This is a genomic window from Microbacterium sp. zg-YB36, assembly GCF_024623575.2.
Lineage (GTDB): Bacteria > Actinomycetota > Actinomycetes > Actinomycetales > Microbacteriaceae > Microbacterium.
Genome location: NZ_JANJFD020000009.1, coordinates 57053 through 114723, shown reverse-complemented (window position 1 = coordinate 114723; position 57671 = coordinate 57053). Strand labels below are relative to the sequence as shown.

Sequence of the window (57671 nt, the reverse complement as noted above, 5' to 3'; positions counted from 1 at the left end):
CACCAGCGCAGCCCCCACGATCCACAGCGTGGCCTGCACGAAGCCGAGCGTCTGCGCCGCGTCGGCCAGGTCGTAGCCGAAGTACAGCTCGTACGTGCCCGCTTCGGGCACCTGCAGCTGCTGACCCACGATGATGCCCGGGACGGTGCCGCCGTTGCCGTCGGGGAGGGCGACCGACTGCCACCACTGCAGGTCGCCCGCTTCCTGCACCGAGCTGCGCAGCCCGTCGGAGAGGAGGTTCTCGGTGAGGCCGCCGGTGGTGAATCCCTGCGGCGCGAGCGGCGCAGTCGGGTCGCTGCGCAACGCCGCGGTCATCTCCGTGGCCGCTTGGCGGGCGACGGTGCTGACGTTGACCATGAGGTTCTCCACGGCCACCGCGTCGCCTTCGACCTCCGCCGAATCCAGGGTCGCCTGCGCCGTCTGCGCCGTGCGGGCGGCGTCGGCGAGCACCTGCTCCAACCGCGACTGGAACAGGTCGTTCTGGATCGCCAGCGCCATGAAGACGAACGCCGCGAGCACCGCGAACGCGGTGAGCCCGAGCGTGAGCAGGACGGTGCGGAACCGCAGCGACCGCCGCCACGCGTACCTGACCTCGTCCGGCCAGCGGCGCCAGTCGCGCAGGCGGGACATCACGCGTCGCGACGCGCTCGCAGTGGACAAAGGCTGCCTCAGACCACCGCGCCGGCGCGGTAGCCGACGCCGCGCACCGTCGTGACGATCTTCGGGTTGTCCGGGTCGAGTTCCACCTTCGCGCGCAGTCGCTGCACGTGCACATTCACCAGGCGGGTATCGGCCTTGTAGTGGTAGCCCCACACCTGCTCGAGCAGCATCTCGCGGGAGAAGACGTGCTGCGGCTTGGCAGCGAGCGCGACGAGCAGTTCGAACTCCAGCGGCGTCAGCCCGATCACGTCGTCCGCGCGGCGCACTTCGTGCGCGGCGACGTCCACGCTCAGGTCGCCGATGCGCAGCGTGTCCCCCGTCTGCTGCGCGGCCGGGCGCAGCCGCGTGCGGATGCGGGCGACCAGTTCCTTCGGGTTGAACGGCTTGACGATGTAGTCGTCGGCACCGGATTCCAGCCCCCGAACGACGTCGGCGGTGTCGGTGCGGGCGGTGAGCATGATGATGGGCACACCGGATTCGGCGCGGATCCGCGTGCAGATCTCGATGCCGTCCACGCCGGGAAGCATCAGGTCGAGCAGGACCAGATCGGGCCGGTGCGTGCGCCACGCGTCGACCGCGGCGGCGCCGTCGGCGCAGAAGACGGTGTCGAACCCTTCGGTGCGCAGCACGATGCCGATCATCTCGGCCAGCGCAGTGTCGTCGTCGACCACCAGGATGCGTGAGGTCATGTTTGCGTGCTCGTCCTCCGGGTTCCCCAGCCCGCGCGCGAGGGAGCGGGCTTGCCCCAGAGTAACCGACGCCGCCGGGGGCGGGGCGCACCGGCGGGCACGCCGCGCCGCGGCATCCGCGCTGTATGACACGATAGGGACCACCCCAGCCGCCCAGGGAGAGTCATGACCGCATATCCGGCCTGGACACCTGCCGCCCGCCCGGGCATCATTCCGCTGCGACCGCTGTCGTTCGGTGTGATCCTCGGCCGCTCCTTCGCCGCGCTCCGGCAGAACCCGCGGGTCCTGCTCGGGTTCGCCGTCGCAGTGCAGTCGATCGCGACCTTCGTCGGTTCCGGAGCGATCGTCGCGGTGACGCTGTCGACGTTCCTGCGCTTGGACACCCTGCGCCCGGGCACCGCGGAGTTCGACGAGGTGCTGGCGGGTTCGATCGCGATCAGCTCGATCGCGGCGATCCTCATCAGCCTTGCCCTCGGCGCCTTGGGCGTGCTGGTACAGGGCGTCGTGGTGAGCGAAGTGGCCCACGCCGTCGTGGCAGAGAAGTTGACGCTCGGCGCGCTGTGGCGCCGCGTCAAGCCGGTCGCCTGGCGCCTGATCGGCTACACCCTGCTGCTGACCCTCGCCGTCCTCACCGTCATCGGCCTCGTCGTGGCAGGGGTCGTCGTGCTGGCGTTGGCGAACCCGGGCGGCGGGATCGCGCTGGCCGTCCTGCTGGTGCTGGCGGCGATCCCGCTCACGCTGTGGTTGACGGTGAAGCTGCTGCTGGTCGCCCCCGTCATCATCCTGGAGCAGGCAACGATTCCCCGCGCCGTCGCTCGCTCGTGGCGTCTCACCGTCGGGCGGTTCTGGCCGGCGCTGGGCATCGTCGTCATCATCTCCATCGTGTTCGGCACGATCGCGCAGGTGGTGACCATACCGTTCTCGTTCGCCACCACCGCCCTCTCGACGGTGTTCGCCCCGACCGGCGACCCCGATACCACCGCGATCGTCACGATCATCGTCGGCGGTGGCCTGACGCAGATCATCACCGTGCTCATCCAGGCCGTCGCGCTGATCGTGCAGTCCACCGCGACGTCGCTCATCTACGTCGACTGCCGCATGCGCCGGGAGGGCCTCGACCAGGACCTGCTCGCGTACGTGGAGCGTCGGGATGCAGGGGCAGGCGACCTCGCCGATCCGTACAGCCTGCACATCGGCCGGATCCTCGCACCGCACCCGCCGGCCCATACCGGGCACCCGGGGTACGGATACCCGGGGTACGGCGGCCAGCCGGGTTACGGCGGCCAGCCGGGGTACCCGCAGCAGCCGCCGTACCCGCAGGCGCAGGGGTATCCGCAGCGGCCGCCGTACGCCGCCGCGGCGCCTGCGGGCTCCCCCGCGCCGGCAGCGCCGGCAGCGCCGGCCGAGCGAGCGACCCCATGGGTCCAGCCCTGACCGCCGCCGCACCGCTGATCCCCGACGGGGACGAAGCGCGGGAATGGGCCGAACGCGAACTCGCCGACCCCGCCTACACGATCGCCGAACCGACCCCGCTGGACCGCTTCGCGCACGAGGTCGCGCAGTTCTTCCTCGACCTGTTCAACGCGGACCTGCCCGACGGGTGGGGTCCGTGGATGGCGGTACTGGTCACGGTGCTCATCGTCGCGGTGGTGGTCGTGGCGCTCGTGGTGTGGGGCATGCCGCGCACCTCGGCCCGCTCTCGCGCCGCGACCGAGTTGTTCGGGGAGCGCGAACAGCGCACCGCCGCCCAACTGCGCACCGCCGCCGAACAGCTCGCGGCACGACAGGAGTGGGATGCCGCGGTGGCCGAGCGCTTCCGCGCCCTCGCCCGGGGCCTGGGCGAACGCGCCATCGTGGACGGCGCCCCCGGCGCCACCGTCCACGCCTTCGCCCGCGACGCCGCGGCCGCCTTCCCCGCCCTGGCGGACGATCTCGAGCGCGCCGCGGCGGCGTTCGACGACGTCCGCTACCTCCGCCGGCCGGGAACGGCCGAGCTGTACCGCACCGTGGCGAGCGTCGACGATGCCGTGATCACCACCGCCCCGCACCGCCCCGACCTCGTCGTGGCCACCCCATGACCGCCCCGGCGCCGGTCGATCCGGCGACTCGCCGCCGTCGCACGGGGGGGTGGGTCGGCATCGCCGCCGCGTTCGTGCTCATCGGCGTCGGTTCTGCGGCGCTGCTCTCGCTCGCAGATTGGAACCCGCGCGATGTCCTGGACCCGGCCTCCGCCGGACCTACCGGAACCCGTGCGCTGGTCGAAGTGATGCGGGCACAGGGGCTCACGGTCGAGGTGGCGCGGGATCTGGACGCGGCCGAACGAGCGGTCATGGCAGGACCTGCCACCCTCGTGATCACCGACACCGCTCCGCTGGATGATGCGACGCTGGAGCGGGTCGCGCAACTGGCCGATGACGTCGTGCTCCTGGACCCGCACACCCGCGATGTCCGTGTGCTGTTCGCCGACTCGCGGGCCGCTGGCTTCGGCGACGACACCCTCACCGTCCCGGAATGCGGTCTGCCCGACGCGGAGCGGGCCGGCCCCATCGTCCCCGGCGCGGTGTTCACCGGCGCCGACGGGATCACCTCGTGCTACCCCTCCGGTGACGGCCACGCCCTGCTCGTCCATGGGCGGGATGAGGGGCGCCTTGCCGCCCTCGACGCCCGCGAGCTGTTCACCAACGCGCACCTCGCCGACAACGGCAACGCGGCGCTGGCGGCCAACCTGCTGGGCCGGCTCCCCCGGGTGGTCTGGTACCTCCCGGCGCTGGGCGACGGCGTGCTGCCCGACACGATGCCCACGCTGGGCGAGCTGACCCCTGATTGGGTCACCCCGGCGCTCGCGCTGCTGGGCGTGTCCGCCGTCGCCGCGATGGTGTGGCGCGGCCGCAGGTTCGGCCCGCTGGTGACGGAGGATCTTCCCGTCATCGTGCGGGCGGCCGAGACGACCGAGGGGCGGGCGCGCCTGTATGCGCGCTCCCGCGACACCGTCCACGTCGCAGACCAGCTGCGACACGGTGCGCTGGATCGGCTCACACGCACGCTGGGGCTGGGCCCCTCGGCTGCCGCGCACGAGATCGCCGACGTCGCGGCGGCGCGCCTGCACACCGACCGGGCGCGGGTGCGCGGCATCCTGCTCGATGACCTGCCCGCCACCGACGCCGAGCTCGTGGCGCTCGCCGATGCCCTGCAGCAACTCGAGACGGCTGTCCGTCTCGCCGTCCGACCCGGGAGGAACCCACAGTGACCGACGTCGAAACCCCGTCCCCCACCATCCCCGCCGACGACGCCGCGCTGCGCGAGGCGATGAACCGCGTGCGCCTGGAGGTGGGCAAGGCGGTCGTCGGGCAGGACGGCGCCGTGACCGGTCTGCTCATCGCCCTGCTGGCCCGCGGCCACGTGCTGCTGGAGGGGGTACCGGGGGTCGCCAAGACGCTGCTGGTGCGCTCATTCAGCCGCGCGATCGGCCTGGACACCAAGCGCGTGCAGTTCACCCCCGACCTCATGCCCGGCGACGTCTCTGGTTCGCTGGTCTACGACGCCCGCTCCGGGGAGTTCGAATTCCGGCAGGGGCCGGTGTTCACCAACGTGCTGCTCGCTGACGAGATCAACCGCACCCCGCCCAAGACGCAGGCCGCGCTCCTGGAGGCGATGGAAGAGCGCCAGGTCTCCGCCGACGGCGTGACCCGGCCGCTGCCGGACCCGTTCCTCGTCGCCGCGACGCAGAACCCCGTCGAACATGAAGGCACCTACTCGCTGCCCGAGGCCCAGCTGGACCGGTTCCTGCTCAAGCTCGTCATCGACGTGCCCTCCCGCGACGCGGAGCTGGCGGTGCTGCGCCGCCACGCCGGAGGTTTCACTCCCGGCGATCTGGCCGCCGCAGGACTGGAGGCCGTCGTCGGACCGGCCGACATCCGCGCGGCGCAGCAGGCCGCGGCATCCGTCGCCGTCGCCGACGACGTGCTGGCGTACGTCGTGGATCTGGCCCGCGCGACCCGTCAGGCACCGTCGGTGCAGCTGGGGGCGAGCCCCCGGGCGGCGACCGCGCTGCTGGCCGCGGCGAAGGTGTGGGCGTGGCTGGGCGGCTACCCCGCGATCACCCCCGACCACGTGCAGGCGATGGTGGTGCCGGCGTGGCGGCACCGGCTGCGCCTGCGCCCCGAGGCCGAGATCGAAGGCGTCTCCGTCGAAGCGATCCTCACCGCGGTGCAGCAGCAGACCCCGGTTCCGAAATAGACACGAGCCGGATCAATGCCGCGCAGCGGCGTTGACGCGGCTGCGTGTCTAGGTTGAGTAGCGGCGCGTATCGAAACCCCGAAGGATCCATGTACGTCACCGGCCGTCTCCCCCTGCTCGTCGCCCTCGGCGTCGTGCCGGTCGTGCTGCTCGGCGCGGCGGGCATCCCGCCCTGGCCGGTCGTCGCAGGGTGGCTGCTGCTGTGCGTCGTCGTGATCGCCGTGGATGCCGCCATCGCCGCGGACCCGCGGGCGCTGCGGGTGTCCCGCAGCGGCCCGGCGCGCACCCGCCTGGGCGAGCGGATCGACACGCAGGTGGTCGTCGACAACGTCGGCACCAGGCGCCTGCGCGGGCGGCTGCGCGACGCGTGGCAGCCCACCGCCGGTGCGCCGCAGCGGCGGGCCGACCTGGACGTGCCGGCGGGTGAGCGTCGCGTGATCGCGGTGCCGCTGCAGCCGCGCCGACGCGGCGAGCTGCGCAGCGAATTCGTCGTGGTCCGCTCCGCCGGCACGCTGGGGTTCGCCGGCCGGCAGGCCCGCCTCGAGGCCCCCGGCGCGGTCCGGGTGCTCCCCGCCTTCACCTCTCGCCGCCACCTCCCCTCTCGCCTGGCGCGGCTGCGCGAACTGGACGGCAACACGAGCGTGCAGGTGCGGGGGCAGGGCACCGAGTTCGACAGCCTGCGCGAGTACGTCCGCGGCGACGACGTGCGCGCGATCGACTGGCGCGCCACCGCCCGGGCAGGCACCACCATGCTGCGCACCTGGCGGCCCGAGCGCGATCGGCACGTGGTGATCGTCGTCGACACCGGCCGCACGGCCGCGGCCCGCGTCGGCGACGGGGTGCGGTTGGATGCCGGCATGGAGGCCGCGCTGCTGCTGGCCGCGCTGGCGAGCCGCGCGGGCGACCACGTGCACCTGGTGATGTTCGACCGGGCGCTGCGCGCCCGCGTGACCGGTGTGGACGGTGTGGCGCTGCTGCCCGCGATGGTGGATGCGATGGCGCCGGTGCAGGCCCAGCTGATCGACACCGACTGGGATGCCGCGTTCGCACAGGTGCGCGCGGTGACCTCCCGGCCGTCCCTGGTCGTGCTGCTGACCGCGCAGGACGCCCCCGAGGCCTCCCGTGGGTTCCTGGGGTCGCTGGGAGCGGTGACCCGACACGCCCATGTTCTCGTCGGCACCGCCACCGACACACCGCCCGACGACGCGGCGCCGGCAGCAGGGCGGCGGCGCACCGCCGACGACGTCTACCACGCGGCATCCGTCGAGCGCACCGCGCGCGATTCCGCACGGGTCGCCGCCGCCGTCGTCCGCGCCGGGGGCGACGCGCTGACGGCCTCGGCCGACGATCTGCCACCGCGGATCGCGGACCGCTACCTGGCCCTCAAGGCGGCCGGCCGGCTCTGAGCCGGCCTCGGCCGCACCGCTGGGCCGCTTCCGGCGCGCCACACGTGGGGCTACTGTGAGCGGCGAAAGGAGCTGTCACCATGAGCAACGATCCTCGTCCAGAACAGCCCGTCGCCCCCACTCCCCTCGACCACACCCCCGCCGCCTCCGGCCCGTCGATGGCCCTGCGGCTGTCGGCCGAGGCGATGGGGACGTTCCTGCTGGTGTTCGGTTCGATCAGCGCCGCACTGTTCGCCTCCGATTTCGGCGTCGGCCCGAACGGGTCGTCGCTGGGGATCGGATTCGTCGGCGTCGCCCTCGCGTTCGGGCTGACCATCGTGGCCGGTGCATACGCGTGGGGGCCGATCTCCGGAGGTCACTTCAACCCCGCCGTGACGCTGGGCCTGGCCGCCGCCGGCCGCTTCCCCTGGAAGGACAGCATCGGCTACATCGTCGCGCAGATCATCGGCGGCGCGATCGGCACCACCCTGATCGTGCTGATCGGCCTGTTCGGGCCCGACGGCTGGCTGCGCTCGGCGCAGGACGGCGGTTTCGCCAGCAACGGCTTCGGAGAGCAGTCCCCCGGCGGATTCGGGCTGGGTGCGGCGATCGTGGCGGAGATCCTGTTCACCGCGATCTTCCTCTTCGTCATCCTCGGGGTGACCCACCCCACCCGCGGCACGAAGTTCGCGGGCCTGGTGATCGGGTTGACGCTGACCCTCATCCACCTGGCATCCATCCCGATCGACAACACGTCGGTCAACCCCGCCCGCTCCATCGCGACGGCGATCTACGGCGGCGGCGATGCGCTGCTGCAGCTGTGGGTGTTCATCGTGTTCCCGATCGTCGGGGCGCTGATCGCCGGATTCGCCAATCGCGCGCTGTTCGAAGGGCGCGAGTTCGGCTGAACCTGACACGACCAACGGCCCGCCCCCCTGAGGGGACGGGCCGTTCTTCGTATGTGGCTCAGCGCAGGTCGAAGCGGTCCAGCTCCGAGACCTTGCCCCACGCGGCGACGAAGTCGCGCACGAACTTCTCGTTCGCATCGTCGCTGGCGTAGACCTCCGCCAGCGCCCGCAGCTCGGAGTTCGAGCCGAACAGCAGGTCGACGCGGGTGCCGCGACCGACACGCTCGCCGGAGCCGTCCTTCATACCCTCGAACGCCTGGGAGCCCGGGTCCAGCGGCGTCCAGGTGGTGCCGAGGTCGAGCAGATTCACGAAGAAGTCGTTCGTCAGCACGCCGGGACGCGTCGTGAACACGCCGTACTCCGAGCCGTCCCAGTTGGCCCCGAGCACCCGCAGGCCACCGACGAGCACCGTCATCTCGGGGGCGCTGACCGTGAGCAGGTTCGCCTTGTCGATGAGGTGGTGTTCCTGAGGAAGCACCGCGTTGCGTCCGTAGTAGTTGCGGAATCCGTCGGCCGCAGGCTCGAGGTAGCCGAACGAGTCGGCATCCGTCTGCTCCTGCGTCGCGTCGGTGCGGCCCGGGTGGAAGACCACCTCGGCGTCGACACCGGCAGCGTGCGCCGCCTTCTCGACCGCCGCGTTGCCGGCGAGCACGATGAGGTCGGCCAGCGACACCTTCTTGCCGTCGGTGCGGCCGTCGTTGAACGCGGCCTGGACTGCGTCGAGCTTGTCGAGCACGAGCTTCAGCTGCGGCGGGTTGTTGACCTGCCAGTCCTTCTGCGGTGCCAGGCGGATGCGGGCGCCGTTGGTGCCGCCGCGGAAGTCGCTGCCGCGGAACGACGATGCCGCCGCCCACGCCGTGGACACCAGCTGCGCGGTGGTCAGGCCGGTGGCGAGGATCTGCTGCTTGAGCGCGGCCACATCGGCGGCGTCGATGAGCACGTGGTCCACGGCCGGGACCGGGTCCTGCCACAGGAGCTGCTCGGTGGGGACCTCGGGGCCGAGGTACCGGTCGATGGGGCCCATGTCGCGGTGGGTCAGCTTGAACCAGGCACGGGCGAACGCGTCGCCGAATGCCACCGGGTCCTCGGCGAACCGACGCGAGATCTTGTCGTACTCCGGATCAACGCGCAGCGCGAGGTCGCTGGTGAGCATGCGAGGCTCGCGACGCTTGGTCGCATCGTGGGCCATCGGCACCATGTCGGCGCCGGCGCCGTGCTTCGGCCGCCACTGGTGCGCGCCTGCGGGGCTCGTCATCAGCTCCCACTCGTAGGCGTACAGGATGTGGAAGAACTCGTTGTCCCAGCGGGTGGGGTGGTAGGTCCACGTCACCTCGAGGCCGGAGGTGATGGTGTCATCGCCCTTGCCGGAGGCGTGGTTGTTCTTCCAGCCCATGCCCTGCATCTCCAGGCCCGCCGCCTCGGGGTTGCCCTCGAGGTTCGAGTCGGGAGCAGCGCCGTGGGTCTTGCCGAAGGTGTGACCACCCGCGATGAGGGCGACGGTCTCCTCATCGTTCATGCCCATGCGGCCGAAGGTGTCACGGATGTCGCGCGCGGAGCCGAGCGGGTCGGGGTTGCCGGCCGGGCCCTCGGGGTTGACGTAGATGAGACCCATCTGCACGGCCGCGAGCGGCTTCTCCAGGTCACGGTCGCCGCTGTAGCGCTGGTCGCCGAGCCAGGTGGTCTCGGGACCCCAGTACACGTCGTCGTCGGGCTCCCAGACGTCGGCACGTCCGCCGCCGAAGCCGAACGTGGCAAAGCCCATGGACTCCAGCGCCACGTTGCCGGCGAGGATCATCAGGTCGGCCCACGACAGCGACTGGCCGTACTTCTTCTTCACCGGCCACAGCAGCCGCCGGGCCTTGTCGAGGTTGACGTTGTCGGGCCAGCTGTTCAGCGGCGCGAAGCGCTGCTGACCTGCCCCGCCGCCGCCGCGCCCGTCGGTGGCGCGGTAGGTGCCGGCACTGTGCCACGCCATGCGGATGATGAGCGGGCCGTAGTTGCCGAAGTCCGCAGGCCACCAGGCCTGCGACGTGGTGAGGGTCGCTGCGATGTCCGCCTTGACCGCGGCCAGGTCCAGCGAGGCGAAGGCCGCCGCGTAGTCGAAATCATCGCCGAGCGGGTTGCCGACGGCGGGGTTCTTCTTCAGGATGCGCAGGTTCAGCTGGTTGGGCCACCACACGTTGTTGGCGGAGCCCGTCGTGGGGTGCGGCTGGCTGTGCACGACGGGGCAGCCGCCGGCCTGCTCGGCAAACGCCTCGTCGGTGTCGGTGACGGTGACGGACTGGTCGATGTCGGTCGCGTCTTCACCGATCGCGGGGATCGTGTCGTCGGTCATGTGGGGTCCATCCAATGCAGGGTTCGGGTTACAGAAAGGGGGCAGGGAAAGATCGGGGGAAGTCAGGCGGCGGCGCACTCGGCGCACACACCCCAGTACGTCACTTCGGCGGTGGTGACGGCGAAGCCGTGGGTCTCGGAGGGCTGCAGGCACGGTGCGTGACCGACGGCGCATTCGACGTCGGCGACGCGGCCGCACGAGGTGCAGACGAGGTGATGGTGGTTGTCGGCCACGCGCAGCTCGAAGAGCATGGGCTGGCCGGCCGGCTCGATGCGGCGGACCAGGCCGGCGTCGGCGAAATCGCCGAGGGCGTTGTAGACCGATTGCCGGTTGGCGCGGGGGATGACCGGGGCGACCTGGGCGTGGATGTCGTCGGCGCTGGCGTGCGGGTGTCCGGCGAGCGCCTCATAGACCGCCCGACGGGACTCGGTGACGCGCAGCCCGGCGGCGCGGATCGCTGCAGCGGCATCCGGGGTGCTCTGCTGCTGCGTCATTCCTCGAGCATAGCGTTGTTTTGACTGAGCCAAAACAACGCCGCACGCTCAGCCGGCGACCAGCCGGGGCGTGCCGCTCTCGTACTCGGTGAGATCGCCCGTCTCCCCCCGGCGCTGCGCCCGCCGGCCGAGGAGGAGCATGTAGGCCAGGAACGCGGCCAGCGCGGCGGCCCCGATGCCGATCTTCAGCGCCCACGGCCAGGGCTGCGCCGTGACGAACCCCTCGATCAGTCCCGACAGCGCCAGGGCGAACACCAGCCCGATCGCGACGGTGGCCAGCGACCGGCCGGCCGCGGCGAGGGCTTCGCCTCTCCCCCGGGCGCCGGGGGCGACCCACGCCCAGAAGATGTGCAGGCCCGCGGCTCCCGCGACGAAGATGCTCGTCAGCTCCAGCAGGCCGTGCGGGGCGATGTAGAGCAGGAACACGTCACCGCGGCCGTGCGCGAACAGCACCGCCGCGGCCGTCCCCACCCCGATCGCGTTCTGCATCAGCACCATCACCGGCCACAGCCCGGTGATGCCGAACATGACGCACTGCGCGGCGATCCAGGCGTTGTTGGTCCACACCGTGCCGGCGAACACCGCGGCGGGGTTCTCGCTGTAGTACTGGGTGAACTCGTTCTCGGCGTAGTGCTCCAGCTGCGCGGCGCTGCCCATCGCAGCCAGGGCCACCGGGTCGCCGGCGACCCAGGTCGCCACGAGGGCGGCGACCACGACGAACAGGGCGGCGATGACGAGGGTCGTGTAGCGCAGCCGGTACAGGGCCGCCGGCAGCTGCAGCACGAAGAAGCGCGGGATCTGCCGCAGCACGTTGTCCTGTGTGCCGGTCAGGCGCAGCCGGGCGCGGGAGAGCAGCGTCGACAGGTAGTCGCCCTCACGGGTGCGGCCGGCGGAGGTCTTCAGCTCCGCCAGGTCTGCGGATGCCGCGCGGTAGCGGGTGACCAGTTCGTCGGCTTGTCTGCCGTCGAGCCGGCGGCGACGGCCCAGCTCGTCCAACCGGGCCCATTCCTCCCGCCGGGCGGCGGTGAGGGCGTCGGCATCCATGTGATTCACTGTAGCCATGCCGACGCCCGGTCCCGCCGTGGAGATCCGCCAGGACGAGATCCTCACCGGTGAGGCCGTGGCCCTGGACGTACAGCCCATCGGCTACTTCCTGCGGGCGGTGGGCGTGCTCATCGACATGGTCGCCGGCGTCCTGCTGTTCGTGCTGCTGGCGCTCGTGGTCTCCTGGGCAACCCGGGAGAATGTCCTGGGTGGCGAGCTGACCGGGGTGTTCACGATCGTGGTGATGGTGATGGTGATGGTCGTCATCCCCACCGTGGTGGAGACCGCCACGCGCGGCCGGAGCCTGGGCAAACTCGCCATCGGCGCCCGCATCGTGCGCGTCGACGGCGGGGCGTCGGGGTTCCGGCAGGCGCTCATCCGGGCGCTCGTGGGGGTGTTCGAGCTGTGGTTCACCGCCGGCGCGGTCGCCGGCATCGTCGGCGCGTTCACGCCCCGATCCGAGCGCCTGGGCGATCTGCTCGCCGGCACCTACAGCGAACGCACCCGCACCCCGAAGCTGCCCCCCGCACCCCCGGGGGTCCCGGCGGCGCTGACCGGCTGGGCCACGATCGCCGATGTCGGGCGGCTGCCCGACCGCCTCGCGCGGCGCATCGCGCAGTTCGTGCGCCAGGCCGGCGACCTCGACCCCGCCGCCCGGATCCGCACCGCGATGCGCCTGGCCGACGAGGCGCGCGAGTTCGTCTCCCCCGTGCCGCCGGTGGATCCGGAGACACTCCTGCTCGGCGTGGTCGCGGTGCGCCGTGAGCGGGAGCTGCGCGCCCTGCAGGGCGAGGACGAGCGCACCGCGGCGCTCACCGCCGGCGTCGGCGTGGCGCCGCGCGGGTTCCCGGAGCGCTAGGGAAGCTCAGTACCTGTACTGGTCCAGCTTGTAGGGGCCCTCGACGGGGACGCCGATGTAGGCCGCCTGTGCGGGAGTGAGCGTCGTCAGCTGCACGCCGAGCGCATCCAGGTGCAGCCGGGCGACCTTCTCATCGAGGTGCTTGGGCAGCGTGTACACCGCGGTCGGGTACTCATCCCGCTTGGTGAACAGCTCGATCTGCGCGAGCACCTGGTTGGTGAACGATGCGCTCATCACGAACGACGGGTGACCGGTGGCGTTGCCGAGGTTCAGCAGCCGGCCCTCGCTGAGCACGAGCACGCTGCGCCCGGTCGGCAGGCGCCACTCGTGCACCTGCGGCTTGATCTCCACCCGCTCGGCGCCCGGCAACGACTCCAGCCCCGCCATGTCGATCTCATTGTCGAAGTGTCCGACGTTGCCGACGATCGCGAGGTGCTTCAGCGCCAGCAGGTCGTCCACGGTGACGACGTCCTTGTTGCCGGTGCCCGTGATGAGGATGTCGACCTGGCCTGCGACATCGGCCAGCCGCGCGACCTGGTAGCCGTCCATCGCGGCCTGCAGCGCGCAGATGGGGTCCACTTCGCTCACGATGACGCGTGCACCCTGGCCGCGCAGCGCCTCGGCGGCGCCCTTGCCCACGTCGCCGTAGCCGCACACGAATGCGACCTTGCCGCCCATCAGCACGTCGGTGGCGCGGTTGATGCCGTCGGGGAGCGAATGACGGATGCCGTACTTGTTGTCGAACTTCGACTTCGTCACCGAGTCGTTGACGTTGATGGCGGGGAAGAGCAGGTCACCGGCTGCCGCGAGCTCGTACAGCCGGTGCACGCCGGTCGTGGTCTCCTCGGTGACCCCGATCAGCTCGGCGGCGATGCGGGTGAAGCGCTCGGGGTCGCGGGCGAGGCTGCGCCGCAGCAGATCCAGGACGACGCGGTACTCCGCGGGGTCGTCGGGCGCGGCATCCGGCACGCCGCCGGCCTTTTCGAACTCGACGCCCTTGTGGACGAGCATGGTCGCATCCCCGCCGTCGTCGAGGATGAGGTTCGGGCCGTCGAAGCCCTCGTCGCTCCAGTCGAAGATGCGGTCGGCCAGGTCCCAGTACTCCTGGAGCGTCTCGCCCTTCCACGCGAACACCGGCACGCCGCGCGGCTGATCGACGGTGCCGTCGGGCCCGACCACGACGGCCGCGGCGGCCTCGTCCTGAGTGGAGAAGATGTTGCAGCTGGCCCAGCGCACCTGCGCGCCGAGCGCCACGAGCGTCTCGATGAGCACCGCGGTCTGCACCGTCATGTGCAGCGACCCGGCGATGCGCGCACCGGCGAGCGGCTGCGAGGGGCCGAACTCCTCGCGCAGCGACATCAATCCCGGCATCTCGTTCTCGGCCAGACGCAGTTGATGGCGACCAGCCTCGGCGAGCGACAGATCGGCGACGGCGTGGGCGATGGCGGGAGTCTGGGTCGGCATCCCGACATTGTCGCACTGCTCAGTGGCAGCGGCGAGGTGTCAGACGCGCAGCGTCTCGTGGCGCACGACGACCCAGCCCTTGGGCACCGACAGCCGATCGGTGTGGATCGCACACAGGTCGTGGGCGTGCGGATCGTTGCCACCGCCCAGGGGTCCGAGGGCGGCCATCTGGTCCCCGTAGTCGAACGTGAGCGTCGTCACGGCCTCGCGGGCGCACCCGACCTTGGAACACAGTCTCTCGCGCATCGGCACCACGCTATCCGCGCCGAGGCCGTGCGGGCGGATGCCGCGCGGTGACCGCTCAGAAGAAGCGGAACCGCTCCGGGCCCAGATCCCAGGGATCCTTGTCGAGGTACTCTGCGGCGGCACGGAACACGCAGCTTTCGATGATCATCCGCCGGTGCAGCTCGTCTTCCCGGTGGGGGCGGCTGAGCCGCTCGATCGGCAGGCGGTACAGGATGATCCGCTTCTGGTCGGGCAGCACGGTCCACCGCGGGATGCCGTCGGCATCGGTGGCCTCGGGCATCTCGCCCACCTCGAAGCGCACGTCCCGCAGGTCCTCCCACGCGCTGCGCAGGAACTCCGCTGCGGTGCCCACGGCGAGGTCGAATCGCTCCGCCCGGGTGTCCAGCGGCGGCAGCGGCGGACGCACCACGGGGCTGCGGCCCTCGCGACCGTGCCGGCCGTGGCGCGACGGCCGGGGACGTGCGGCCGTGGCGCTGCGGGTACGACGCCGGATCATATGCCCATCCTAGGCCGCCCCGCCGCGCCCGGCCCGGTCAGGGGTGGACGACGAGAGGGGCGGCGGCGGCGTCGGCGGGCCACACCGCGTAGGACGCCAGCGCGCCGGGTCCGCTGTAGCCGACGGCGGCGTGCACCGGGCCGCTGGCTTCGAGCCGGTACAGTGCGTCGGCGGTGACCGAGACGCGGACGGTCCCCTGTGCCGGCACCGTGAGCTCCTCGGCGGTGCCGCCACCGGCATCCGGGGTCAGCGTCACGGTCACGTCCTCGTCCCCGGGGTTGGCGATGGCCAGCGTGGGCGACGGTCCTGCGGCGATCGCCACGAGCGATGCGGCGTCGATGCGCGGGGCGGCGGCATGCCAGGCGAAGTCGTCGCCCTGGGCGAAGCCGGTCGCCGTCCACAGGCCGGCCACGATCGCGGCGTCGGCTTGTACGTGCACGCTGTAGGTGCCGATCGGGAGCCGGCCCAGGTCCAGTTCCAGCGGAAGTCCGGCCTCCAGCGGCACCTCGCGGGTCTCGACCGCCTGAGAGCCGCTGCGCACGGTCACCGTCGCGGTGGTCGTGGTGCCGGGTGCCAGCAGCCGCACGATCGTGGCCGGATCGGACGCGCCCTCGACCCCTGGTGCGGCGGTGACCGCCACGCCGGGGAGGATCTGCTCGGTCTCGGGAGCGATGATCGCGCCCACCTGGTCGACGCCGCCGGGCGCGAGGGTGCGGGTGATGCTCGCCTGCAGGGCAGCCTGCACCGGCGCGCCGGACGAGGTGATGTGCAGGATCGGGCTCTGCTCGCCGCGCGCCAGGGCGGCCAGGGGTACGACGCGCTGGCTGCCCGGCGCGACCACGAGGGTTCCCGCCGGCGGGTTCAGCGCGCCCGTAGCGCCGTACACGGTGACCTGCACCTCCGCCGGCACGTCGCCGGGGTTGGCCAGCAGTAGCAGCCCGGAGGACCCCGTCGTGGTGGCCCCGCCGACGATCCAGGATTCAAGCAGCGGCGGCACGCACGACGCTGCAGCGAAGCCGGCGAGGTCATCGGCCGCGACGGCCGCCGAAGACGCGGCGGCGAGGTCGGTGCGGGCGTCGCGGGCGGGCGGCGCGATGAACGCCGCCGGTGCCAGGCCGTCCACCCCCGGCACCACGAGCGCGAGGTCGGATGCCGCCGCCTGACCGGTCCCGGTACCGGAGGTCACCGCGGCCTCGGCGGCGAGAGTGATCCCGGCGGCGACGCTCGCATCGCGGCCGATGGCCAGCAGCCCGCCGGGGCAGGAGGCGACGGATTCGGATGGCGCGGGGGTCGCGACGACCGAGACGGGTGCGTGGTGGTGGGTCGGCCACGTGAGGGCGACCGCGGTGACGGTGCCGGCTACCAGCGTGACGGCGGCGACGGTGCCGCCGACCAGTCGGGCACTGGTGGTGGCCCAGCGGGATCTCGTGGTCATCGTCCCTCCTCAGCGCGAAGACCCACGATGCGCGGTGCGCGCCGCGCGTCACGTCGGGTCTGTGCCGTCGGGATGGCCAGCAGCAGCGCAATGGTCAGCACCACGAGCTGGCCGATCGCGATGCCGCGGGCGGTCGCAGCGACGGCGGGCGTCTCGCCGGCGCGGGCGGAGATCTCGCCGGAGACGAGCCAGAGCGATCCGCGCGCGGTCTCCTCGCCCACCGATTCGAGCCGGTCGCGCTGGTCGAGGGCGATCGCCGCGGTGCGGCGCAAAGCCTGCGCGGCCTCGGTGGCGGGCTCCGGCGTGGGAGCGAGCAGCACGAATGCGATGCCGCGGTCCGCGAGCGGCCCGACCGGATCGTCGGCGGCATCCGTCACGAGGTCTGCCACCAGGTCGGCCGTCTCCCGGTCGGCCGGGGTGGCCTCCAGCCGCGTCGCCCTCGCAGTGCTCTGACCACCGAGCGTCTCACTGGCGCCCCACACGACCTCGGCGGCGATCGAGCCGTCGTCCAGCGGGGTGAGCACGATGGTGCCCAGCGCCACCGATCCGCGCCCCTCGGCGGCGACGTAGGCCGGCAACGTGCTGGTGGGGCCGTCGGTCAGTGCACTGGCCTGCCGCGACTGTGCCGTCAGCGCCGGCACGGCGCTCACCGCGAGCACGACCATCACGGCGGTCGCGGCCAGAGCCCGGGCGACGGGGACCGTCGGGACGACGTCGAGGGTGATCAGAGCCGCCCCGATCACCCCGATCCACGCGAGGCTCAGGCCGGCGCCGGGCCAGATCGGGACGGGGGTCGCGGCGGTGACGGCCACCGTGATGGCCACGGCGGCGAAGGCGGTGGCGAGGCCGAGGGCGGCGACCGACAGCAGCACCACACCGGCGGCCCAACGCACCGTCAGCGGGGCCAGGAGGGCCAGCAGGGCCGGCAGCGCCAACAGCAGCGGCACCCACCAGGTGGGAGCGCCGCCGAGCAGCTGCCCCCAGCCGCCCGGATCGGGAGTGGGGAAGCCGGCGGCCAGCAGCGCTCTGCCGGCGGCATCCGCCGTCGCCACCGGTCCGTCCCAGGTCACGCCGGGGTCCGCGAGCAGACCCCAGGGGTTGCCGGATGCCAGTTGCTGCCACACCAGCGGAGCGGCGATCGCTGCCGTGGGCACCACCAACCACGCGATGCGCCCGACGCTGCGGCTGCCGCCACGCACCCCGGCGATCACGAGAGCGACCAGCCACAGCGCCAGCAGCGCCGGCACGATCGACGGCGCGCACGCCGCGACAGCGGCCAGCACGAGGGATGCCACCCCGGCGGCGGCCCAGGAGCGGTGGGCGACGGAGCCGGCGAAGAACAGCCACGGCAGCAGCAGGTGCGCGATCATCGCGGCGGGCCGGGGCTGCACGAGCGCAGCGAGGAATGTCGGCGCCAGCGCCCACGCGACGGCGCCGGTGATGCGCAGCAGCGAACGGTCGGTCACGCGGGTGGCGGCGAACCAGCCGCCCAGCACTGCCATCGGCAGGGCCAGCACCCACAGCACGACCATCGCCTGCGACGGCGCGGCGGGCGAGAAGCTGCCGATGACGGCCACGATCGTGGCGAAGGGGTCCGCCGCGCCGACCGCATCGAGCCCCAGCTGCCGCTGTCCGTAGGAGGCATCCGCCCACAGCTGCGCCACCGTGTCGCGAAGGGGTGCCAGGGCGCCGCCGCCCAGGGCGGGCCAGGCCAGGAGTGCCGGGAATGCGACGACCGACACCACGAGGGCAGCCAGCACCGCCCAGGCACCGCCGCCGCTGAAGAAGCGCAGCTCGGAGCGGCGCACGTCCGCGAGCCGGTCGGACTCGTCGGTGAGGGCGAGGTTGGTGCGCAGATCCGCCCGGCCCACACGCAGCGGCGCGAGCGACTGCCAGGAGACGGTGCGGGTGCGGCGGATGCCGGCACGCGCCCGGGCGATGGCGCGGATGCGCACCATGGCGGTCGCGGCAGCGGCCCACTCCGGCCAGATCTGGCCCGGACGCTTCGCAACGAGGTGAACGATGGTGCGCCACAGCGCGATCGGCAGGATGGCGAGCCATTGCAGCGCAAGCATGGCCGCCGGGGCGTACACGAGCCGCCGATGCAGCTGCGCGGTGCGGGTGGCGAAGACGCGCCGCATCCGCCGCCGCGAGCCGTACGTGTCGGGCAGTCCCGCCACGCCATCGCCGGCGACGGCGACACGGGCGGCGGGGACGAGGGTGACCCTGGCGCCGGCCAGCCGCGCGCGCACGCCGAGGTCCAGGCCCTCGTCTGCGCCGGACAGTCCCCGGTCGAGCCCCCGCAGGTGGCGCCACACCTCGGCCCGCACCAGCACGCCGCGCACGTCCGCGGCCAGCACGTCCTGCCCGGCGTCGTGCTGGCCCTGGTCCAGTTCGCCGTCGGCGAGCCCCACGGTGCGCCCGAGGGTGGTCATCGACACCCCGAGCGAGACGATCTCGCCGCGATCATCCCAACGCACCAGCTTCGGGGCGGCGAAGGCGACCGAGGGTGCCAGCTCCAGTGCGCCGGCGAGCCGTGCCAGCGCGTCGGGTTCGGGGGCGGTGTCCTGTGCCAGCAGCCACACCACGTCGCCCTGCAGCCGGTGGGTCGCCAGCGCCGTGGCCTCGGCGTACCCCGTCGTCCGGGGTGCGGAGATCACGCCCTCGGCACGGGAGTCGGCGGCGAGCTGGCGGAGATTGTCGTCTTCCCCGCACAGCACGATCGTCAGGGCGTCGAGGGGGCGGGTCTGCGCTTCGAGTGCCGCAAGCGTGCGTCGCAGATGAAACGCGGCGGGCGTGCGGCCGTCGGGGCGCACGACGAGGATGGCGTGGACTCGGGCGGGCATGGCGGGGACAGCCTATGGGCGCGTCGGCGGCAACCCGCGCTCATGCGCGCGGGTCGGCCGAATCCGGTTCAGGACGCCTGACGCTTGAGCTTGCGGCGCTCGCGCTCGCTGAGCCCGCCCCAGATCCCGAAACGCTCATCGTTGTTGAGCGCATACTCGAGGCATTCGCTGCGCACGTCGCACGAGGTGCAGATGCGCTTGGCGTCGCGGGTCGAGCCGCCCTTCTCCGGGAAGAACGCTTCCGGATCGGTCTGCGAGCACAATGCGTCGGTCTGCCAAGCCAGTTGACCGTCGTCGTCCTCGACGTGACGACGCACACCGGGAACTCCGAGTTGAACCGGATCGACGAACCAGTTGTCGGGAACGCCCGAGCGATACTGCGATCCAGTCATCTCGTCTCCCGCCTTACTGAATGTCTGCACGGTGTGTGCGTATGCCTAATTACACCGGTGTGATTCCTCGCGGTCAAGTCGCAGATCGTAAACCCTCAACCGCGACTTCAACGTTCACCGCGTGTTTTGCGGCGTGTCGCGCGGTCGAAAGGGCGGCGTGGTGACGTCAGCGGCGCCCGGGCTGCGCGATGAACACTTCTCCGGAGCCGGTGAACGCCAGCTCCCGCTCCTCGGCGCCCGCGTACGCCGCGGCGCCCGGGCCCAGCGAGCCGACCGTGCCCGACTGCTCCCCCGCGACCTCGACGGCGCCGCGCACGGCGACCACGATCGCCGGTCCGGTGAGGCGGACTCGCGTCTCGCGGTCCACCAGCAGGCGGGTGAGGGCGAAGTCCGGGATGCCGACGTCGAACATGCCGTCACGCGGCACGACGATGGGTGCGGGCCCGGGCGTGGTGTCCACGATCCGCAGCAGTTCGGCGACATCGATGTGCTTCGGGGTGAGTCCGCCGCGGAGCACGTTGTCACTCGCCGCCATCAGCTCCAGGCCGAGGCCGTCCTGGTAGGCGTGCAGTGCTCCTGCCGGCGCGAACAGCCCCTCCCCCTGCCGCAGCTCGACGTGGTTCATCAGCAGCGCCACCACGACGCCCGGGTCCCCCGGGAAATCGTCGGCGATGCGGCGGAGCGTGGTCAGCTCGGCCGCGAACTCGGCATCCACCGCGCCGCGCACGGCGACGATGATGTCGTCGACGTCGGCCTGCGCGTCGCCGGAGAGCAGCCACGCCAGCGTCGCCCGCAGCACGGCGGCCTCGTCGGCGCCCTCGAGGCGTACCGTCAACGCGGCAGGGCCCGCGGACGGGCCGAGCGCGGCGACCAGCCGGCGCGTCTGCGCCAGCGGCCGCAGGCCCACCAGAGCGCGGAACGTGTCGCTGACGGCGACGATGATCTCGGGCTTGTGGTTGTCGTCGCGGTAGAGGCGCTCGGGGGCATCGCGCGGGATGCCTGCCGCCTCCTCCCGCGCGAAGCCCAGGACCGCTTCGGCTTTCGAGGGGTGGGCCTGGATCGACAGCGAGGACCCGGCGGCGAGGAGCTTGACCAGGTACGGCAGCGGCGCGGCATCCTGTTCCCGCAGCCACACATCGAGCGTGCGGCCGGAGCCGTCTTCGACGATGCTCGGGCACCCGGGGTGATCGCCGAACCAGATCTCCGCCTCGGGGTCACCTGACGGGATGCGTCCGGTGAGGTCAGCCAGCAGTGTGGACGAGCCCCACGCGTAATCGCGCGGGCTGTTGGAGAGCGGTACCAGCACGCTGCCAGCCTAGAGCGCGGCAGGGCGTGCATGCGAAGTCGGGCGGTAGCCTGATCTCACCATGGCCGTCCACACTAAGCACCCGGTTTCCGCGCCGCCGGCGGCCCCGGTGCGCGAGCGGACCGGGGTGCTGCTGTTGCGGGCGTGGTGCATCTTCGTGCTTTTCACCACGATGGCCGGCACCGCCTGGGTGCTCGCCGTGGGCGAGATCCCGACGACCGTGATCGCGATCGGTTCCGGCGTCGTCTCGGCGGTCCTGTGGATCGTGCTCAAGCCCCCGGTGCAGTGGCGGCGGCTGCCCTGGTTCGCGCTGGCGTACGTCGCGTTCGCGACGGCGTCGCTGCTGTGGACCGCGTGGCCGGCCACCACCGCGGTCACGCTGCTTCTGCTGCTCATCACGACCCTGCAGGGTTTCTTCGTGGCGGCCGTGCTCACGTGGCACGAACTGGTGCGCGCGATCGCGTCGGCGTGCAAGTGGGTCGTCGCGCTGTCGATCGCGTTCGAGGTGTGGGTGACCGTCGCCATCGGCGGACCGATCCTGCCCCGCTTCGTGGTGCCGGCCGAGAAGGCGCCGGACCCGATCGTGTACTGGTCGCGCAACAACCTCCTCGACGACGGACGCATCCAGGGCATCTTCGGCAACGCGAACCTGCTGGCGTATGCCGCGCTGCTGGCGCTCATCGTCTTCGCGATCCGGTTCGCCGCGCGCGCACCGCACCGCCCGCTCCTGGTGGCCTGGATGGTCGCGGCGCTGTTCCTGTTCGTCCGCGCCGGGTCGGCGACGGCGTTCCTCGCCGCCGGCATGGTCGTCGTCGTGCTCGTCACGATCCTGCTGATGCGCACCGCACGACGCCCCGGTGAACGCACCCGCTACTACATCGGGTACGCCGTCGTGGCCGTCGGCGGTCTGACGGCGGCGTGGCTGCTGCGGGACCGGATCTTCGGGATGCTCGGGCGCTCGGCGGATCTGACCGGGCGGGAGCGGATCTGGGGCACCGTGATCGAGAAGGCCAGCGAGCGCCCGGTGGCCGGGTGGGGCTTCGCGAGCCCCTGGATGCCGTGGGATCCGGCGTTCGACCGCTGGATCGTAGACCACGGCCAGACCGTCATGCAGGCGCACAACATGTGGATCGACGTCTTCCTGCAGCTGGGGATCATCGGCGTGGTACTGATGGCGATGACCTATCTCGCGTTCGTCTGGCGGTCATGGTTCTTCGCCGTCGACCGGCCGCGGTGGGACCTGCGCGCCGATCGTCCCTATTCGCCGCTGACACTGCTGCCGGCACTGACCGGGGCGATACTGCTCGTGCAGGGGCTGGCCGAATCGGGCCCGCTGCTGCTGTGGGGGTGGCTTGCGGTGGTGATGTTCGCCTTCAAGATCAAGCAGGCACCGCTGGTGGGCGTCGGTCCCGCCGAGCAGACGCTGGCGCTGGAGCGCGGCGAGCGCCCCGAGCGGGCGGCATGACCGCGCCGCACGAGGCCCGCGACCGGGGGTTCACCGCGATCCTGTCGTCGGCGGCCATGGCCAGCGCCTTCACCTACGCGGCGCTGGGCGCGGTGTTCGCCGGGTTCGCGATCGAGCGGCTGACCAGCCGCACGACATACGTCACCGTCGTCCTGGGGCTGTGCGTCGTGGGGGCGGCCATGCTCACCGCGCGTCGACGGGAGATCTCGGCGCTGCGGCTGGTCCCCTCGACGCTCGTCGTCTTCCTGCTGTGGCTGCTGGTGAGCGTCACGTGGAGCCAGGATGCCACCGCCACCCTGGCCGGCTGGGCGGGGATGGTGGGGCTGGCGTTCCTCGCCGTCGTGATCGGGCATGTCCGCGACACGCTGCAGACCGCGCGCGCCCTCGGCGACGTCATGCGCGTGCTGCTCACGGTGTCGCTCGCGGTCGAGGTTCTCTCCGGCATCCTGCTCGACATGCCGCTGCGCTTCCTGGGCGTGCAGGGCAACATCGCCCTGCTCGGTCCCATCCAGGGCATCTTCGGCACCCGCAACGCGCTCGGGTTCATCGCGGTGCTCGCCCTCATCACATTCCTCATCGAGTACCGCACGATGTCGGTGCGGCCCGGCGTGTCGCTGTATTCGGCGGTGCTCGCCGGCACCCTGGCCGCACTGTCGGACTCCCCCACCGTGCTCGTGCTGGCCGTCGCCGTGGCCGCCGCCACCGCCGCACTGGCCCTGGTGCGCCGCACCTCGCCGGTGCGACGCCGCACACTGCAGTGGATCCTCGGCGGCGGGCTGGTGCTGGGCATCGGGATCGCCTACACCGCACGGCATACGATCATCGGCTGGATCGGTGCGGCACGGGACTTCTCCACCCGCGCGGACCTGTGGGCGCAGATCGTGGTGTTCGTGCGCGCCCGTCCGATCCAGGGGTGGGGGTGGAGCGGCAGCTGGAGCGAGGAGTTCCCGTTCGGCACCCTCAACTACATCCTGCGGGAGACCCACCGCTCGGCGCTGAACGCCTACTTCGACGTGCTGCTTCAGGTGGGATGGGTCGGGCTGATCCTCTTCGCGATCTTCGTGGGGCTGGCCTTCGTGCGCTCCTGGCTGGTCGCGAGCGAACGCCGCTCCATCGTCTACGCCTGGACGCCGCTGATCCTCGTCGCGCTGCTGGTCGATTCGGTCTTCGAGAGCTTCACCCTCGCCGGATACGGGTGGCTCATGCTCGTGCTGTGCGCACTGCGCGCCGGACAATCCCGGTCATGGCGCGAGCGCATCGACGAGGCCACACAGGGCACCGATCTGCCGCCCGTCGGCGACCTGCCGTGGGGATCGGACAGGCGGCCGGGGTAAGATCGACGGGCTATGCCGCTTCCCGCTGACTCCCCCGCCACCGCGCCCTTCAACCCCGCATCGGCGACGATCGCCGTGGTCACCTTCAACCGCTCCGCGCTGCTGACCCGGCTGCTGGAGAGCATTGTGGCGATGGACCCGAAACCAGGGCATGTCGTGATCGTCGACAACGCGTCGACCGACGACACCACCGAGGTCGTGGAGTCCTTCCGCGACCGCATCGGCACCGAGATCGTCTACCGCCGCCTGGAGACCAACACCGGAGGCTCCGGCGGCTTCAGCGAGGGAATGCGCATCGCCTACGAGCTCGGGTCCGCCTGGATCTGGCTCATGGACGACGATGTCGAGGTCCTCCCGGACGGCCTTGCCCGGATGGGTGCGTGGGCACCGCGCTTCAAGTCGATCCAGGGCCGCCGCTACGACTACGACGGCAGCGAGTTCTACTGGCAGTACCGCATCGCCGAGCCGCTCGCGATCCCGATCCCGTTCGCGCCCGCCGGCTTCGACGAATCCGGTTACAAGGAGATGAACTCCGGCTGCTTCGAGGGGATGTTCATCCACCGCGACATCGTCGCGCAGATCGGACTGCCCGACCCCCGGTTCTTCATCTACTGGGACGACCAGATGTACGGCTGGCTCGCCTCGCGTCACACCACCTCGGTCATCGTCGACGAGTTCGTGCTCCGCCGCACCCGCGAGATCAAGCAGTGGGACATGGGCATTCGCCACATGAACGCTTCCAGCAACGCCTACCGGTACTACATCATGCGCAACCGCGGGTACATCAAGCGGTATTACCGCGCGCTCGGGGTGTACAAACCGGTGCTGTTCGGTGCCGGCACGGCGCTCACCTTCGTCAAGGAGGTCATCCGGCTGCTGCTCGTGGAGCGCACCGTCCGCGGCACCTCCCACCTGTTCCGCGGCATCCGCGATGGGCACAAGATCGCCCGGGACGCGTCGTGGAAGCCGATGCCGCCGCTGGTGGCCACCGCGGATCAGCCCGCGTTGTAGTGGTCCAGACCCTGCGGGGCGCCGCCACCCGTAGGATCGTCCCGTCACACTGATGCCTGACGGAATGCCTGGCTCTCCCGAGCGAGGTGTTCGCGAGTGCGAGAGGAGCGCATGGTCCAGCACGTTCTGATCACAGGCGGTGCGGGCTTCATCGGCTCGCATCTCGCCCGCCGATTCCGCGCGGGGGGCGACACGGTCACCGTTCTGGATGCCCTGATCCCGCAGGTGCACGGCGATGATCCTGCCACGACCTCGCCGCTGCTGCGCGCTTTGGACGGCGTGGCCGAAGTGATCCCAGGCACCGTGACGTCGACCGACGACCTCCGCCGGGCGCTCGAGGGCGCGTCGGTCGTCGTGCACCTCGCGGCCGAGACCGGGACCGGTCAGTCCATGTACGAGATCGATCGCTACACGCAGACCAACATCGGCGGCACGGCGAAGCTGCTCGACCTCCTGGCCAACAGCACACACGACGTGCGGCGGGTTGTCGTCGCATCTTCCCGCGCCATCTATGGCGAAGGTGCGTACCGCACCGAGGACGGTCGGGTCGTGTACCCACCGCACCGGAACGAGGCGGATCTGGCGGCCGGCCACTTCGACGTCCGGATGCCCGATGAGGGTCCACTCGAGACGATCGCGACGGATGAGGATGCCAAGCTCCACCCGTCCAGCGTGTACGGCATCACCAAGCAGATGCAGGAATCCCTCGTGATGACCGTGTGTCCCACCGTGGGGATCGAGCCGGTGTCGCTGCGCTATCAGAATGTGTACGGGCCGGGACAATCGCTGAGGAACCCGTACACCGGCATCCTCTCGATCTTCTCCACCCTGATTCGTCAGGGGACGGAGGTGAACATCTTTGAGGATGGGCTCGAGTCGCGCGACTTCGTGTACATAGACGACGTCGTCGAAGCCACGTTCCTCGCGGCTACGCGTCCCGAGGCGGCGGGCGGTGTGTTCAACGTCGGGTCCGGGACCGCCACCACCGTACTGGAAGTCGTCGACGCCCTCTTCACCGCCTACGGGACGACAGTGCCTACGCGGATATCCGGCCGCTATCGGCTGGGTGACATCCGACACAACGTCGCCGACACCCGGCGCCTACGCGAGACCCTCGGCTTCGCCGCGTCGGTACCCTTCCTCGACGGCGTGCGCGCGTTTGCCGACTGGGCGATGAGGGAACCCGTAGAGAGCGCGGCTTATCAGCAATCCCTTGATGAGATGGTCACGCGGAAGCTGCTGAGGTAATCCGAGCCGGCGGCGATCAGCCGGCGTTGTAGTCCGCGTTATACCGGTCCAGGACCTCACCCAGGGGCGCGTCCAGCACGAGCGACCCCTTGTCGAGGTACAACCCTCGTGTGCAGAACCGGCGGAGGTCCCGCTCGTTGTGGCTGACGAAGAACATCGTGCGCCCCTCGGAGAGCAGTTCGTCGATGCGGCGGTAACACTTCTCGCGGAAGGCCTTGTCGCCGACGGCGAGCACCTCGTCCACCAGCAGGATGGGTTCCTCCAGTTGCGAGACCACCGCGAAGGCCAGACGCACCTTCATGCCGCTGGACAGATGCTTGTAGGGGGTGTCGATCGAGTCTCGTAGTTCGGCGAAGTCGATGATGCTGTCGAACCGGCGGGCGACCTCGGCCCGCGGCATCCCGTGCAGCCCCGCCGTGAGCCGCACGTTCTCCCGCACCGTGAGGTCGCCGACGAACCCGCCGGTGATCTCGATGAGAGGGGCGACGCCGCCGTTCACCCGCACCTGGCCCTCATCGGGCAGCAGGACGCCAGCGACGAGTTTGAGCAGCGTGGACTTTCCCTGACCGTTGCGTCCCACCACGCCGATCGCCTCGCCGGGGCGCACCGTGAACGACACGGCGCGCAGCGCCCAGAACTCATCGGGACGCGTGCGCCGTGCAGCTCCCCCGAAAAGGTCCTTGATGCTGCGACGGCCCCGGCGACCCCGCCGGAATCGGACGCCGAGGTCGGTCGCCTCGATCGCGAACTCCGATGCCATCACAACTCCTTCAGCACGGCGTTCTCGAGCCGGCGGAACACCACGAGCCCGAGAAGCAGGAACACCACGCTCATCACGGCCGCCATCACCACCGACAGCGTGTCCCACTGATCGGGGAAGAATCCGACGCGGTACAGGGTGAAGATCCCAGCCAGCGGGTTGAAAGCGGCGAGCTCGCGAAACGCGCCGGGCAGATCCGCCACTCCGTAGATCACCGGTGACGCGTAGAACAGCGCCCGCAGGATGAGCCGCGTCGTCCGCTCCAGGTCCGTCCACAGCACGCACAGCGGCGCGACCAGCAGGCCCAGGCCCACCAGCAGCATCGTCTGCAGCAGGACAGCCAGCGGGAACCAGAGGATCCCCCAGCCGACCTGGGCTCCGGAGAAGACCGCGAACACCGCCAGGACGGGCAGTGAGCAGAGGAACTCGACCCCCTTGCTCAGCACGATGCGGTTGACCCAGATCGAGCGCGGGATGGCGGTGGACCGCACGAGGCGCGCATCCTTGTTGAAGGCGCGGGTGAAATCCGACACCGCCGAGTTGAACCACACCCAGGGCAACAGCGCGGTGATGAGGAAGACGATGTAGGGTTCGGCACCCACGCCACGCCCGAACACCTGAGTGAAGACGAACCAGTAGATCGCGGCCATCACGAGCGGGTCCAGCACCGACCAGAGGTACCCCAGCGCACTGGTCGCGTAGCGCACCTTCAGGTCCCGCGCCGACAGCAGCCAGAGCGAATGCACGTAGCGCCGTGGGGACCCGGGCGCGCCCACTGTGGCAGATGTCACAATGTCGATCCTAGGTTGTCGGGGCCGCAGCGAGCGGGCCGCACTGGTCGATCCGGTACAGGCTCGTCTCGCCGTCGGTGTCCACGAGCGTGAACAACCCCGCCTCGACGGCCGCGTGCGGGCCCGGGAAGTGGTTGCCTGCCGGGTCGCCGCCGCCGAAAGCCCGCGGCGCATACGTGACGTACCGGACGCCGAGCCGGTCGAGCGCGGCACACACCTCGGGATCGGTTTCGATGTCGGTCAACCGCCACGCCAGCGCCTGCCGGTCGGCATCCCACTGGCCGTTGACATGCGGGAACACCGGTTCCGGCCCCCCGAACACCTGTGTCCAGGCAGACCCGTCCCAGGGGTCGCCCAGCGTGCGCTGGCCCGCGGGCACGGTGTCGCTCAGGCCGGCGAAGAACGCGATCTGATCGCGCGAGACGACCTCGCCGGACGTCGCGGCGTCAGGCATGCGGAAGACATGTGCCACCGACGCGGTCACTCCGCTACAGCCGATCGCGAGCGCGGACGACGCGGCGACCAGCCAGGTGAGCGCGACCGGCACAGACCGAGCCACCCGGGCGCGCCGCCGGGCGATCCACCGTGACGTCGCGATCACGCCGAGCGAGGCCAGCACCACGCCGATCACGGGCAGGGCGGAACTGAGACGGTACTTGTCCTTGTACCACAGTGCCGTCGCGAGCTTGGTGACCACGTCGTCGGATCCGGCCGCGAGGATGAACAGCGCAGCCACCAGCAGATAGGCCAGAACGAGCCAGCGGAGGCGGCGGTGACGCCAGGCGACGACCGCGCCGACCAGGACGGATGCCGCCAGCAGCAGGGCGGGCAGCGTGGGAATCGTTCCCACCCCGGTCAACCACGCCTGCGCGAGAACCTGCCAGATGCCGTCACCGACGGACTGCACGGCCTGCGCCTGCGGCCCGCCCAGCCGGTCGTCGAGGGGCCGCTCGAACAGCTCGAGCCTGGTCACCAGGTACCACAAGCCCACCGCTGCCGCGGCGACGACCGCCAGCGCGCCTGACACCCCCACCCACAGCACGCGGCCGCGAGCGACGCCCCCGGTCCGCCAGCCGCGCACGAACCACGCGCCCACGACGCCCACGACGGGAACCGCAAGCAGCAGCGCCCAGGTGGCGAGCACACGAGGTTGCGCGAAGGCCACGGCGGCAACCGTCAGTGCCGTGGCGGCGGTCCCCCAGGCGAGGATGCGCGGGCGCAGGGCGGGGCGGCATCCGTGCCATGCCCGCCAGGCGAGAACCGGCACGGCGACGGCCGCGGGCAGCACAGCCGTGGCCAGGAACGTCGGGTACAGGGTGCCCCAGGTCAGCAGGGCGTAGGGCATCGCACCGAACGCCGCCCCCAGGGGAAGCGCAACCAGCCCCACCGTCGAAGCGGCGTACCGGGGCAGCACCACCTGCGCCAGCCAGGCAACGCCCGGCAGCCACAGCACTGCGGCCGCGGCGATCCACGCCGCGTTGACCGCGACCGGTACGGCAGCGCCGCTGAGTTGCACGACCAGGACGACGAGCGAATGCCAGCCTGCAGGGTAGAAGGACCAGGTTCGATCCGTCTCGATCATCGTCCGCAGGGACAGCGAAGACGCGTCCCCGGTTTCGAGGATCGACGCGATCGCCGACAGGTGGAAGACGTTGTCGTAGGTCTGGCTCACCGCGTCGGGTCGGGGCACAGCTGCGAAGGCGACGGCAGCGATGACCCCAGCCGACAGCAGCCACGTCACCACGAGGGGCCATGCCTTGCCCGGCCGAAGCGGCAGGCGGATGCCGCTTCGGCGGGCCCCCCACGCGACGAGACACCCGAGAGCGGCCACCAGCAGCGGCTGCCAAGGCGCGAACGCCAGGTCAGCGGCGCCGCAGACGATGCCGGCGATGCCGATCGCGACGAGCGACAGCGGACCGGCCAGCGCCCCGCGGGCCATCGGTCCCATGCGCAGCGGCGCGAGCGTGACCAGGCCCGGCACGAGCAGTACCGCGACCGCCGCCAGCAGGGGTACGCCGGCGGCGAGCCATCCGAGGTCCGTCACGTCAGGCCAGGTCGTTGTTCCACATCGACAGCGCCGAACCGATGGCCATGTGCATGTCGAGGTACTGGTAGGTCCCGAGCCGTCCCCCGAAGTGCACGTCCTGCTCGCCCTTGGCCAGGTCGCGGTAGGCCAGCAGCTTTGCGCGGTCTGCCGCAGTGTTCACCGGGTAGTAGGGCTCGTCCTCGGGCATGGCGAAGCGGGAGTACTCACGCATGATGACCGTCTTGTCCGTGGGGTAGCGGTCGGCGCGCTCGGGGTGGAAGTGCTTGAACTCGTGGATGCGGGTGTAGGGCACCTCGGCATCGGCATAGTTCATCACGGGGGTGCCCTGGAAGTCGCCGACCTCCAGCACCTCCTCCTCGAAGTCGAGCGTGCGCCAGGAGAGCTCCCCCGCCACGCTGTCGAAGTACCGGTCGACCGGGCCGGTGTACACGATGGGAAGCTGCCCGACCGTGGCCTTCTTGTTGATGGGCTGGTCGCTGTCGAAGAAATCGACCCCCACCCGCACGTCGATGTTGGAGTGATCGGCCATGCGTTCCAGCCACCTCGTGTAGCCGTCGACGGGCAGGCCCTCCCAGGTGTCGCTGAAGTAGCGGTTGTCGTAGTTGTATCGCACCGGCAGGCGGCTGATCACCTCCGAGGGCAGGTCCTTGGGGTCGGTCTGCCACTGCTTCGCGGTGTAGTCACGGATGAACGCCTCGTACAGCGGACGGCCGATGAGGCCGATCGCGCGCTCCTCGAGGTTCGCGGCGTGCTTCGGGTCGAACTCCCCCGCCAGTTCCTGAATGAGGTCACGTGCCTGGTCGGGGGAATATGCGGCTTGGAAGAACTGATTGATCGTGCCGAGGTTGATCGGCAGCGGGTACACCACGCCCTTGTGGTTGGTGTACACCCGATGCTGGTAGTTCGTGAAGTCCGTGAACTGGTTCACGTACTCCCAGACCGTCGCGTTCGAGGTGTGGAACAGATGCGCGCCGTACCGATGCACTTCGATGCCCGTCGTCGCCTCATCCTCGCTGAACGCGTTGCCGCCGATGTGGTGGCGGCGATCGATGACGGTGACCTTGCGGCCGGCCGCAGCTGCCCGTTCGGCGATCGTGAGTCCGAAGAATCCGGAGCCGACGACGAGGAGATCCATACGTTCCTTTCTGAGCGCGATGAAGAGATCGGCGCCAGTCCTGCCCCGTGGCAGTCTAGCGGCGACCGCCGGTACTACCTGCCGGACGAGGACTCACCAGGGTCGACGGAGAACGCCGTCTCCCACGTGCGCAGCGACGCGAGATCTGCCGCTGCCGCCCGATAGCGGGCGGCAAGGCGCGGCCACGCCCACCAGAGCCTGGCATGCGCGACGACCGAACCGAGCAGCAGCGAGACCGCGTGCTGACGATCGCGACGGCCGACGAAAGCGCCCTCGCCCGTGGCGCTGCGCACCGCAACGGCATCGAGCAGACCGACTCGCCACCAGCGGCCGTCGCGGCGATCGAGGATCATCTGGACCTCGTCCTGCGACCGCGGCCGCCTGACCTGATGCGCCGCAACCCGCACGAGCCTCGCGAGGGATCCGACGGGACCGCGAGGGGGGCCGACGTGCGCCGGACGGGAATCGTCCACACCCGGAAGGAGAGCTTCCTCGACCGGGATCTGATGCTCGGCCGTCAAGATCGCGATGCCGTCGGCCGGAAGGAAGTTCGCCGGGTCGCGAAGGTACTCCGGTCCACGAAGCGCATCCCTCATGGCCTTGATCCGCAGCGCCGAGGAACCGTACTGCAGGCACAGGACGTGGTTGACGTCCTGAGCGAGCGTCCCGGCCAGCAGACGACCGGGTCGTCGGTTCGTCGAATGCAGCAGCGCCGTGATCAACCGATTGCGGAGCTGGAAATACGCCTGCCAGTCCAGCCCGTCATCCTTACCTGTCCACGGCATGTGCCACAGCGCGATCCCCGGCACCGTGACCGTGTCCACACCGGCAGCCGCGGCCCGCAGCCCGAACTCGGCATCATCCCACTTGATGAACATCGGCATCGCCGCGCCGGCACGCTGAACCAACGGGAGCGGGATCATGCAGAACCACCACCCGTTGAAATCCACGCGCCGCGGCGCGTGCAGCGCTGCCGAATCGGCCAGCGGCAATCGCTCGAGATCGACGTCCGCCAGGTCGGGGTCCACAGGACGCCACCAGAAGGCGGTCCTGTCGACGAGCTCACCCATCGTGTGCAGCCGACTCGGTTCACGCAGATTGAGCATCTGGCCACCGACGACGACCTCCTCGCGAGCGTAGGCGGAGAAGGCGCAGGCGCGCACGACGCTGTCACTCTCCAACCGCACGTCGTCGTCGAGAAGCAGCGCGTGGGTCGCCCCGGACCCGACCGCGGTCAGCATTCCCCGGCTGAAGCCACCGCTGCCGCCGAGGTTGCGCTGCTCGACCACGATGAGCCGGTCGCCGAGCGCCGAGCGGACCTCGGCGAACCCAGGTGCCTCGCGGAGGGGCAGGCTGCCCTGGTCCACCACGATGACCCGGCCCAGACGCCCCCAGACGACAGGATCCTCGGCGAGCGCGTCGAGAAGCGCCAGGCAGTCGTCGTGCCGATTGATCGTGGTGATGCACACGGCCGCCGACACCGGCCGCGGGGCGTCGACGACCGCGTGCCATGCGGCGTCCTCAACGACCACGCCGGTGGCTCCGGCCGTCACGTCGAACCACACCCAGCCGACGTCCTCGGGGAGGTCGATGTCGAAGGATGCCTGTCCGTGGATCTCGCGTTCCGCGACCACGGCAGATGCTCCCGACCTGTCCGAGGCGACGACGCTGACCCGCGCCGTCCCGCTCACATTGAGCTGGAGTCGCACCCGGTCCACGACCGTCGACTCACGCCACCACGCCGCCGGGAATGCGGAGAAATACGCGGCGAACGACTGCCGCGATCGTGCCGCCACCGAGAATGTGGTGCGACTCCACGGGAGGAGATGCGAGAGGTCATCCGTCGCCACGTACAGCGGGAGCGGCGCGGGGGCGTTCTGCTGCGGGAAGACCACGCGCTGCAGCAGACGGTCAACGGCCATCATCGGGTCCGCCCGCGATGACGGAGGGCACGAGCGCGACGCCAGAGTCGGACGCCCAGCCCCGCTCGCTCATCGAGTTGACGTCCGACCTCGTCCTGGATGTAGCGGGCGAGGTAGAGCGGCAACCCGGGGCCCCACTCACGCACGAAGGAACGAAGCGCTTCATCACGGACGAGGCGGTCGTAGCGGTCGTGCTCCGTCGCGAGGGCGAACATGCTGTTCCCGAGATCGCCTCCCACTCCCACTCGCTGCATCCAGAACGCGAGCGGCGGGCCGTCGAGGAAGGCGACGTGAGCCCCGAGCGTCACCCGCAGGTAGAACTCCCAGTCCTCGACGGCGTGGAGGTCTTCACGGTACGGCCCGACGGCGGAATGAAGGGCGGCGCGGTAGAGGAAGGAGATCGGCACAGCACGGTTGACCTGAAGCAGATCCGAATAGGAGATGTCCGTCATCCCGGGCCAGTAGGGCGCCCGCCCGCTCTCGACGAACCCGTCCCCCTCCGCTCGCTCGTAGATGATCTCCGTGCGCACCATGACGCCGGCATCCTCCGGATGCTGCTCCAACCACTCGACAGTGCTGCGAAGGAATCGCGGGTCCCAGAGATCGTCGTCGTCGTGCAGGACGACATACTCGCAATCCACCGCCCGGATCCCCGCGTTGGCGGCCCCCGATCGGCCGAGCGCCGGGCGGGCATCGAGCACGGTGAATCGGTGCCGATGCGTATCCGCCACCGTCGCCAACGCTGCCTGCACGTCGCGCTCGTCGCCCCCGTCGTTGACGATGACCGTCTGCCAATCGTCGTATTCCTGCGCGAGGATGTCCCGGATCGCCCGACGCAGGAAATACGGCCGATTCTTGGTTCTGAGAACTACTCCCACGCGCGGTCGCGTGCTGGGCTCGGTCACCGCTCGGCCTCCTGAGATCAACGGACGACGATACCATCCGCATCTGTCTATACTCGTGCAAGTGATCGGCCATCTGCGCACACTCTGGCGCGGGGCCCGGCGCATCCCGCTGTTGGGAAACGTGCTTGCCGTCGCTGACCGACTGTGGTGGGCGCGGGTGATCCGGCGGGCCGAGATCGTCGACGTCGAACTCGTGACGGCGCAGCTGGGCCGGCCGACCTCTGCCGCGGCCGCCGTGCGCCGCTATGTCCGCGGCGGTTTCCGACAGGGGCTCGTGCTCAATCCCCTCTTCTGCGAGGCGACCGCAAGTCGCCAACTCCCGGATTCCGAGCGCGTGCCGGCGCTTTACGCGTACCTCGTCGCCGACAAGACGAGAATCGATGTCAGCCCCAACTGGGATGCCCGAGCGCGGCTGGCCGAGAATCCCGACGCCCAGGACGACCCCGCGGGCATCCTCGGCTATCTCTGGCGCCGACGTGAACAGGGGGCCACGATCCGCCTGGGCCACGGCGGGTCGACCGCCGAGGTGGCGTGGGACCACGTGCGCGCCATCTCCTTGTCTGCGGTCGCGCCGGCGGACACCACCATCGGTGGCACCGTCTCTGAGAGCGAGGCGACCCACGAGGCACTGCTGGCCGTCGTCGATGACAGCGACGTCGACTACGACCTCGCCATCGCCGCCATTGCCGCGGTCGCACCGCGGGTGGCGCAGGTGCGGGTGGCCGTCACCGCCGAATCCGCCGGCATCCGCCTCCAGACCGCGCTGATGACGTTGTGGGCCCCGAACTCGGAGGTCTCCCTGTCCGCGCCGTCCCCGTTGCACGACGCCCTCCGTCGCTTGGCGGCCGCCCTGCCCGATCGGATCCGCGTGGTCGCGTGGCGGGCCCCCGGCGTCCAGATGAGCGCGGCCGGACTCCTCTCACTCCTGCGACACGGTGCGACCGCAGTCGTCGCGCCGTTGTGGCTCAATTCCGACGGGACCGTCGTCGGGCTCGGCACCGTCCGCCACGACGGCGGCTACGTCCGGCTCTTCGCTGGGCACCCCCGCGAAGACGCGATCAGGGCAGCGGACGACAGTGGCCTCATCCCCCTCCGCGCCCCGTTGGGCGACACCGGTGCCGGTCCGGCGGGCGTCGTCGAAAACGCGTTGCGTTCGCTCACCCGTCCCGACGGCGTCATGGCCGCGGTGGCGTCACACGCGCGCGCGGCAGGCGTCCCCACGGGAGTGCTCACCGGTGTGACAGCCGCCGCGCACACCCCCGTCCCCGACAGCACCGATGGCCCGCCTGTGTCTTCGGAGTCACCCGCGGGGCAGGAGGACGGCGTCGCCGAAGCGCTCGCCCGCGCGGGGTTCGCCATGGCGGCCGGCGGCAACTCCCTCGTCACTGTCCCCCGCCCGCCCGCCCGCCGCCCTGACGGGCGGACGGTGCCGCGCTTGCGGTGGGCGATTCGCACCGCAGCACCCGCCGGCCCGCGTGGCGAAGCCTGGGGCGACACGCACTTCGCCAGAGGTGTGGCGGACGCGTTGCGGCGGCTGGGGCAAGAGGTCGTCATCGACGCCTTCGAAGCGCGCCACCGGCGGTCGACCTACCTCGACGACGTCACCCTGGTCCTGCGCGGCCCGCATCGCATCCTCCCCTCCGTGCACGGCATCTCCTTGCTGTGGATCATCAGCCACCCCGACGAGATCACCGCGGAGGAGATCACCCGCTTCGATCACGTCTTCGCGGCGTCGCGCTCGTGGGCGTCGCAGGCGAGCGCCCGATGGCGCATGCCGGTCGACCCCCTGCTCCAGTGCACCGACGCCGAACGGTTCCGTCCGCACGGGCTGGCCCGCACTGACGACATCGTGTTCGTGGGGACCGCCCGTGGAATCGCACGTCCCTCGGTGGTGGGCCCGATCCGTGCAGGTATCCCGGTGCACGTCTACGGTCCCGACTGGCGCGGCTTCATCCCCGCATCGGCGATCGCCGACACCGCCATCGACAACGCCCTGCTTCCCGCGCGCTACGAAACGGCGCGTGTCGTCCTCAACGACCACTGGCCGGCGATGCAAGCCGCGGGGTTCATCTCGAACAGGCCATACGACGTTGTCGCCGCGGGGGGACGAGTGATCAGCGATCATGTGGCGGGGATCGAGGAGGAGTTCTCGGGCGCGGTGGTGACCTACCGCGACACCGATGAGCTCATCGAGATCCTCCGCGGCGACCTCGACTCGCTCTTCCCCGCGGACGAGCGGCTTCGGGAGATATCCGACGGGATCCGCGCGCGGGATTCCTTCGACGCCCGGGCCGCCGCGCTCCTGGATGCCGCGCTGACCGTCGGCCACGGGACCTCCCAGCCGGGCCCGGTAACATGGAGCGGATGAGTGCAAATGGACCCGAGGGTGCGGGCGATATCGGGTCTGAAGAGTTAGCCTCGCCGCCGCGGGAGGCCGAGCCCTCGTCGCCGCAGGAGGCCAAGCCCTCGTCGCGGTTTGCGCGGACCATGCATGTCGTCCGCTACCTCCTGATCCTCGCGGTCGTCGGCTTCACCATCTGGTACTTCTCCACCATGTGGGACTCCGTCCTGCCCGCCCTCGAGCGGATGAATCCGTGGTGGGTCGCTGCATCTGCGCTGGTTCTGCTGATCGGCATGGCGATGAATGTCCTCGCCTGGACGACGCTCCTGCATGGGCTCGGCCACGAGGTCCCGTTCGTCCGCAGCGCGCAGATCATGCTCGTCGGCCAGCTCGGCAAGTACGTGCCAGGCTCCGCCTGGGCCTATCTGTTGCAGATGGAGATAGGTCGACAGTATGGCGTCGCCCGCGCACGAGTGCTCGTGACCTCCCTGTACGCGGCCGGTATCGGCGTCGTCGCATCGCTCATCCTCGGCACCATCGCCCTGCCTCAGATCGCGCAGGGCCACCCGGAGTTGCTCTGGCTCTTCCTGCTGCTCCCGGTCGGTCTGGCCTGCTTGCACCCGTGGGTCATGACTGCTCTGGCGAACTTGATGCTGAAGATCTTCCGCCGACCGCCGCTGGGGCACCGGGTACGGCTGCGCACGACCCTGGGCGCACTCGCCTGGTCGCTCGGATCGTACCTGACCTACGGCGTGCACCTGTGGCTTCTCACCGACGGGACGGTGCCGCTCGCGGATTTGCTTCTCATGGCCGCCGCTCTGAGCCTCGGGTTCACCGCCGGTCTGTTCGCGTTCCTGCTGCCTTCCGGCGTCGGCGTGCGCGAAGCCGTGCTGATCGGCCTGCTCGGGTTGGTCATGGCTGTCGGCGAGGCCTCCGCCATCTCGCTCGTCTCGCGTGCGATGTTCACCGCCGGGGACCTCCTCACAGCCGGGCTCGCAGCGGGGGCGGCGTACGCGCTGCGCCGACGGCTTCACAAAGTGGACGCCGCGACGACCGAATATGCGGATGTCTCAGACGCATAGGACGCAGTGCGTCTCGCCGATCCAACCCCGTACAGTTCCCCCGACGTTAGGCCTGAAACCACCGTGGTAGCCGCTGACAGCACCCGCACGCTCGTGATCATCCCCACGTACAACGAGCGTGAGAACCTGCAATCCATCATCGGTCGCACGCTGGCAGCCGCGCCCGACGTACACATCCTGGTCGTCGACGACGGCAGCCCGGACGGGACCGGCGCCGTCGCCGACGAGCTGAGCCGCACCGACGGTCGAGTGCACGTGATGCACCGCACCGAGAAGAACGGCCTAGGTGCGGCCTACCTGGCGGGATTCGCCTGGGGACGTCAGCGTGGCTACGCCCTGCTGGTCGAGCTGGATGCCGACGGCTCCCATCCGCCTGAGCGCCTGCCTGCGTTGATCGCAGCGGTCGACACCGACTCCTCGGGCACCGTCGCGGGCTCGATCGGCTCGCGCTGGGTCGCGGGCGGATCCGTCGTGGACTGGCCGTGGGCGCGCCGGGTGATCAGCCGCGGTGGGAGCTGGTACGCCCGGACCATGCTCGGGCTGCCTGTGCGCGACGTCACCGCCGGCTACCGCGTCTACCGTGCCGACATCCTCGACCTGATCGGCCTGGACGAAGTGGAATCGCGAGGATACTGCTTCCAGATCGACCTGACCCGGCGCGTGTTCGCCGCCGGCTACACGCTCGTGGAGATTCCGATCGAGTTCCGGGAACGGGAGATCGGCGAATCCAAGATGAGTGGGCCCATCGTCCTCGAAGCCATGACCCGTGTCACCCAGTGGGGTCTGGCACGCGTGTTCCGCCGCTGACGGTCACCGGCCGGTGTGTGCGAGGACGTCCTCGCACACGAGGTCCACCGACCGGTCCGGTGCCACAGGCAGGGTCACGACATCGGACGGCGCCGATGTCGAGCATTCCTCCACAGCCTGCGCGACGGCAGGAGACCACGCGCCCACCCAATCACGCAGCGAGATCGTCATGGTGCTGCCGTAGCCGAGCGCGGCGACGACGACCACACAGGCGGCCCACGCAGCCACCTTCGACCAGAGCGCACCGCCCCAGCGTCTCAGCACGACTGCGGCGGCGATGGGGATGACCGCGACGAGCATCATGCCGGACGCGACGCCGTAGCGGATGTTGACGACGAGGGCGCCGATGGTGTCGAGGCCTTCCTCGGCATACATGAACCATACGTCGCTGTTCGCCCACGCGCTGCCCGTGTAGATGGCAGCAGACCCCAACAGCAGCGACACCACGAGGAGCCGCTGCTCGCCGCTTCCCCACACGAGTGCAACGACAGCAGCCACGACGATCGGCACGAGGATCGCAACGGCGACCAAGACGCCGGATTCGAGGACCCACGCTCGGATGAGGACCGGGTCGGCGGTGATGAGCGGCATCACCGTGTTGATCATCCACCCGATGACGGTGGACGGAATGCTCAACGGCCCGTTGCTGGTCTGACGCTCGCCGGTGACTGCGGTGAGCAGTTGCGCAGCGGAGGCCACCACGAAGGCCGCCACAAGCGGCCACGAGCGCCGATCTCGGCGACGCAGGCGGAAGAAGATCAGGAAGACGAAGAACACGGCCTGTATCTCCGTCATCACCGTGGCCCACAAGATGACCGCCCACCCTGCGGAGGACCACCAGGTGCGCGGGCGATACAGCAGCAGCCAGGGGGCGAGCCACATGGCGTACGTGTGCAGGTCGGCGAGGTTCCCGACGGTCTCCTGCGTGGCGAGCGGGATGATCACCGTGATCAAGGCGACCGTCACCCGCGCCGGGATCCAGGGCACGAGGTCGCGCGACAGCCAGAAGACGGCGCCTGCGACCAGACCGGTGAGCACGGCGCAGATCGCGAAGACCGTCACCGCGTAGTACTGCAGATCCAACGCCGGCATCATCAGCGCGATGACCAGGCGCGGGACGAAGTGCTGGTAGCCCGCGTATCCCTGCAGCAGTACGGCCCACGGCCCCTGGTCGAGGGCCTCCCCCAGGAAGATGTTCGAGTCCTCAGCCCAGACGCGGTCGTGGTGGCCATCGGGCACGCGGAACCACGTGATGATGGCACCGGCGACGACCAGGGCGATCAGGAGCCCGTACTCGACGCCTCGAGAGACGGGTCTCGTCGTGACATCACCCTCGGGCGACTTGCGACCGGTCACTCGACCTCCACGATCGAGACGTCTGCCCACACCGTCCCGAGGTTCTCATCGACCTTGGACACCGCGAAGAAAGCGCCCTGGCCGAGAGCGTGATTGTGGCCGTCACCATCCAGCACGTAGGCGTTGAGGTAGTACTGTCCCGAACCCAGATGCGTGTCGGAGATGCGGTAACGGACGAGTCGCTCGCCGGGCGACAGCGGCGGGAGTTCCCGCGCCAGTCGCACGTTGTTCGTCGAGAGGACGACTTGGCCCTGCGGGGTGTCGATGCTGAACCCCGTCTCCCATACCGTGACGGGAGAGCGCACCGTCAGCGCGACCTCGAATTCGAGTGGATCGCCTGGCGTGAGGGACTTCAGTGGTGTTCCGTCGTGCGGGTCGAGCGCACGGATCGAGGCCACCTCCACCGACGGCTCCACCTCCTCGCGTACGGCTGTCCCGGTGCGGCGCCCCTCCAGCGCCTCCCGCAGGACCGAGATGCCCTCGTCGGCCGCGCCATCGAAGATGACGCGCCCCTCATCGAGCACGATCGCCCGGTCGCAGAGTTCGGCGATCTGCCCCGCCGAGTGGCTGACGATGATGATCGTGCGCCCCTCCGCCTGGAACTGCACGACCTTGTCCATGCACTTGCGCTGGAATGCCTCGTCTCCGACAGCCAGCACCTCATCCACCAGCAGAACGTCAGGGTCGGTGTGGATCGCGACCGCGAACGCCAGCCGGACGAACATGCCGGAACTGTAGAACTTCACCTGGGTGTCGATGAAGTCGCCGATGCCGCTGAATTCAACGATCGAATCGAACTGCCGCTCGGTCTCGGCGCGCGTCATGCCCAGGATCGAGGCGTTGAGGAACACGTTCTCCCGCCCGCTCAGATCCGGGTGGAATCCGGCACCCAACTCCAGCAGCGCCGCCATGCGCCCTCGCGTCTGCACCGTACCGGTCGACGGGGACACGATGCCGCCGATGAGCTTCAGCAGGGTGCTCTTACCCGATCCGTTGGGCCCGAGCAGCCCGACGGTGGTTCCGGCGGTGATACTGATGGATACGTCGTCTACGGCGGTGTAGACCTTCCGGTGCTTGCGTCCCATGGCGCCCAGGTGGATGACGCGCTCCTTGAGCGTGTTGTCCTTGCGAACGATGAATCGCTTGGAGACTCCGTCGACGCGCACGACTTCGGGAGCGCTCACTGCTTGTTCCACGGTCACAGCTCCTGTGCGAAATTGCCCTGCAGCCGGGTGAACACCCGGTGCGAGATGACCAGCAGGATCAGTCCCAACACGCCGGCGATGAGCATCCGCATCCCCAGGCCTTCCGGATAGTCGGCGGCCGTGCCCGCGCCCCAGAACGCGCGATGGAACCCCAGCACCCCGAGTGTGATGGGGTTGTTGATGTAGACCTCGAGCAACCAGTCGGGCAGGTTGAACTGCGCGAAGACGTTCTTCACCATGCTCCAGGAGTAGACGATCGGCGACCCCCACATGGCGAGCATCATCACGACCTCCGTGAGGTACTGGACGTCCCGCAGGTAGACGTTCAGAGCGGAGAGCAGCAGTCCGATCGCGAGACCATACACCAGCACGAGGAGCACCGACGGGAAGAACCAGAGCATCTCGACGGGTTGGGGCAGGGCCTGGAATCCGATCGCCGCCACCAGGAGCACGACCACCTGAACGGCGAACATGAAGCTCGCGGCTCCCACGCTCGCCAGGGGGAACACCTCGCGAGGCAGGTAGATCTTCTTCACGAGGCCGGAGTTGGCCAGGATCGAGGTCGTCGACCCGAACACCATGTCGGAGAAGAACGTGTACAGGACGAGACCGGCGAACAGGTAGACCGCGAAGTCGGGGATACCCTCGGCAGCACGCAGGAACTGTCCCAGCACGACGAAGTACATCATGAACTGGATGATCGGCTTGATCAGCGTCCACAGGAATCCCAGGAAGCTGTCGCGGTAGCGGGCCTGCAGGTCTCGCCGGACGAGAAGGCCGAGCAACTCGCGATGAGCGAAGATCTCGGCCAGCTTCCCCCCGCGCCGATCCGTGCGCAGTCCGCGCGATTCAATGGTCGCGAACGGTTCCTCGCTCAGGCGAGTAAATCTCTGTGTACTGTCCACTGCCCCACTCAACGCGTCTTTCGATGGCCCCCTCGACTATAGCCGGGCCGGATGTGTGTGACCTGCCGTGGGTAGGCTTGAGCGGCGCCTGGACTTCTGTTGGGCAGCACAAGGAATGGTTCACCGCGCGGTCTCGTCGCGCAGTGGCCCCAAACCGATGGAGAGCACAGCATGAGAGTCGTCGTCACAGGAGCAGGCGGATACATCGGACCGCACGTGGTGGCCGCGCACGTGGCTCGCGGCGACGACGTCGTAGCGGTGCTGCGCCCAGGTTCGACCGCCCCGCTTCATCCCGACGCGACGGTCGTGCATGCCGACGTCCTGGCGGAAGATCTGGATCTGGGTGTCTTCGGGAATCCCGACGCCCTGGTCCACCTCGCGTGGAAGGACGGCTTCGCCCACAACTCCTCCGCCCACATGGGTCAGCTGTCGGCGCACTTCCGGTTCTTGACGGGAGCGGCGCAGGCCGGCGTGCCGAGGATCGCAGCGCTGGGGACGATGCACGAGGTCGGGTACTGGGAGGGACCGATCGATGCCGCCACCCCCACCGACCCGTTGTCGCAGTACGGAATCGCCAAGGATGCGCTGCGACGGTCCCTTCCCCTTGCATTGGCGGACACCGGCACCTCGCTCGCATGGCTGCGGTGCTACTACATCTACGGTGACGACCGGCGCAACAGATCGATCTTCGCTCGTCTGCTCGAGGCCGTCGACGCAGGCCGGTCAACGCTTCCGTTCACAACCGGCCGAAGCAAGTACGACTTCATCCGGGTGGAGGAACTCGGCCGACAGATCGCCGCTGTCACGCACTCGGACGTCACCGGTGTGGTCAATTGCTCCAGCGGCGTCCCGGTATCCCTCGCAGACAAGGTCGAGGAGTTCATCACGGAGAACGCTTTGCCCATCTCGCTGGAGTACGGCGCTTTCCCCGACCGCCCCTACGACTCGCCCGCCGTCTGGGGAGATGCCACGGTCATCCGACAGATCATGAGCGGTGACGCTGCTCAGTAGCCGCTGGGCACCGCCGGGGCGTTGACCAGATGACGCTCCGCCAGCTGAACGATGACCACGTCCGGCTGATACTGCTCGACGAGGTCGTTGAAATTCGGCGGGGTCGACCAGTTGTCGAACCGATGCTGCACCTGCCAGGTCTGCGCGTACTGTTGCTGCCAGAACGGCGAGAGCGCGTTTCCCATGGAGTCGCGGAGGATCAGAGCCCTCTGCGACGAAGGCGCCTGCGAGTTGAGCGTCGACGCAGGCAAGCGGTTGAGGTCGAGCGCGGAACCACCGGGTGCGATCGTGACCTCGCCGGTGTTGTCGGTGATCTCCACCTCCGGCAGCTGTTCCGCGAACACGGGGGCGGTCCAGTCCTGGCCCAGCCCAGGGACGCCGTAGGGCGCGTATTCGTTGAACTCGCCGACGATCTGGACCCCCTCCACGGGCGGCACCTGGATGGGATCGTCCTCGGGGTGGAGAACGGCGTTGCAGTCAGCGAAGGTCTGCCAGCCGATGTAGCCGCCCCAGTCGGTCCAGTGGCTGTTGACGGGCGAGTACACGGCGTTGCCCTGGCTCGCCTCGCGCAGATCCTGTCGGAAATCCACGATCGGCAGATCGGGGGACGACGCGAGGAACTGATCCAGCGGCGTGGACCCGACGATGCCGTCGGTCCACTCCGGCAGCTGCTGCGGATACACGCTGCCCGCGGAGGGGGTCACCTGAATGGTCAACGAGATCCCACGATCCGCCAGGGCGGTCGAGACCGATTCGAAGTAGTCGTGCCATGCACCGGCTTCGGCTGCCGACAGGTACCGCCTGCCGATCGATTGTGAGAAGTTCTCCTCGATCTGGTCGTTGTAGAACGCCCATCCGTCTCGGCCGAGCACCACGGGGCCGGACAGATCGGCCGCGTGCTGCTCCCAACGCGCTTCGGCTTGCCCGTCCGAATCGATCCAGGGCTCCTCTCCGGTGCCTTCGACGGGCGGTCGGCACACGTCGTCGACGGCACCGGTCGAGGGAGTGGGTTGCGTCGCCGCGGTGGGTGCCGGTGCCGCCTCGGCCTGGTCGATTCGATACTGCGTGACCCAGCCCACGAGCGCGGCGAGCAGAGAGAGGATCCCCAGGCTGATGAGGGGTACGTTGCGGAACGGGCGCCACCACTTGGGCGAGGGGACCTGAGCTCCGTGGACGACATCGGGACCCGCGCCTGTCATCGAACGCCCCCCGCCACCATCGGCTCCTTGCCGGAGACCGGCTCGGGGCGATTGATCCACCCGGTGAGCCGCTGGCGTTGAGGTCGACTCACGTCCAGGAAGCGCAGGAGCCATCGCGGCGTCCAGTCCTTCAGTTGGAGTGCGGGCCGCTCCACGAGATGCCAGGACAAGTACGCATATGCATGGCATCCCGCGACGATCACGAGGTGGTAGATGAACCACCCGTGGTCCTGGAGCCCGAAGTAAGCGACGAACTGCATGAGCGGCCAGGCGACGATGTAGATCCCGTAGGAGAAGTCACCGTGCTTGTCCCAGTTCTTGAGCTTCTGGACGCGGATGGCGAACCAGATCAGCACGTAGCAGAAAGCGTACTGGCCGAACACCAGCCAGCCACCCTTGGCGTAGGTGAAAGCCGCGATGAGCGCGCATGCGATCGCGAGCCTGTCGTCGATCGGGATCCGGTCGCCGTACAGCGCGAAGAGGATGCCGAAGGCGAACGGCGCGAGCAGGAGCAGTACCCTGAAGTCGCCCAGCGCGGGGGTGAACGCGGCGAGATCCCCGATTCGGAACCACTGCATCATGGCCAGGGCGATGATGAAGAACGCGATCAGGCCACCGATCATGCGGTGCGCGAGCGCACCCACCACGCCCAGGACACCCACCAGGATGTAGGCCCCGAACTCAAAGGCCAATGTCCATGCGGAGCCGTTCCATTCGAATCCGCCGTGATCGGTGAAGAACGGGATCGACGTGCCCATGCCTGCAATGCCGTGCTGGACGAGCGGGAGCCACATGTTGTTGGAGAAGTAGGTCAACGGCGAGTCCACCGTCGCCGTCCAGAACCCGTCGATGCTCCCCTGCTCACGGATCCAGGCGATCGGAGCCAGCACGAACGCCGTCACCAGCAGGATGAGGAACCACGCCGGATAGATGCGCATGATGCGCCGCCAGAAGAAGCGCGGCGTCGACGATCTGCCCATCTTGCTGCGTGTGATGAGGAAGCCCGAGAGGAAGAAGAACCCGGCGACCGCGACGCCACCGAGGGACTGCTCTTCGCTCCACTGAGTCCCCAGATCACGACCCCCGTAGAATCCCGCGAGAGGGCCGGCATGGCTGAAGATGACCATGAAGGCCATCAGCCATCGCAGGAACCCGATGCTGTTACTCCGCGGGTTGAAGGAGTCTGCGAGGCTACGCATCCGCCACTGCACCCCGGTCCCGGCGCACGAGCTTGCGCAGCGCCCGGTACACCGTCCGCGCCGGACGATACAGCCCGAGCACGAAACGTCCCACACGCGGGTGGTAGACGGTGAAGAAGATCTTCAGCAGACCCAGACCCCCGCCCAGCCCCCACTCACCCATGATCGGAAGCAGGTGCGCCTGATCCACCGCATACGGGGGCACATAAGGCCCCACGACGTTGAGCTTGTATTCGAGTGACGTATAGCTGATCGCTGCGTGTTCGGGCGTGAGCGTCGACTTCACGTAGTAACCGTGTGAGCCCGCAGCATAGGCAATGAGACGCTCCTGCACGTGAGCGAGTGAGCCGTCGGTGTGATCCGAGGGCGGCGAGTACATGCTGTAGCGCCAATCGACGTCGGTCATCTTGCGCAGGGCCTCGGGCCGCGCGATGAACATCGCCCCATAGGGAGCGACCGGCGCGGTGTCGTCGAGCGGCACATTGATACCCAGCTTCTTGGCGAGGGCCTTGGCGCCGGGCTTGTTGCCGTACCAGCCACGCCCCATCGTCGCGAGCCCCACGTGAACGAGAGGCGGGAAGACGACGCCGAGCTTGCTCTCCTTCTGGAACAGCGCGACGACGTTCGAAGCGAACGCCGAGGTTCCCAGCAGGTTCTCCAGCTGCTGCCGCTTGAAGTAATACCCGTTGTTGACGAGGTTCTGGACCGTCTTCTTCGAGTGGATCTTGACGACGAGGTCGTAGTCGTCGCTACGCAGCACGTCCTTCGCACCGATGAAGAACGCCGACAGATCCCTCCCGCGGTTGGAGGGCAGCACCCGCACCTCGTACTTCTGGACCTTGGGGTCCGCGCGCCGGTCGATGATGGTGCGGATCTCGCGCGCACGCCCCTCGTCGGTCGTGGTGACGATCAAGTCGAACCCGCTGGGAAGGTTGGAGAGGAATCCGAGCAGCTCCTCCGTCATGTCGACGTAGAAGATGTGCACGATCGCCACGATGCGCTGCGGCTTGCCTTCGTCGTAATCCGAGTGGCCGTCCGGCAGGACCTCCAGCAGGGCCGCGTTGGTGTACAGCGCGCGCGGTTCGCTGGTGCGAGCCAGGTTCGGCAGGATGAGGTCGCGCGAGTACCCATAGGACTCCGCTTTGTCCAGGAACCAGCGCGGGACGATCGAGTGGCGGTCCTGGAAGACGGGAGTGTGGAAGAAGGGGCGCCGCTTCAGCAGCGGGCATCCTTCGTCCAGCAGCTGCCCGGCGAACTGGAAGGTCGGGTGGGCATCGCTGTACGCCTCGTGCGAGAAGGCGGTGTCCCAGTACCAGCCGCGTGTGGCGAAGTGGTCGGTGAAGACGGATTCGTGCTTCAGGACGGAGTCGAGGTAGGTGGTCATCGCGGGCATGTTCGCCCAGTAGTCGCGCCAGTCCTGGCTCTGGAACATCGACTTCCGGACCGCGATCCAGTGCGACTGGATGTGCGCCTTGAGCTCACCGTGATGAGTGAACGGATTCGGCTTGATCGACCCGTGGGTGGTGAGCCCCCAGAAGTCGACGTCCTCAGCGTCCATCCGCTCGAAGACCGGCTCGAACGGGCGCACGGGCCCGTACCAGGTGTAGTTCATGAGGATGAGCTCGTCGTACTCGGCGAGCCGTTCCTCACCGAATTCGGCGAGCGCGGCCTTGTACCCGCCGACGTCGAAGCCGGTGTTCTCCCGTTCCCAGACGGTGTCGGCGACCGCGTCGAGCTTCGCCTTGCCTTCAGCATTCACGGAGCCGTTCACGATGACGAAGATGTGCTCGGCGAAGGGCCGCAGCCTCTCGAGCTTGTACGGGACGTAGTCGTCCACCACCCCCTCGTGATCGAAGAAGAGGTAGAAGATCACCCGCTTCCCGCCGTCGGGGAAGCGAGTGGCGGGTGCGCCTTCGCGCGGTCCGATGTCGAACGTGGGCACCGTGTTCCTTGTCTCGTCTTCTGCAGCGCGCCGTCTCATCGTGCGTCCAAGAGGTTGAGGAGGTAGGCGCCGTAACCGCTCTTCACGAGCGGGGCCGCCCTTTCGCGCAGTTCATCGTCACTGAGGAACCCGAGTCGCCATGCGACCTCCTCGGGGCACCCCAGGGAGAGCCCTTGGCGCTTCTGCACGGTGCGCACGAACTCGGTCGCCTCGCTGAGGGAGTCGAACGTGCCGGTGTCGAGCCAGGCGGTTCCGCGCGGCAGCAGTTCGACGCGCAGCCGTCCTTCTTCCAGGTATCGGCGGTTGACGTCGGTGATCTCGAGCTCGCCCCGCGGCGACGGCTTGAGCGTCTTGGCGATCTCCACGACGTCGTTGTCGTAGAAGTAAAGCCCCGGCACGGCATAACTGCTCTTGGGATGGGCCGGCTTCTCCTCGATCGAGGCGACGCGCATGTCCTCTCCGAACTCCACAACACCGTAGGCCGTGGGGTCGTCGACCCAATACCCGAAGATCACGCCACCGTCAGGCGATGCGAACTGGCGAAGACGGGTGCCCAGCCCCTGACCGTAGAAGATGTTGTCCCCGAGCACGAGCGCGACCGACTCGGAGCCGATGTGCTGCTCCCCCAGGACGAAAGCCTGCGCCAGGCCGTCCGGGGAGGGCTGCTGCGCGTAGGTGATCGAGACACCGAAGCGGGTGCCGTCCCCGAGGAGGCGTTCGAACTGATCCGCATCGTGCGGCGTCGTCACCACGAGGATGTCGCGAATTCCCGCGAGGATCAGCGTCGACAGTGGGTAGTAGATCATCGGCTTGTCGTAAACCGGTACCAGTTGCTTCGACACCCCGAGGGTGATGGGGTGGAGCCGTGAGCCGGTTCCTCCGGCCAGTATGATCCCGCGCATGCTGTCCAGTCTCGCCGATCGGAGGCGCGCTCGCCAATCGCCGGGGCGAGGCACAGCGGTCTCTCGGCGGCGTGCCCACTAATCTGGAGCAATGCGGAACCTTCTCGTTACGGGTGGCGCCGGTTTCATCGGCTCCAACTTCGTGCACCACGTCCTCAGCAACACCGACGACAACGTCACCGTGCTCGACAGCATGACCTATGCGGCCAACGCGGCGTCCCTCGCGGGGTTGCCAGAGGATCGCATGCGTCTCGTTCGGGGCGACATCGCGGACCGCGCACTCGTCGACTCACTGTTCGACACGCACGATGCCGTCGTGCACTTCGCAGCGGAATCGCACAACGACAACTCCCTGTCCGATCCCTCGCCGTTCATCCACACCAACCTCGTCGGCACGTTCACGTTGCTCGAAGCAGCCCGCCGGACGGGCATCCGCTACCACCACATCTCGACCGATGAGGTGTACGGGGATCTCGAGCTCGATGAGCCGACGCGGTTCACGGAAGACACGAAGTACAACCCCTCGAGCCCTTACTCCTCAACGAAGGCCGGCTCGGACCTTCTTGTGAACGCCTGGGTGCGCTCGTTCGGTGTGCGCGCGACCATCAGCAACTGCTCGAACAACTACGGTCCGCGTCAGCACATCGAGAAGTTCATCCCGCGGCAGATCACGAATGTGATCGACGGTGTCCGGCCGAGACTCTACGGAGACGGGCGGAACGTGCGCGACTGGATCCACGCTGACGACCACTCGTCCGCCGTCCTGACGATCCTCGAGTCCGGCGAGATCGGGCAGACCTACTTGATCGGCGCAGACGGCGAACGCTCCAACCGCCAAGTGGTCGAGGTGATTCTCCGCGAGATGGGCCTGCCCTCGGACGCATACGACCTGGTCACCGACCGTCCCGGCCACGACAAGCGGTACGCGATCGACTCGACGAAGCTCCGCACCGAACTGGGATGGTCTCCCACATACACGGACTTCGAAGCCGGGCTTGCCGACACGATCCGCTGGTATCGGGACAACGAGGACTGGTGGCGCCCCGAGAAGGAAGCAACCGAAGCGAAATACCGGACAACGGGGCAGTGACGATGGAATACGGGAAATCCCTTGCCGCCCAGGAAACCTCCATTCCGGGGCTGATCCTCTTCGACCTTCCCGTCCATGGCGACAACCGGGGCTGGTTCAAGGAGAACTGGCAGCAGGAGAAGATGCGTTCGGTCGGGCTGCCCGACTTCCAGCCGGTGCAGAACAACATCTCGTTCAATCGCGCCGCCGGCACCACGCGAGGCATCCACGCCGAGCCATGGGACAAGTACATCTCGGTGGCCACCGGCTCCGTCTTCGGCGCATGGGTGGATCTGCGGGAGGGGCCCAGCTTCGGTCGCCTCTTCACGAGCGTCATCGACGCGTCCCGAGGGATCTTCGTTCCGCGCGGTGTCGGCAACGCCTTCCAGACGATCGAGGACGACACCGCCTACAGCTACCTGGTGAACGCGCATTGGCGTCCCGACGCCGACTACACCTTCCTCAACCTGGCGGACGAGACGGTTGCCGTGCCCTGGCCGGTCCCGCTCGACCGCGCGGAACTGTCGGACAAGGACCGCCTGCACCCTCGGCTTGCCGACGTGCGGCCGATGCGCCCCTGAGCCGGGCCGCCATCTCCTTGCGCGCCGCAAGACACCGTGCGCCGGTCCACCGCACGGGGGTGCGCGCTGTATAGCCTGGTGGGATGAATACTGCCGCGCGGCATCGGGTTCGCCGATACTCCCTGTCGGCGGTCGCTGTCGTGCTGTGTGCCGGCTTCGTGGGGTGCGCCGCTGAACCCGCACCCGGTGCGACCGGGAGCAGCACTCCCATCCCGCCGGCGCAGTCCGCCTCACCGACGTCGGCGGCACCCGCGCAGCCCGGTGAGACCGCGGCTCCGCCGCCGGTCACAGCTTCCCCCACTGCTCCGGCCGGGCTCGCGCCCGTTGACGTTGTCCTCACGACTGTGGACGTCATCGACGGCGCCATCGAAGCGACCGGTATCGTCGGCGCCGCGCCGGAGGCAGGCGGGACGTGCACGCTCGAGGTACGACGCGACGACACGTCTCACACGGCGGCGATCGACGCCACCAGCGGGCCTCAGACCAACTTCTGCGGCGTCATGACCATTCCGGCGAGCGTGTTGTCGCCGGGGACTTGGGACCTGACGCTCACCTACACCTCCCCGACCTCTTACGGTCGTGCCGACAGCGAAGTGAGCGTCCCGTGAGCGTCAGAGAGCATCCCGCCCCGCGGCGGCACATCAGGATCATGTCGCTGCTGGTCGCCTTCATCGCAACGATCGGCCTCCTCGTCCCGCTCCCGAGCGAGCCGGCGGCTGCGGCCGATGCGTCGGACTGGGACGCTGGGCACATCATCGATGATCAGGTCTTCTACGACTCGAACGGGATGACCGCGACCGACGTCCAGACGTTCCTGAACGGGAAAGTGCGCACGTGCGCCGACGGATACACGTGCCTGAAGTCCTACGCCCAGTCCACCCCCACTGTCGCGGCCGACTCCCACTGCAGGGGGTATGTCGGCAATCCTCGCGAGACCGCGGCTCAGATCATCGACAACGTCGCCCGTTCGTGCGGCATCAACCAGCGCGTGCTGCTGGTGTTGCTTGAGAAGGAGCAGAGTCTGATCACGGCCACCCGGCCGTCGGCGTGGAGCTATCAGGCCGCGACCGGCCAGGGCTGTCCCGACACCGCACCGTGCGACCCGAATACCGCCGGCTTCTTCTACCAGGTGTACTACGCCGCTCGCCAGTTCCAGATTTACCGCGCCACACCCAATTCGTGGGGCTACCGCGCCGGCCGCACCAACAACATCCTCTACTCGCCCACGGTGTCCTGTGGCACGAAGCCGGTGTACATCCACAACCAGGCGACCGCAGCGCTGTACATCTACACGCCGTATACGCCCAACGACGCCGCACTGCGCAACCTCTACGGCACCGGCGACGGCTGCTCGGCGTACGGCAACCGCAACTTCTGGCGCCTCTTCACGGACTGGTTCGGCGACCCCCGCAGCTTCACCGTGCACCCCGGATTCGCGGACTACTGGAACACGCAGGGCGGCGCCGGCGGCAGCATGGGCGCGCCCGTGTCGTACGCGGTCTACGTCGAGAACAACGGCGAAGGGTGGTACCAGCGCTTCGAGCGAGGCACGCTCTACGGCAGCTTCTGGGGCGGAACGGTGTTCATCGCGAACGGGGCGACGCTGACGGAGTACAACAGACAGGGCGGTGCCACGGGCGGCCTCGGCTTCCCCAACGCCCCGATCGCCTGTTCCAGCGGGTCCCGCTGTGCGCAGTCCTTCGTCGCGGGGTCGATCTCCTCGACTGCCGCGTACGGCGCCCACGCGATCTGGGGCGGAGTCAACGATCATTGGCGGGCTTCCGGCGCGACAGACGGCTCGCTCGGCGCTGCACTGAACGACATGGCCTATCTCGAGCGTCCCGACGGCGTTGCCTGGATACAGCACTTCGAACGCGGCGTGCTTGCTCAGAGCGCCAGCGGCTTCCACCTCACGCCGTACGGCGCGTTGCTGGACGAGTGGATGAGCACCGGCGGTGCCAGCGGCTGGGTCGGCTGGCCGACGACCGACTACTCCTGCGTCGCGGACCGATGCGCACAGACATTCGCGGGCGGCGTCGTGACGGTTGACCCGACGTGGGGTGCCCATATCCTGAGCGGCTCCATCGCCGCGGACTGGCTGCGACGCGGCGGCCTGTCGTCCATGGGACCCGCATTCAACGACATGCGTACGGTGAGCGCCGGAGGCGGGGGCTGGGTCCAGAACTTCGCAGCGGGGATACTCGCCCAGGGCACCTCGGGGGTCCGCGCGATCCCGTACGGCGCGGGACAGCGCTTGTGGTCATCGAGCGGTTCCGAGGCGGGGCCGTACGGCTGGCCGCGCACGGAACGTTCATGCACGGCGTCCGGAGACTGCGCTCAGGAGTTCGACGGCGGAGTGATCACCGAGTCTCCCGCGTGGGGCACCTACGGGGTGTTCGGCTCCATCGCCTCGTCGTGGCGCAACGGCGGCGGACTCGCCACTTTCGGTCCGGCACTGAACAGCATCCGTTACTCCGACGCCAACGGCGGAGGGTGGATCCAGCACTACGGCGCCGGGATCCTCACGCAGAACTCGAGCGGACAGCCTGTCTTCACGCAGTACGGCGCGATCCTGTCAATGTGGTACACCTACGGCGGCGAGATCACCTGGCTGGGGTGGCCCGCCGCAGCACAGACGTGCGATGCGAACGGCTGCACGCAGCAGTTCCAGCACGGGGTGGCTCGGTCGGACCAGCGCGGTTACGTTTCGTTCACACGCGAATAGCAGCGCCTGAGGCGCGGCGATCATCGCCGAGACGGGCTACAACTCGGCGTGCAACTGCCAGACCCGCTCCGCAGCTCCGAGCCATGAGAACGCCCGGCCGCGGTCGCCTGCCAGCACGGCCAGCCGCGCCCGCGCGGCATCCGAGCCGAGGGCCTGCGCCAGGCCCGCGGCGAGAGCGTCGCCCGACGCGTCGACGAGCAGTCCCCCGTCGACGATCACCTCACGGTGCACCTCGCAGGCGGCCGCGACGACCGGGGCACCGACAGCGAGGGCCTCGACGACGAGCCACGGGAACACCGTGAGGGTCGAAGAGGCCAGGACGGTCGCGGCGCCTCCCAGCACTGCGGCGCGGTCGGCGGCATCGAGCCGCCCTCGCACGTGAAGGTGCGCTTCGGGCAGGCCCGCCGCGCTCGCGATGTCAGCTACCGCCGCGGCGCCCTCCTCGGTCACGTCGGTGACCACGACGGCGAGGTCGCCGCCGGCACGTGCGGCTGCGGCGAACGCAGCGTCGAGCCCATCGCGCCGCCCGCCGTCGATCAGCACGTACTGCGCGGGAAGCTCCAGCGCACGGCGGCGCCCGACCTCATCCGTCGGCACGGCGAAGCCGGCCGGGGCAGCGCCGGCGATCACGCGGATCCGGTCGCCGAGCTTGGCGAACTCGGCCAGGCGTTCGGCATGCGCGTGTGTGGGCACGACCACGGCATCGGCGTGCTTGGCCGCACGCTTGAGCATCGCCTTGTGCCACATCACACTGCCGCGAGGCAGCTCGTCCGGCGCCTCCCACGGGGTGAGGTCCCACACCGTCACGACGGTCTGGTCGTGGTCATACGCGCGGTCGTGACGCACGAGCGGCGCCATGAGGCTCGGCGAGTGGATCATGCCGCCGCCGGCTCCCGTGGCGATGCCCAGCTGCCAGGATGCCGCGAGCTCGCGGCGCCCGAGGGGGGCGGTGTCGATGCGGGCGATGCCCGGGAGCTGACCCCGCAGCTCGGCGACCGCCTCGTCCGGCGCCGCCGGCACGAGAGCGGCGACCTCGCAACCGGACGGCGCGGTGCGCACCAGTGCTGTCGTGAGCTCGCGCGACGCCTCGGCGAGGTCGCCGGCCGGCTGGACGAGGGCGTCCAGCACGACTCGCAGTGTCGTCGTCATCGCTCAGCCCTCCGGAGCCGGGGTGGGTGTCGGCGGGTGGAGCGTGGACTGCATGATCTCGCGGATGTAGTCGTAGTCGGGTTCCTCCGGGTCGATACCCACCCCCTCGGGGGTGAGCTCGAGCGAAGCCATCGGCTGCTCCTTCGCCTTCAGCGCCAGCTCGGCGAAGTAGGGCAGCATCGACTGCGGCAGGTCGGTCTCGATGAGGTGCCGACCGGCGCCCAGGATCTCATTGATGCGCGTGAGCACCGTCACCGGATCGAGCTGGGCGAGCATCGCCTGCTGCAGCTGCCGCTGGCGCTGCATGCGATCCCAGTCGCTGGTGGTGTAGCGGGAGCGGGCGTACCACTGAGCGGTGTCGCCGTCCATGTGCTGCTCGCCCGCCTCGATCCAGCCGGTCGCCCAGTCATCGACCGGCTGACCCTCGTAGGCGGGACCGCCGCCCTTGGGCAGCCGTTCGGCGACCGTGATATCCACCCCGCCCAGCGCGTCGATGAGGTCGGCGAAGCCGTGCATGTCGACGAAGACGTAGTACGGGATCTCGATGCCAAGGATGCCCTCTGCGGCATCCTTGGTCGCCTCCACGGCCGGCGAGGAGCCGTTGTCCTCGGCGTCCGGGTAGAGACCGGTGCCGTCGCGGCACACCTCGACGGCGTTCATGAGCTGGTTGATGCCGGCGCTCCACCCGCAGGTGGGGTCGCTGTGACCCTCGAAGCCGTCGGGATACAGGTCCTGCATCGGGCCTGCCGAGAACGGCGGGTTCTGGATGTCGCGCGGGATGCCGCTGATCGTGACCGCGCCGGTGTCGGCGTTGATCGACACGACGGAGATGCTGTCGAACCGCATCGAGTCGCGGCCGTCGCCGCTGTCGGCACCGAGCAGGAGGATGTTGTAGTGGCCGTCTGAGGGCGGCACGGTGGGGCCGCTCTGTCCGAAGAGACTGCCGAGCGTGTCCCGCGCGGTGCCCACCGAGACAGCGGCGTAGGCCGTGGTCCCACCGGCGACCACGAGCAGCGCGACGGCGAGCGCCGCCACACCGAACCTGGCCGCCTTTCGCACGCGCACCAGGCGCACGAGTCGCAGGGTGTCGACGGTCAGCACCACCCACAGCACCACGTACGCGAAAAGGATGAGCTGGACCAGGGTGAGCGCGAACCAGTTGGTGCCGATCCAGCCGATCGGTGCGCGCCACAGCAGGGCCGAAAGCACGGTGAGCACGAGCAGGACCCACATCGCGAGGGTGGCCGCAAGTCCCACGCGGCCCAGCCGGCGGTTGCCCGCCACCACCTGTGCCGACCCCGGCAGCAGGAAGTTGAGCACCACGAGCCACCAGGCGCGGCGGGTCATCACGTCGGGCGATGCGGCATCCGGATGCCGCATCGGTCGGTCCTGCACGAGTGCGGACCGCGCCGACGTCGGCCTGCCGGCGCTGGCGCGCGGCGGGCTGCTCACGCTCACAGCGACTCCTTCAGCCGCCGGTTCTTCTCCTCGACCTGACGTTCGAGGTCCAGGGCGAAGCCATCGATCCGGTCGGCGAGCCGGCTGTCGCCGGTCGCGAGGATGCGCGCGGCGAGGAGTCCGGCGTTGCGGGCGCCGTTGATCGAGACGGTGGCCACCGGGATGCCGGCGGGCATCTGCACGATACTCAGCAGCGAGTCGAGGCCGTCGAGGGTGGCCAGCTGCACGGGTACGCCGATGACGGGGAGCCCGGTGACGGAGGCGAGCATGCCTGGTAGGTGGGCTGCGCCGCCGGCGCCGGCGATGATGACCTTCAGGCCCCGCCCCCGCGCCTCACGGCCGTACCGGATCAGCTTGTCGGGCGTGCGGTGGGCCGAGACGACCTCGACCTCGTGCGGCACGGCGAATTCGCTCAGCACCTGGGAGGCATCGCTCATGACGCGCCAGTCGGAGTCGGAGCCCATGACGACACCGACGAGGGGTTCTTCGGAGGAATGCAGCGGCCGGGTCACCTGTCAAGGCTAGGCCGCGCGCCTGCAAGTTGCCCGCAACGGCGCGCACGACCCGTCCCCGCCCGACCGGTGAGACCACAGCTGGTCGCCGAAACGATGGGAAGTTCCCACCGTGTCGGCGACCAGGTGTCGTTTCAGCGTCTGTCAGGCGTCGAAGTGGGCGGCGGCGGCGCGGGCCTCGTAGACCGTTTCGTCGAGATCGGGGCCGACGACGGTGACGTGACCCACCTTGCGGCCTGGGCGCGGGGCCTTGCCGTAGGTGTGGATCTTCGCATCGGGATGCTCGGCCATCGCCGCGGCGAAGCGCTCATCGAGCCCGCCTGCGGCCGGCCCACCGAGGATGTTGACCATGACCGACCACGGCGCCCGCGGCGACGGGTCGCCCAGCGGCAGGTCCAGCACCGCGCGCAGGTGCTGCTCGAACTGGCTCGTCACGGCACCGTCCTGGCTCCAGTGGCCGCTGTTGTGCGGGCGCATCGCGAGTTCGTTGACGAGCACCCGCTCGTCGCTGGTCTCGAACAGCTCGACCGCCAGGATGCCGGTCACTCCCAGCCCCGCGGCGATCGCCTCGCCGATTCCTCGTGCCACCTCGGACAGCCGGTCAGCGGCATGAGGGGCCGGCGCGATGACTTCGGCGCACACGCCGTCGCGCTGCACGGTCTCCACGACCGGGTAGGACCGCATCGCGCCGGAGGGGCTGCGTGCCACCTGCTGGGCCAGCTCCCGCGTGAAATCGACCAGTTCCTCGACCAGCAGCGCCCCACCGCGCGCATCTTCCGCCAGCGCGGTGAACCAGTCCTCCGCCTCGGTCGCGGCAGACACGACCCGCACGCCCTTGCCGTCGTAGCCGCCGCGCGGCGTCTTGACGACCGCCCGGCCGCCGTGATCGTCGAGGAACTGCTGCAGCTGTGCCGTGTCGGTGACGGCGGCCCAGTCCGGCTGCGGCATCCCGAGCTCGTCCAGGCGCGCGCGCATGAGCAGCTTGTCCTGCGCGTACAGCAGGGCGTCGGGTCCGGGGTGCACTGCGACCCCGGCGTCGACGAGCGCATGGAGCACCGGCTGTGGCACGTGCTCGTGGTCGAACGTGACCACGTCCACGTCGCGGGCGAAGGCCAGCACCGTGTCGGCGTCGCGGTAGTCGCCCACCGCCGTGGCCGCCAGCGCGGCTGCCATCTCCGGCTGTTCGGCGAGGACGCGCAATTCGATGCCGAGTTCGACCGCCGGCGCGATCATCATGCGGGCCAACTGGCCCCCGCCTACCACTCCGACTCGCAGCGTCATGCAAGCTCCTTCCGTCCCCTTCATCTTCGCGCATCGCTCGAGCGCGCGAGGTCGGCTCAGCGGCCGGGGAGCGGCGGCGGCGGACCGGGTGCCTGGGTGACGGTAGGGATGGCGTGCGAGTCGCGGTGCGCGAGGATCTGGCTCACCTCGACCTGGTCGGCGAGAACTTCGTGCACCAGCGACACCGCCGGCACGTTCTTCATCACCAGCGGCGCATCCACCCCGTTGGACAGGATGAGCGTGCCCGCCCCCCACAGCCGCTGCAGCGGACCGCGGCGCTCGCGGATCGTGTAGCCGCGGGCGTGGGCCAGTTCGTTGCGGTGGGTCGTGAGCAGTCCCGATCGGGCGATGACCCGCCTGGTGGTGATCGTGTACGTGCGGGAGAACCAGACCAGGAACGGCAGCACCACCAGCAGCAGCACGAGCGCGGCGGCGGCCGTCGGCAGCATCCACTCTTCGAACGGCGCGGGCACGTTGCCGTAGAAGTAGCCCACTGCACCGGCGACGGCGATGAGCACGAGCGCGGACCAGAACAGGCGGCGGGCGTGCCCTCGCAGCCGCGCCACCTTCAGTTCAGGGGTCGGCGCACCGGGCGCCGGCGTGAGCGGGCGTCCGGCGAAGCTGATCGGCTGGGTCACAGGACCATTGTGACCGCCCCCGACGACCTCGGCGCTCCGGCGCGCCCGAAGCGCCGGTCAGCGCACGTGCACGACGTCCCCGGCCGAGACCACCGTCTCCACCCCTGCGACCTCGACCACAAGGCGTCCGTCGCCGTCCAGGCGCACCGCTTTCCCCACCAGCACGCCACCGTCGGGCATGCCCACCGACACGTCGTGGCCGATCGTCTCGCACAGCTGCTCGATCTCTGCACGCAATCCGGATGCCGCAGCGTCGCCGCCCGCGATCAGCAGTTTCTGCAGCTGCTCGTCGAGTCCGCGCAGGTAGCGCGCCAGCAGATCGTCGACGTCGACGGTGACCCCGACCGCCGCGAACGACGTCGCCGTGGGCACCGGCAGATCGACCGGCTGCATCGTGGTGTTCACGCCGGCGCCGATGACGACCGCGGCCGGGTCGCCGGGGACCACCTCGGCGAGGATGCCGCACACCTTGCCGCCGTTCAGCAGCACGTCGTTCGGCCACTTCAGCCGTACCTCGTGCGACTGGCCGCGCAGCACCCCGGTCACCGCGCGCGTCATCGCCGCCCCGGCGATGAGGGGGATCCAGCCACGGGCGTGCGCCGGCAGCCCCGCCACCCGCACGAGCACCGACACCGCCAGCGCGGTGCCCGCCGGAGTGGTCCAGGACCGGTCCAGGCGGCCGCGCCCGGCGCGCTGGTCGTCGGTGAGCAGCACCGACAGGTGCGGGTGCCCGGCGGGGTCGCGTTCGACATCGCGGACGAGGTCGGCGTTGGTGGAGCCGGTGGATTCGACGATCTGCAACCGCGGCGAGACGGCCGCGGCCAGCGGGAAGCCTTCAGTGGGGAGCGTCATGGCGACACCCTACGCGCAGGCCCGATCGCACAGCGGATCAGGCA

Annotated in this window: 49 protein-coding genes and 1 pseudogene (1 of these 50 cut by a window edge); 19 read left to right on the top strand and 31 right to left on the bottom strand. The window is 69.6% G+C overall.

The window, feature by feature from the left end; genetic code table 11:
* Positions 1–630, bottom strand: the start of a protein-coding gene (gene mtrB, locus NQ151_RS13570) for an MtrAB system histidine kinase MtrB (RefSeq protein WP_257509405.1). Its footprint begins 1008 nt before the window's first position; the window shows 630 of its 1638 coding nt (coding positions 1–630); the start codon lies at positions 628–630; the stop codon falls past the left edge of the window.
* A gap of 38 nt (positions 631–668) precedes the next feature.
* Positions 669–1349, bottom strand: coding sequence for an MtrAB system response regulator MtrA (mtrA, locus tag NQ151_RS13565; protein ID WP_257509404.1), 681 nt, complete (start codon positions 1347–1349; stop codon positions 669–671).
* 165 nt (positions 1350–1514) lie between these two features.
* On the opposite strand from mtrA, the gene NQ151_RS13560 reads away from it, so the two are divergent.
* From NQ151_RS13560 to aqpZ, 6 genes are all read left to right on the top strand, one after another.
* Positions 1515–2783 carry a glycerophosphoryl diester phosphodiesterase membrane domain-containing protein gene (locus NQ151_RS13560; RefSeq protein ID WP_257509403.1) on the top strand — a complete coding sequence of 423 codons (1269 nt, stop codon included), beginning with the start codon at positions 1515–1517 and terminating at the stop codon, positions 2781–2783.
* Positions 2768–3427, top strand: a complete 660-nt coding sequence (locus NQ151_RS13555) for a DUF4129 domain-containing protein (protein WP_257509402.1) — start codon at positions 2768–2770, stop codon at positions 3425–3427. The genes NQ151_RS13560 and NQ151_RS13555 overlap by 16 nt, the downstream gene beginning before the upstream one ends.
* The gene (locus tag NQ151_RS13550; protein ID WP_257528409.1) at positions 3424–4596 is read left to right on the top strand and encodes a DUF4350 domain-containing protein; all 1173 of its coding nucleotides are present in this window, start codon (positions 3424–3426) and stop codon (positions 4594–4596) included. Before NQ151_RS13555 ends, NQ151_RS13550 begins: the two co-directional genes overlap by 4 nt.
* Positions 4597–4655: 59 nt before the next feature.
* Positions 4656–5585, top strand: coding sequence for an AAA family ATPase (locus tag NQ151_RS13545; protein WP_257528427.1), 930 nt, complete (start codon positions 4656–4658; stop codon positions 5583–5585).
* An 89-nt stretch (positions 5586–5674) separates the two neighbouring features.
* Positions 5675–6991, top strand: coding sequence for a DUF58 domain-containing protein (locus tag NQ151_RS13540; RefSeq protein ID WP_257528408.1), 1317 nt, complete (start codon positions 5675–5677; stop codon positions 6989–6991).
* Positions 6992–7149: 158 nt separating this feature from the next.
* A complete protein-coding gene (aqpZ, locus tag NQ151_RS13535) occupies positions 7150–7878 on the top strand; it encodes an aquaporin Z (RefSeq protein WP_257509534.1) in 729 nt (242 codons plus the stop codon).
* Between the two features lie 58 nt (positions 7879–7936).
* Here aqpZ and katG read toward each other — a convergent pair whose 3' ends face one another.
* The 3 genes from katG to NQ151_RS13520 form a co-directional block, all read right to left on the bottom strand.
* On the bottom strand, positions 7937–10213 hold the full coding sequence (gene katG / locus NQ151_RS13530) for a catalase/peroxidase HPI (protein WP_257528407.1): 2277 nt from the start codon (positions 10211–10213) through the stop codon (positions 7937–7939).
* A 62-nt stretch (positions 10214–10275) separates the two neighbouring features.
* Positions 10276–10707, bottom strand: a complete 432-nt coding sequence (locus NQ151_RS13525; protein WP_257509398.1) for a Fur family transcriptional regulator — start codon at positions 10705–10707, stop codon at positions 10276–10278.
* A 48-nt stretch (positions 10708–10755) separates the two neighbouring features.
* A complete protein-coding gene (locus NQ151_RS13520; RefSeq protein WP_257528406.1) occupies positions 10756–11751 on the bottom strand; it encodes a stage II sporulation protein M in 996 nt (331 codons plus the stop codon).
* Positions 11752–11767: 16 nt separating this feature from the next.
* On the opposite strand from NQ151_RS13520, the gene NQ151_RS13515 reads away from it, so the two are divergent.
* Positions 11768–12610: an RDD family protein gene (locus tag NQ151_RS13515; protein ID WP_257528405.1), complete on the top strand. Its 843-nt coding sequence runs from the start codon at positions 11768–11770 to the stop codon at positions 12608–12610.
* 6 nt (positions 12611–12616) lie between these two features.
* Here NQ151_RS13515 and ahcY read toward each other — a convergent pair whose 3' ends face one another.
* The 7 genes from ahcY to manA form a co-directional block, all read right to left on the bottom strand.
* A complete protein-coding gene (gene ahcY / locus NQ151_RS13510; RefSeq protein WP_257509395.1) occupies positions 12617–14074 on the bottom strand; it encodes an adenosylhomocysteinase in 1458 nt (485 codons plus the stop codon).
* Positions 14075–14113: 39 nt separating this feature from the next.
* The gene (locus tag NQ151_RS13505) at positions 14114–14320 is read right to left on the bottom strand and encodes a DUF3499 family protein (protein WP_257509394.1); all 207 of its coding nucleotides are present in this window, start codon (positions 14318–14320) and stop codon (positions 14114–14116) included.
* A 55-nt stretch (positions 14321–14375) separates the two neighbouring features.
* Positions 14376–14816, bottom strand: a complete 441-nt coding sequence (locus NQ151_RS13500) for a metallopeptidase family protein (protein WP_257528404.1) — start codon at positions 14814–14816, stop codon at positions 14376–14378.
* Between the two features lie 37 nt (positions 14817–14853).
* Entirely contained in the window at positions 14854–16251 is a 1398-nt protein-coding gene (locus NQ151_RS13495; RefSeq protein ID WP_257528403.1) for a DUF5719 family protein, read from the bottom strand.
* A complete protein-coding gene (locus NQ151_RS13490; RefSeq protein WP_257528402.1) occupies positions 16248–19097 on the bottom strand; it encodes a glycosyltransferase in 2850 nt (949 codons plus the stop codon). The genes NQ151_RS13495 and NQ151_RS13490 overlap by 4 nt, the downstream gene beginning before the upstream one ends.
* Before the next feature lie 68 nt (positions 19098–19165).
* Positions 19166–19489, bottom strand: a complete 324-nt coding sequence (locus NQ151_RS13485) for a WhiB family transcriptional regulator (protein ID WP_257509533.1) — start codon at positions 19487–19489, stop codon at positions 19166–19168.
* Positions 19490–19655: 166 nt separating this feature from the next.
* Entirely contained in the window at positions 19656–20795 is a 1140-nt protein-coding gene (manA, locus tag NQ151_RS13480) for a mannose-6-phosphate isomerase, class I (RefSeq protein WP_257509390.1), read from the bottom strand.
* 61 nt (positions 20796–20856) lie between these two features.
* Between manA and NQ151_RS13475 the strand changes: the two genes are divergently transcribed.
* The 4 genes from NQ151_RS13475 (at position 20857) to NQ151_RS13460 (ending at position 25853) form a co-directional block, all read left to right on the top strand.
* The gene (locus tag NQ151_RS13475) at positions 20857–22260 is read left to right on the top strand and encodes an O-antigen ligase family protein (protein ID WP_257528401.1); all 1404 of its coding nucleotides are present in this window, start codon (positions 20857–20859) and stop codon (positions 22258–22260) included.
* Positions 22257–23594, top strand: a complete 1338-nt coding sequence (locus NQ151_RS13470; protein WP_257528400.1) for an O-antigen ligase family protein — start codon at positions 22257–22259, stop codon at positions 23592–23594. Before NQ151_RS13475 ends, NQ151_RS13470 begins: the two co-directional genes overlap by 4 nt.
* Positions 23595–23606: 12 nt before the next feature.
* Positions 23607–24605: a glycosyltransferase family 2 protein gene (locus NQ151_RS13465; RefSeq protein ID WP_257509387.1), complete on the top strand. Its 999-nt coding sequence runs from the start codon at positions 23607–23609 to the stop codon at positions 24603–24605.
* Between the two features lie 111 nt (positions 24606–24716).
* Positions 24717–25853 carry an NAD-dependent epimerase/dehydratase family protein gene (locus NQ151_RS13460; RefSeq protein ID WP_257528399.1) on the top strand — a complete coding sequence of 379 codons (1137 nt, stop codon included), beginning with the start codon at positions 24717–24719 and terminating at the stop codon, positions 25851–25853.
* A 16-nt stretch (positions 25854–25869) separates the two neighbouring features.
* Here the strand turns inward: NQ151_RS13460 and NQ151_RS13455 are convergent, their stop codons facing one another.
* The 6 genes from NQ151_RS13455 to NQ151_RS13430 all read right to left on the bottom strand — a co-directional run bounded on the left by NQ151_RS13455 (position 25870) and on the right by NQ151_RS13430 (position 33413).
* A complete protein-coding gene (locus NQ151_RS13455; RefSeq protein WP_257509385.1) occupies positions 25870–26613 on the bottom strand; it encodes an ABC transporter ATP-binding protein in 744 nt (247 codons plus the stop codon).
* Positions 26613–27404 carry an ABC transporter permease gene (locus NQ151_RS13450; RefSeq protein ID WP_257509384.1) on the bottom strand — a complete coding sequence of 264 codons (792 nt, stop codon included), beginning with the start codon at positions 27402–27404 and terminating at the stop codon, positions 26613–26615. The genes NQ151_RS13455 and NQ151_RS13450 overlap by 1 nt, the downstream gene beginning before the upstream one ends.
* A 10-nt stretch (positions 27405–27414) precedes the next feature.
* Complete coding sequence (locus NQ151_RS13445; RefSeq protein ID WP_257528398.1) at positions 27415–29448, bottom strand: DUF6541 family protein; 2034 nt, start codon at positions 29446–29448, stop codon at positions 27415–27417.
* A gap of 1 nt (position 29449) precedes the next feature.
* Positions 29450–30586 carry a UDP-galactopyranose mutase gene (gene glf / locus NQ151_RS13440; protein WP_257528397.1) on the bottom strand — a complete coding sequence of 379 codons (1137 nt, stop codon included), beginning with the start codon at positions 30584–30586 and terminating at the stop codon, positions 29450–29452.
* 74 nt (positions 30587–30660) lie between these two features.
* On the bottom strand, positions 30661–32508 hold the full coding sequence (locus tag NQ151_RS13435; RefSeq protein ID WP_257528396.1) for a glycosyltransferase: 1848 nt from the start codon (positions 32506–32508) through the stop codon (positions 30661–30663).
* Positions 32508–33413, bottom strand: coding sequence for a glycosyltransferase family 2 protein (locus NQ151_RS13430; protein WP_257509380.1), 906 nt, complete (start codon positions 33411–33413; stop codon positions 32508–32510). The genes NQ151_RS13435 and NQ151_RS13430 overlap by 1 nt, the downstream gene beginning before the upstream one ends.
* Before the next feature lie 61 nt (positions 33414–33474).
* On the opposite strand from NQ151_RS13430, the gene NQ151_RS13425 reads away from it, so the two are divergent.
* The 3 genes from NQ151_RS13425 to NQ151_RS13415 all read left to right on the top strand — a co-directional run bounded on the left by NQ151_RS13425 (position 33475) and on the right by NQ151_RS13415 (position 37643).
* Positions 33475–35781: a glycosyltransferase gene (locus NQ151_RS13425; RefSeq protein ID WP_257528395.1), complete on the top strand. Its 2307-nt coding sequence runs from the start codon at positions 33475–33477 to the stop codon at positions 35779–35781.
* A complete protein-coding gene (locus NQ151_RS13420) occupies positions 35778–36836 on the top strand; it encodes a lysylphosphatidylglycerol synthase transmembrane domain-containing protein (protein ID WP_257528394.1) in 1059 nt (352 codons plus the stop codon). Before NQ151_RS13425 ends, NQ151_RS13420 begins: the two co-directional genes overlap by 4 nt.
* Positions 36837–36899: 63 nt before the next feature.
* Positions 36900–37643, top strand: coding sequence for a polyprenol monophosphomannose synthase (locus NQ151_RS13415; protein WP_257509377.1), 744 nt, complete (start codon positions 36900–36902; stop codon positions 37641–37643).
* 3 nt (positions 37644–37646) lie between these two features.
* Here NQ151_RS13415 and NQ151_RS13410 read toward each other — a convergent pair whose 3' ends face one another.
* From NQ151_RS13410 to NQ151_RS13400, 3 genes are read right to left on the bottom strand one after another with little or no spacing between them, the layout of a single operon-like run.
* Entirely contained in the window at positions 37647–38999 is a 1353-nt protein-coding gene (locus tag NQ151_RS13410; protein WP_257528393.1) for a hypothetical protein, read from the bottom strand.
* The gene (locus NQ151_RS13405) at positions 38996–40183 is read right to left on the bottom strand and encodes an ABC transporter ATP-binding protein (RefSeq protein ID WP_257528392.1); all 1188 of its coding nucleotides are present in this window, start codon (positions 40181–40183) and stop codon (positions 38996–38998) included. The genes NQ151_RS13410 and NQ151_RS13405 overlap by 4 nt, the downstream gene beginning before the upstream one ends.
* A gap of 14 nt (positions 40184–40197) precedes the next feature.
* Complete coding sequence (locus tag NQ151_RS13400; RefSeq protein WP_257509374.1) at positions 40198–41109, bottom strand: ABC transporter permease; 912 nt, start codon at positions 41107–41109, stop codon at positions 40198–40200.
* Positions 41110–41280: 171 nt separating this feature from the next.
* Between NQ151_RS13400 and NQ151_RS13395 the strand changes: the two genes are divergently transcribed.
* Positions 41281–42120 carry an NAD-dependent epimerase/dehydratase family protein gene (locus tag NQ151_RS13395; RefSeq protein WP_257528391.1) on the top strand — a complete coding sequence of 280 codons (840 nt, stop codon included), beginning with the start codon at positions 41281–41283 and terminating at the stop codon, positions 42118–42120.
* Here NQ151_RS13395 and NQ151_RS13390 read toward each other — a convergent pair.
* Genes NQ151_RS13390 through rfbA form a run of 4 tightly spaced genes read right to left on the bottom strand, consistent with a single transcriptional unit; the run spans position 42114 to position 47362 of the window.
* Positions 42114–43319, bottom strand: coding sequence for an alginate O-acetyltransferase AlgX-related protein (locus tag NQ151_RS13390; protein WP_257528390.1), 1206 nt, complete (start codon positions 43317–43319; stop codon positions 42114–42116). The two genes, NQ151_RS13395 and NQ151_RS13390, sit on opposite strands and share 7 nt — an antisense overlap.
* Positions 43316–44518, bottom strand: a complete 1203-nt coding sequence (locus tag NQ151_RS13385; protein WP_257509371.1) for an acyltransferase family protein — start codon at positions 44516–44518, stop codon at positions 43316–43318. The genes NQ151_RS13390 and NQ151_RS13385 overlap by 4 nt, the downstream gene beginning before the upstream one ends.
* A complete protein-coding gene (locus NQ151_RS13380; RefSeq protein ID WP_257528389.1) occupies positions 44511–46460 on the bottom strand; it encodes a rhamnan synthesis F family protein in 1950 nt (649 codons plus the stop codon). The genes NQ151_RS13385 and NQ151_RS13380 overlap by 8 nt, the downstream gene beginning before the upstream one ends.
* Positions 46461–46495: 35 nt before the next feature.
* The gene (gene rfbA, locus NQ151_RS13375; protein ID WP_257509369.1) at positions 46496–47362 is read right to left on the bottom strand and encodes a glucose-1-phosphate thymidylyltransferase RfbA; all 867 of its coding nucleotides are present in this window, start codon (positions 47360–47362) and stop codon (positions 46496–46498) included.
* A gap of 91 nt (positions 47363–47453) precedes the next feature.
* Between rfbA and rfbB the strand changes: the two genes are divergently transcribed.
* The 4 genes and pseudogenes from rfbB (at position 47454) to NQ151_RS13355 (ending at position 51737) form a co-directional block, all read left to right on the top strand.
* On the top strand, positions 47454–48452 hold the full coding sequence (rfbB, locus tag NQ151_RS13370; protein ID WP_257509368.1) for a dTDP-glucose 4,6-dehydratase: 999 nt from the start codon (positions 47454–47456) through the stop codon (positions 48450–48452).
* Positions 48453–48454: 2 nt separating this feature from the next.
* Positions 48455–49003: pseudogene (locus NQ151_RS13365) on the top strand (dTDP-4-dehydrorhamnose 3,5-epimerase family protein); the annotation flags it as partial.
* A 92-nt stretch (positions 49004–49095) separates the two neighbouring features.
* Complete coding sequence (locus NQ151_RS13360; protein WP_257509367.1) at positions 49096–49620, top strand: hypothetical protein; 525 nt, start codon at positions 49096–49098, stop codon at positions 49618–49620.
* Positions 49617–51737, top strand: a complete 2121-nt coding sequence (locus NQ151_RS13355) for an LGFP repeat-containing protein (RefSeq protein ID WP_257528388.1) — start codon at positions 49617–49619, stop codon at positions 51735–51737. The genes NQ151_RS13360 and NQ151_RS13355 overlap by 4 nt, the downstream gene beginning before the upstream one ends.
* 36 nt (positions 51738–51773) lie before the next feature.
* Here the strand turns inward: NQ151_RS13355 and NQ151_RS13350 are convergent, their stop codons facing one another.
* The 6 genes from NQ151_RS13350 to NQ151_RS13325 all read right to left on the bottom strand — a co-directional run bounded on the left by NQ151_RS13350 (position 51774) and on the right by NQ151_RS13325 (position 57627).
* A complete protein-coding gene (locus NQ151_RS13350) occupies positions 51774–52886 on the bottom strand; it encodes a glycosyltransferase (protein ID WP_257528387.1) in 1113 nt (370 codons plus the stop codon).
* A 3-nt stretch (positions 52887–52889) separates the two neighbouring features.
* Positions 52890–54344, bottom strand: coding sequence for an LCP family protein (locus NQ151_RS13345; RefSeq protein ID WP_257528386.1), 1455 nt, complete (start codon positions 54342–54344; stop codon positions 52890–52892).
* The gene (gene purE / locus NQ151_RS13340; protein WP_257528426.1) at positions 54341–54808 is read right to left on the bottom strand and encodes a 5-(carboxyamino)imidazole ribonucleotide mutase; all 468 of its coding nucleotides are present in this window, start codon (positions 54806–54808) and stop codon (positions 54341–54343) included. The genes NQ151_RS13345 and purE overlap by 4 nt, the downstream gene beginning before the upstream one ends.
* Positions 54809–55000: 192 nt before the next feature.
* Positions 55001–56137: a 5-(carboxyamino)imidazole ribonucleotide synthase gene (locus NQ151_RS13335; RefSeq protein WP_257509363.1), complete on the bottom strand. Its 1137-nt coding sequence runs from the start codon at positions 56135–56137 to the stop codon at positions 55001–55003.
* Between the two features lie 56 nt (positions 56138–56193).
* Positions 56194–56775, bottom strand: coding sequence for a PH domain-containing protein (locus NQ151_RS13330; protein WP_257528385.1), 582 nt, complete (start codon positions 56773–56775; stop codon positions 56194–56196).
* 57 nt (positions 56776–56832) lie between these two features.
* Positions 56833–57627 (bottom strand): biotin--[acetyl-CoA-carboxylase] ligase, encoded by a 795-nt coding sequence (locus NQ151_RS13325; protein ID WP_257528384.1) that lies wholly within the window; start codon positions 57625–57627, stop codon positions 56833–56835.
* Positions 57628–57671: the final 44 nt, after the last annotated feature.

What these genes read in the sequence shown, in the direction of transcription:
- mtrA (WP_257509404.1), bottom strand. Translation starts at nt 1,349, where the DNA reads ATGACCTCACGCATCCTGGTGGTCGACGACGACACTGCGCTGGCCGAG.
- NQ151_RS13560 (WP_257509403.1), top strand. Translation starts at nt 1,515, where the DNA reads ATGACCGCATATCCGGCCTGGACACCTGCCGCCCGCCCGGGCATCATT.
- NQ151_RS13555 (WP_257509402.1), top strand. Translation starts at nt 2,768, where the DNA reads ATGGGTCCAGCCCTGACCGCCGCCGCACCGCTGATCCCCGACGGGGAC.
- NQ151_RS13550 (WP_257528409.1), top strand. Translation starts at nt 3,424, where the DNA reads ATGACCGCCCCGGCGCCGGTCGATCCGGCGACTCGCCGCCGTCGCACG.
- NQ151_RS13545 (WP_257528427.1), top strand. Translation starts at nt 4,656, where the DNA reads ATGAACCGCGTGCGCCTGGAGGTGGGCAAGGCGGTCGTCGGGCAGGAC.
- NQ151_RS13540 (WP_257528408.1), top strand. Translation starts at nt 5,675, where the DNA reads ATGTACGTCACCGGCCGTCTCCCCCTGCTCGTCGCCCTCGGCGTCGTG.
- aqpZ (WP_257509534.1), top strand. Translation starts at nt 7,150, where the DNA reads ATGGCCCTGCGGCTGTCGGCCGAGGCGATGGGGACGTTCCTGCTGGTG.
- katG (WP_257528407.1), bottom strand. Translation starts at nt 10,213, where the DNA reads ATGACCGACGACACGATCCCCGCGATCGGTGAAGACGCGACCGACATC.
- NQ151_RS13525 (WP_257509398.1), bottom strand. Translation starts at nt 10,707, where the DNA reads ATGACGCAGCAGCAGAGCACCCCGGATGCCGCTGCAGCGATCCGCGCC.
- NQ151_RS13520 (WP_257528406.1), bottom strand. Translation starts at nt 11,751, where the DNA reads ATGGATGCCGACGCCCTCACCGCCGCCCGGCGGGAGGAATGGGCCCGG.
- NQ151_RS13515 (WP_257528405.1), top strand. Translation starts at nt 11,768, where the DNA reads ATGCCGACGCCCGGTCCCGCCGTGGAGATCCGCCAGGACGAGATCCTC.
- ahcY (WP_257509395.1), bottom strand. Translation starts at nt 14,074, where the DNA reads ATGCCGACCCAGACTCCCGCCATCGCCCACGCCGTCGCCGATCTGTCG.
- NQ151_RS13505 (WP_257509394.1), bottom strand. Translation starts at nt 14,320, where the DNA reads ATGCGCGAGAGACTGTGTTCCAAGGTCGGGTGCGCCCGCGAGGCCGTG.
- NQ151_RS13500 (WP_257528404.1), bottom strand. Translation starts at nt 14,816, where the DNA reads ATGATCCGGCGTCGTACCCGCAGCGCCACGGCCGCACGTCCCCGGCCG.
- NQ151_RS13495 (WP_257528403.1), bottom strand. Translation starts at nt 16,251, where the DNA reads ATGACCACGAGATCCCGCTGGGCCACCACCAGTGCCCGACTGGTCGGC.
- NQ151_RS13490 (WP_257528402.1), bottom strand. Translation starts at nt 19,097, where the DNA reads ATGCCCGCCCGAGTCCACGCCATCCTCGTCGTGCGCCCCGACGGCCGC.
- NQ151_RS13485 (WP_257509533.1), bottom strand. Translation starts at nt 19,489, where the DNA reads ATGACTGGATCGCAGTATCGCTCGGGCGTTCCCGACAACTGGTTCGTC.
- NQ151_RS13475 (WP_257528401.1), top strand. Translation starts at nt 20,857, where the DNA reads ATGGCCGTCCACACTAAGCACCCGGTTTCCGCGCCGCCGGCGGCCCCG.
- NQ151_RS13470 (WP_257528400.1), top strand. Translation starts at nt 22,257, where the DNA reads ATGACCGCGCCGCACGAGGCCCGCGACCGGGGGTTCACCGCGATCCTG.
- NQ151_RS13465 (WP_257509387.1), top strand. Translation starts at nt 23,607, where the DNA reads ATGCCGCTTCCCGCTGACTCCCCCGCCACCGCGCCCTTCAACCCCGCA.
- NQ151_RS13460 (WP_257528399.1), top strand. Translation starts at nt 24,717, where the DNA reads ATGGTCCAGCACGTTCTGATCACAGGCGGTGCGGGCTTCATCGGCTCG.
- NQ151_RS13455 (WP_257509385.1), bottom strand. Translation starts at nt 26,613, where the DNA reads ATGGCATCGGAGTTCGCGATCGAGGCGACCGACCTCGGCGTCCGATTC.
- glf (WP_257528397.1), bottom strand. Translation starts at nt 30,586, where the DNA reads ATGGATCTCCTCGTCGTCGGCTCCGGATTCTTCGGACTCACGATCGCC.
- NQ151_RS13435 (WP_257528396.1), bottom strand. Translation starts at nt 32,508, where the DNA reads ATGGCCGTTGACCGTCTGCTGCAGCGCGTGGTCTTCCCGCAGCAGAAC.
- NQ151_RS13420 (WP_257528394.1), top strand. Translation starts at nt 35,778, where the DNA reads ATGAGTGCAAATGGACCCGAGGGTGCGGGCGATATCGGGTCTGAAGAG.
- NQ151_RS13395 (WP_257528391.1), top strand. Translation starts at nt 41,281, where the DNA reads ATGAGAGTCGTCGTCACAGGAGCAGGCGGATACATCGGACCGCACGTG.
- NQ151_RS13390 (WP_257528390.1), bottom strand. Translation starts at nt 43,319, where the DNA reads ATGACAGGCGCGGGTCCCGATGTCGTCCACGGAGCTCAGGTCCCCTCG.
- NQ151_RS13385 (WP_257509371.1), bottom strand. Translation starts at nt 44,518, where the DNA reads ATGCGTAGCCTCGCAGACTCCTTCAACCCGCGGAGTAACAGCATCGGG.
- rfbA (WP_257509369.1), bottom strand. Translation starts at nt 47,362, where the DNA reads ATGCGCGGGATCATACTGGCCGGAGGAACCGGCTCACGGCTCCACCCC.
- rfbB (WP_257509368.1), top strand. Translation starts at nt 47,454, where the DNA reads ATGCGGAACCTTCTCGTTACGGGTGGCGCCGGTTTCATCGGCTCCAAC.
- NQ151_RS13360 (WP_257509367.1), top strand. Translation starts at nt 49,096, where the DNA reads ATGAATACTGCCGCGCGGCATCGGGTTCGCCGATACTCCCTGTCGGCG.
- NQ151_RS13350 (WP_257528387.1), bottom strand. Translation starts at nt 52,886, where the DNA reads ATGACGACGACACTGCGAGTCGTGCTGGACGCCCTCGTCCAGCCGGCC.
- purE (WP_257528426.1), bottom strand. Translation starts at nt 54,808, where the DNA reads ATGGGCTCCGACTCCGACTGGCGCGTCATGAGCGATGCCTCCCAGGTG.
- NQ151_RS13335 (WP_257509363.1), bottom strand. Translation starts at nt 56,137, where the DNA reads ATGACGCTGCGAGTCGGAGTGGTAGGCGGGGGCCAGTTGGCCCGCATG.
- NQ151_RS13325 (WP_257528384.1), bottom strand. Translation starts at nt 57,627, where the DNA reads ATGACGCTCCCCACTGAAGGCTTCCCGCTGGCCGCGGCCGTCTCGCCG.